This is a genomic window from Candidatus Nitrosocosmicus sp. FF01, assembly GCF_047711275.1.
Lineage (GTDB): Archaea > Thermoproteota > Nitrososphaeria > Nitrososphaerales > Nitrososphaeraceae > Nitrosocosmicus.
Map to the genome: position 1 here is coordinate 346029 of NZ_JBLNIG010000002.1, position 57671 is coordinate 403699.

Here is a 57671-nt window from a genome sequence, read left to right on the forward strand (position 1 = left end):
ATAAAGACGGGAGCAAAAGAAGTGATAGAGATGTTAAGAAATCAGGATATCGAACCAATAATGCTCACAGGAGATAACGAAAGAACTGCCAAGGCCGTTGCCTCCAAAATTGGAATAGAGAGAGTAATAGCACAGGTATTACCCCATCAAAAAGAAGAGGTTATAGATGATTTAAAGACAAAGGAAAATAAAATTGTGGCAATGGTTGGAGATGGGATTAATGATGCACCTGCTTTGGCTAGAGCTGATTTGGGAATTGCGATAGGTTCTGGAACTGACGTTGCCAAAGAAACTGGAGGCATTATCTTGGTTAAGAACGATATCCGCAATGTATTAACTGCGCTAGACCTAGGAAAGAAAACGGTCTTAAAAATAAAACAAAACTTGTTTTGGGCCTTTGCTTATAATACAGGATTGATCCCGGTAGCTGCGGGTGTACTTGTTCCTTTTTTTGGGCTTTCAGTATTTGGGTGGCTTCCAATTCTCGCAGGTGTAGCAATGGCTATGAGTTCGGTAACTGTGGTTACAAACTCATTACTACTAGGAAAGTATAAACCTAAAAAATAAAGTCTGAATGTCTTCTTTACTATCATATTTTATTTTATTTTTACATATCATATATAGTTAGAAGATTGATTGCATTTGTTGCAATTTACAAATTTATTTTTGTTGATAGAGCTTCATTATTTCCAGGGGATCTATCTTGCCAAATGACAAATAGTTTGTTTTCAGCAGATAATACCGTCATTGAAGGACATTCAGATATTCCAGCATTATTACTAATGTTGACGGATTCACTAAGAAATGAGTCGCCCATATCCTGACTTCCCATGAGAAATATGTCCTGATTTCCTTCGACAGTATTATTGAGTGGTGTAGCTTGTATCGCAACGATTAATTTATTAGAGTGGTGAATTATGTCGACATTAAGAGGATTGAGAAATTGACCTTGTATAAAAGACGGTTTTGCAAAACTGTTGCCATCATCTATGCTTTTGGTAAAATAGATACCGTCTCCTGTTAAATTATTGCTGTTAACATTTTCACTTGTAGGTGTTGTTGTCGCTTGATCGGAATTATGATGAGTTGTTGATGGATCAGGAGAGCCCCAAATAACATATACGTTATTATCGCTGGCGTCTATTTGCAACTCACCAGGCTTTTCATCAGTATTTAAACGGATTTCTTTGTCAAAACTACTGCCGTTGTCAGGAGATTTAACAAAAAAGATTCCACCTTCCATGTTGTTTGTTCCTACAACTGATCTATCATCGCTATCAATATTCCAGGCTACATAGACATTTTCTTGAGAGGAGGAAATCTTTGGAAAAGAAGTTTTTCCTGCATTGTTTGAAAGATTTACTACGTCACCAAATGTTTGGCCACCATCGTTACTTGAGATAAAATAAATACTACTATTACCTTGTGTAAATTTTTGAGCATCTTGCCATACAATGTATACATTGTTACCCGATACAGATATTTCTTGATTATATGAATCAGCTGTATTGTTTGAAAGATTTACTACGTCACCAAATGTTTGGCCACCATCGTTACTTGAGATAAAATAAATATCTCGATTGAGTGAAGTATTGTCAGCCCAAACTATGTAAACATTGTTTCCGTTTACTGCCATTTGAGGATGTTCAGAAAATCCAGTATTGTTTGAAAGATTTACTACGTCACCAAATGTTTGGCCACCATCGTTACTTGTTTTTAATAATATGTCATAATTCATTCGATTTTGACCAAACAGATTGTCCTGCCATAAGACAAATACTCTATTTTCTGAGGAATCAGTCTGAGGATAAACAGAATCTCGGATATTATCGCTTATATTTTTAATATCAAAAGTAATGTTAGCATTACCATTATCTTCTAAAACCTGTGAGTAGGATAATCTTTCGGTGCCTACAACAAATATTGAAAGAGTTGAGAATATCGTTAATAAGCAAATTAAAGGCAGTAAATAATTTTGCTTTCTACATGAAAACATGAGATATACTATTCAACCCCCTTAAATAATAGTTTAACTTGAGATCTAAATTCAATGGTGTATACAATTGGTAGTCAGATTTATGATTTGATTGGGTTTGGGTTCATAAGCAAAAGGGTATGCAAGATCATTAACAGTAACAAATAATTCATCATAATTAATTGCCTATTATATATAATCCAGAAATAAGAATATAATTATAATTGTTAGGAAAATCTGATTATTATTTCTGTCTTTTTATAAGAAATTCATTTCCAGTTTTATTTTAGTATTACAATCTGTGACAACCACGAGAATAATTTAGGCAGGAATCATATATGTAATTTTTTATTATAATCACTTATGGGCCTGCCCAGTTAAATGAAATATGCTTGCTAGACCTGTCCTCTCTCTGCCACTTAAAACTCATTGTATCTACTTCGTCCTTTACAGCTATGCCCCATGTTGCAACTGCGCCTGGACCAACCTCACTTCCAGGCGGATTTATTGTTTGAACTCTTTTTCCAGGCGGAGTCGTTGGGCCTCCTAAAGCTACTGCTTTTGCAAGAACTTTTCCAGGAATTTCGGCACTCCAACTACTCAAGTCTTTAGAAATTTCAAATCTTATTGGGGCAAAATCAATCCCCTTAATTTCCCCTATCAACTTGGCAAATTCTGCCATAAATCCTCCTGCTCTACCACTAAAAATCATCTGAAGTGCTTCTCTTTGTTTTTCATCAGCGCGCTCATCAAAAAAGAGTCCTAGATTTACTTTTGTCTTTCCTGCCCAAATATTTCCTTCAAATGCTCCAATAGCTAATACATTCAATTCGTCTAATGTTACATTTCCATAATTACCTTTGTTGATATGATATGCTAAAACACCTTCGCAATCCCCAAATGTAGGTTCTTGTGCAAATTCACAAGGACAGGGAATCTTACATTTACATACATCAAACCAATCTCCTGCGGCTTTCCAAGGCGGAATGTTAGTTGTCATGTGATTAAGTACAGGGGCTAAAATTTAAGATTATCTTGTTTCTCTAGAATATTTATGGAATCAAATAAAATATAAGAAAAATTAGATCAAGAAACTATATTTTGTCAAATTTTTGACCTTTATTTCATGTTCATATTCATGTTCGTATTATGTTTTATATCGTTTGTTTCGCTATCCTCCTGAGAAGGATTATTCATATTCATTGAGATCATATCAGTACCTGTACTTGTCATCTCATTCCCTTCTGTTGCTAGTGAAATCATTCCTGTTATTGTAAGCAATCCAATTAGTATAAACATAATTCCAACTCCCCTAGCCATCCAAATTCCCTTTGACCAAATCTTTTCTACAAAAATGATAGCTGCGAACAAACCCATCCATAAAAGATTCATCCAGCCTAATACAATCATGAGTAAAAAATAAGGCCAACAACATCCAAGACAATACATTCCATGAAATAATCCCATCTTCAATCCATCTGTCAATTTGTTTCCTTTCCATCTCTTCATAAAAAATGCCAAAGGAGATTCACAATATCCTAAACATTTTTTTTCAATGGGCTAAATTGGTAAAATCCAGATATTACAAGCAAAATTCCTGATACGACAGCGAAATCTTTTGTGTTATACCCTACAAAAAGATTATTCATAAGTACGGACCAAAACAAGAGTAACACAATTCCCGTTAATGACCATACCAAAAGATATGTTCCTACAAAACCTGAGGTTTTGATAACTCTATGTGATAAAAGCAAGTAGGAAAATTTATCATGTTGCCTATTCTCTTTTCTTTCAAAATTATCAATATCATGATTAAGCTTTCTACTTGAATGAACATTATTATCGTCAATTTTACTTTTGCTAAAGTGATTGTATAGTAATACCATAGGGATTATAGCCGGAAACATCATTGCTGCCATTCCTACAGTCCAACTAATTGTAAAAATTGTGACTGCTAGGGGATTTAGAGTCATCATGGCATGCATCATGTCTGGTTGGTCTATAGAAAAAATCCAAGTAGTTATAGATATAGTAACAAGGGAAATGCCTATTATTATTTGAGATTTATCCAATAAAACACCCCGGTGAGATACTGCATAGAATACACTAGGTAACAAGGTTATTTAACTCATGGTCAATTTGATTCTATGATATAATAGGGCGTCCATTTTTGCCAACTCAGTCATTTAATCGAGTGTTTAGTTGTTATTATTATTATTATTATTTAGATTAATATGTCATATTTTTGTATTTATCAATCAATCTTAAATAGTATTGTAAAGAGGAATACAAGTAAAACACTTGACGACTACTACTACAATTTTGGCTTCCATGCAAACCACTCTACTGGTTTTAGAATCTACAAAAGACGGATGGAAAGTTCATGAATGTTTAAAAAATGTAAATCCTAGTAGTGTGGCATTTGATCCTCTCAGACCTGATAGAGCATATTGTGGAACTTTTGATAACGGACTTTGGAAAACTGATGATAAAGGTCAAAGCTGGGAGAAGACTTCCTTGAATACATTGGGTTCAAGCATAATGTCTCTTTCAGTATGTCCCATTAAGAGAATTAATGAGGAGTTTAACAAGATATTTGTGGGAATGGAGCCTAGCTTAATTTTTACCTCAATTGATGGTGGTAAAAGCTGGGAGAAGGTTAATGAATTTAATAAATTGCCCTCGTCTTCTACATGGTCATTTCCTCCAAGGCCCTGGACACATCATGTTCGTTGGATAGAATTGGATGTAAATAATGAAAATAATATTTTCTTGGCTATTGAAGCTGGTGCATTAATCAAAAGTATTGATGGAGGTAGGTCATGGATAGACAAGGTAAAGGATGGACCGTATGACACGCATACATTAAGAACTCATGAAAATGCTCCGCAAAGACTGTATTCTGCCGCAGGTGATGGTTATTTTGAAAGTTTGGATTACGGGAACACATGGAAAAGAAGGGTTGAAGGATTGGGTTCCCATACGTATCTATACGGTCTCGCAGTAAATCATAGCGATCCTCAAAACATTGTAGTATCGGCAGCCAGTAATGCTTGGAAATCACACGCCATTCAAGATTTAGAAACCTTCGTTTATAGACGTAATTCTGATGAAAAAAGTAACGAATGGATCCTATCATCTGACGGCCTGCCCGAACCAAAAGGTACAGTCATTTCTATTGTAGAATCTAATCCAAAGAATAAGGATGAATTTTATTGTTTGAATAATCGAGGGATATTCTACTCTTCAGATTCAGGAAAATCATGGACATCGTTAGATATACCATGGTATAAAGAATACAATTTGCAACATCCTTGGGCGTTGGCAGTTATAGAATGACACGAAGAGGGTCCTGTGAGACCATCCTACTTATCACATTATGCATCCTTAATAATTTCTTTAAATCTCGTATTAAGTATACTAAACTTTGACCACATAATTACATGATCAAAGGTTATGCAAAGCATCTTGAACAAACAAGTCTCACAAATAGAACATGAATTTTATGAAATTGTATAAAAGAATTTATCAATCTATTTATGAGAGAGTATAGAAAAACAAGAGAAATTGACAGTTAGATTCATAAACTCAAGATATTTTTGTTATACTATTTTATTAATCTTAATTACTTTGTCATCTGCGTTCTTGAACACCGGCGGAGCATGGGCACAAATGATATCACAATCTATCAAAGTGGGAGAGGCACCACAGAATATGAATTACAACCCAAGCAATGGTAATATGTATGTGGCCAACTTTAATTCGGGGGATATATCAGTGATAGACAGTGCTACTAATAAGGTGATCAGCACGATACAAGTAGGAAGTAGTCCTAATGCTTTAGAATACAATCCAAGCAATGGTAATATGTACGTTAGTAACTTGGATCTGGTATTAGCAATAGATAGCGATACTAATAAGGTGATTCAAAGTATAGACGCAGGAGACAGCCCGCAGTTTCTAAAATTCAACCCAAGCAATGATGACGTATACATAGGTAACTTAGGACAGGTATTAGCAATAGACAGTGCTACTAATAAGGTGATCAGCACTTTACGAATACCTCATGGTCCGAGTTTCCTGAAATACAACCCAAGCAATGGTAATATCTATGTGGTATCTGATCCTAACTCAGATGCAGATACAGATGTAAAAGGTAAGGTCGTTGTGATAGATAATGCTACTAATAAGGTGATCCATACCATTGGTGTAGGAAAGGGTCCGAGTTTCCTGAAATACAACCCAAGCAATGGTAATATCTATGTGGCCAACGAAAATTCAAACGATGTGTCACTAATAATCACAACCAAGACCAACTCCACATCCTAAAACGTATGTATATTTAATTCCAACCGATAACCATATAAAATGTAAACAGACCAGTCCTCTTTTTCCATTTCTCCTTAATTGTAGGCAGAGACTTTAAGATTTGAAAGGCGCATCATACCTGATTTAACCCTTATCGATTCAATCAATGTATTAAGAGTCGGTAAATTTAATTTAATGAACTTGTGATTCTAAATTATATCTCTTTCTCTAAAATTCATAAATATATATCTTGACAGATTATTAAACTAGTCATGACTAAAGATCAAGGTTCAGAGGATTCGAGCAATAATACTTTCAGTAAGATTGAGGGAATGATTTTAGAAAAATTACTGACAATGGCTAATCAACAAACTCCATTAATCAGTGAGGAGGTATTACGCCAATCACTTGCAGAGGCATCTAAATCACCACAGTTTGAATCTGCTCTCGATAAATTAATAAGAGATGGATTTGTCTCTCGTATTGGTAATGATGAGTTTCAACTCACGTCAAATGGTATTGAAGAACATTCAAGAAGGTTAAATGAAGGGACATTATATTGATTCGTTAGAGGGAACAAAATAAAATAAAATAATTGATTTAGTTTTAGTTTGCTCCTATTTTTAATTATAGCGATCAAAAATGCTTTTCTTTTGTTGGTTTATCTCAATGGTCCATAAAGAAATGAAATTTTTTTAATGACTCAGCCAATAGATTATAAATAGGCTATTTCGACTTAAGTGGTAGTCTAAATGATATATGACAGTTTTTTATGCTTGCCTCGTTTATTGTAAGATGGGACTGACCTTCGGGTCAAAAAATATCGTGTTATATCTTATTTTGTAGTTAATCCACTATCAGAATACTTTACTGTCATATAGAAAACCTATGAATCATAAAAAGTTTGTTATCACAATCATATTTAGAGAATTGAGTCGAACTATTGATAATTTTAGGGAATCGTCTACTAATAGTGTAGAATTACCCTCCTGGTTTACTGACATTGCAGAACCACTCAGATTTAATAGATTAACAGAGAATATTTCGACAGATATTGTAATAGTTGGCGGAGGCATTGCAGGCCTATCTACGGCATATATACTTTCAAAGGAAGGTAAGAGCGTTATTGTTATTGAAGATGGCTTTATTGGCAGTGGAGAAACAGGACATACAACTGCTCACATTACACATGCCCTTGATGATAGATATTTTAACCTTGAGAAATTGTTTGGAAATGATGGTGCTGTTATGGCAGCTGCAAGTCATACCAAAGCCATTGACTTTATAGAATCTGTGATACTGAAGGAAAAAATAGATTGCGATTTTGAAAGAGTAGACGGATACCTATTTTCAAGTTCAATAGAGGATAAAGAAACTTTAGACAAAGAACTAGAAGCCACACACAGAGCGGGTCTTGATACAGAACTAGTTCCTCGATCTCCATTGACATCTTTAGACACAGGAGCTTGTATCAAGTTTCCTAACCAAGCACAATTTCATCCTTTAAAATATCTTCAAGGGTTGTCTAAATCAATAACTTTAAATAAGAATTGCAAAATCTTTACCGAAACTCATGTCCAAGAGGTTTCTGAAACTGTTGTAAAGACTTCAGATGGTTATGAGATCAATGCAAAGAACATCGTCATAGCAACAAATGCTCCTATAGTAGACAAAGTCAGCAAGATTTACGAAAAACAAATTCCATACAGAACTTATGTCATTGGGGCTCTAATAAAGAAGGGTTCTGTTCCAAAAGGATTGTACTGGGACACAGGAGATAAAAAATCAAAAAACACAATTCAACCGTATCATTATGTTAGAATTCAAAAATTAGAAAAAAGCGATCTTGATTTTGATAGGGCTAACGACTTTGTAGAGAAAGAATATGGTTCCAAAGATAAGGAAGAGGAAGGCGGCATCGGTGAGGGCGAAGGCGGATATGATTTATTAATTGTTGGTGGTGAAGATCATAAAACCGGTAACGTAAATGATATTGTGGAAAGACACAGTCGTCTTGAAAGTTGGGCAAAACAGCGTTTCCCAATTAAAAAAGTATTATTTAAATGGTCAGGACAGGTTATGGAACCCCTAGATTCATTAGCATTCATAGGAATAAATCCCATGAATAATGAAAATCAAAATAAGAATAAAATCTATATCGCTACTGGAGATTCCGGCAATGGCATGACTCATGGGACGATAGCAGGAATTCTATTATCTGATTTAATATTGGAAAAACAAAATGAATGGGCATGGTTGTACGATCCATCGAGAACTGTTAGTAAGCGAGAAAAAGATGATAATTCTTCGCAAGAGAACAATAATTCTGAGGACAATCCAACTTCAATTAATAAATCTCAAAGTAAATTATTAGTCGAGTCGCTTTTAGCTGGCCAAGGAGCTATCATAGAAGAAGATCCAGAAAATCCATTTGCAGTTTATAAAGATAAAAGTGGGCAAGTTCGCACATTTTCTGCCAAATGCACCCACTTAGGATGCACAGTAACTTGGAATCCCTTAGAACAATCATTTGATTGTCCCTGTCATGGATCACGATTCTTTAATAATGGAAAAGTAATAAATGGACCAGCAAACAGCGAATTGCAAGAAAAATAAATAATAAGTTTGCAAGGTTATAACAATTACTATTGTTCTAATGCAATCGGATAACTGACTTTAATATTTCCAGAATCATTTATTCATAAAACTATTTTCCTTTTTGAAAATTAGATGCGATTCACCACTGGGTCTACGATCTTCAAAATCTATTGTATATCCGAAAGATTCTAAAAATTCTTTAATTTCCTTGTGATAGGTCGTACCATTTGATAAATTATGTATTTCGACTATTATTCTGAGATTTTGGGCTCTTAATATTAATTCCTTAGACCCTTTTATTACATCCAATTCTGCTCCTTCGACATCTATTTTCATCCATTTTACTTCTTGAATCTCAATATTGTTATCTGACAATATAGAATCAATGGTATTCGCATCGACGTACACGTGTTTTCCTAATCCTTTATTTGCAAAATTATCAATATCAGTATTTATCGTTCCAAATTGATTATTTCTTAGATCGTCATTAACAAAAAACTTTATTTTAGTTTTTTCAGAAAAAATTGCACAATTTAGAGGTATAACATTCGCTAGTTCATTTAATTGAATATTTTTCTTCAACAGTTCAAATATGGATGGATTAGCTTCTATGGAGATTACCTTACCTTCATTTTGCACCTTTTTTGCTGCAATAACTGTGTATCGACCTATATTCGCACCTATGTCTAGGACAACATCACCTGGCTGAGGATCAAATCTTGTCAAAATTGCTTCTTCTCTTGAAATCAAGCTCATATAATCTACCATGTTAAGTGGACAATGAAATTTGTAATCGTATTTAGGTATATAGATCTTGGACGTTTCCTTTCCAAAGCCCAATTTATTCAAATATTTATATAGAAAAATTTTTAGCAAGAAGGAGGAAATAACTTCATTGCCCTTTTGTAATTTTTGAAATAATCTTGATGTGTTTCTTCTTTCATTTCCTAGTGCTGCTTTCATGATATTATTGGTTATCATAAAAATAGTCCGATATGTGAGAATGACAAATCTATTAAATGCATTATTGCCTATTTCTTGTGGATAATTGTTGGATATTGTCATCTCTCATCCAAAGGTATGATAGTTTATAAAGTATATAACAAATATGACAGTTTAATCAATAATAGACTCATCATGATTTTTTTTAGAATTTGGTATAGCGTATTCTTGTTAGCTAGAGCGCACTGAGGCATTAGTTTAATGTATTTGCTTTTATTCGATTGCAGGAGTTTTTTATGTGCTTGTATATATAAACAAGACCTGAGACTGTTGTTGCTATTGCAGTTGCTGTATCACATAATAAATTAATCAAAAATTTCATCATAATGTATATCTACAGATATGTTGTTTTAGAGTTAGACAGTATTTCAAGTATTCACCCCAAGATAAGATTGAAAAGATATGTTAGACGAGTATAAAGGGAAGAGAAATTTTAAGGCCACTCCAGAGCCTGACGGAATTAACAAGTTAAATAGAAATGAAAGTGAGAATCGCATATCAAATAATCATAATTCACCAGGAACAAAACCTAGATTTGTGATCCAAAAACATGAAGCTTCAAGATTGCATTACGACTTGAGGCTTGAATCAATTAAAGAGAACGTTCTTCTATCTTGGGCAGTTCCTAAAGGACCCTCTTTAGATCCATCTAAGAAGAGACTTGCAATACAAACTGAAGATCATCCAGTAAGTTATTTGTTATTTGAGGGGGTAATTCCTAAAGGAAACTATGGAGCTGGTACCGTAATAGTATGGGATACTGGTGAGTATTCAATACAAAGAAACACTTTATCAAAATCTACCGCCACAAAATATGCAGAAGTTACCGGATCAGATGAAGAAGATGTATCAGAAATGATAAGAAAAAATAACAAGATTACCTTCAATCTATATGGACAGAAATTACAAGGCAAGTTTTCGCTGATAAGAACCAAGACAGAAAATCAATGGTTATTGATAAAATTAGATGATGAATATGCAAATGGATTATCCCGTAAGGATAAGGATGAATATGAGGATATAACAGAAAGTAGACCCGAATCTGTGCTAACTGGAAAAACAAATAGAGAGATGATCCAATACAAACACGAAAAATCTTTAGAAAATAATATTAAAGATCCAGATATTGTTACTAGACACCCCACAGAAACCAACACGGTTGCTTCGAATATACCAAATACGAATATAGATACCAAAAATCCTCCACCATCACCATCACCATTTATTAACTCATCATTAAAACAGACATTCTTTAAAGAGGCGAAACCGATGTTATCGTCTCTTACAGATAAACCATTTAATGATAAGAACTGGATTTTTGAAATAAAATGGGATGGAGTAAGAGCTATCACTCTTGTAAATATACGAGACAAGGCTTGTTTTATAAGATCACGCAGTGGCGATATTATCACTCATCGTTATCCAGAGATTGAAAAAACCTTAACGTCTGCATTAAACGAAGCAATTATCAAAGACTTTGCCGTTTTGGACGGGGAGATAGTTGTTTTGGATAAGGAGGGATATCCTAATTTTCAAAATCATCAAAAAAGAATGAATATCGATTCCTTAAAGAGTATTGACATTTTGTCTAATCTTTATCCTGCAGTATATTATGTATTTGATATATTATATTTAGACAATAATATCCTAAAAGAAACGCCTTTTATAGAAAGAAGGAAAATACTATCATTTCTTATTAAAAAAGAAAACGAGAAGATAAGGTTATCCGACTATGTCGAGGAATTTGGTATAAACGTTTTTGAAACTATAAAGAGTATGAACCTTGAAGGGGTAATTGCGAAACATAAAAACAGTAGATATTATAGTGGTACACGTTCCAAAGATTGGCTCAAAATAAAGAATATCAAAACTCAAGATTGCATAGTAATTGGATATACAAGAGGTGAAGGTAACCGGAAAAATTATTTTGGATCCCTTTTACTTGCTGCTATAGATAATAAAAATAAAAACGATAACCTAGATTCTCCAGATGACAGTCAATTAAAATTCATAGGTCATACCGGAAGTGGATTTAATTTTGAAAACCTTCCTATAATTTATCAAAAATTAAGAGAGATAGAAACTATACAATGTCCCATTAGAAACGTTCCATATCTTAACAGGGAGACAATATGGGTAAAACCCACAACAGTAATAGAAGTGAAATTCAACGATTGGACCAACAATAAGATTATGAGAGCACCTATTTTTCTAAGAGTTAGAAACGACAAGCCCCCCTCTGAATGTGTCATTGAAATAAGTGATAGAATATTCAATGATATCGCAGCAGGTGATATAAATAAATCCCAAGTTAATAACAATATAAACAAAAATAAGCACAGTAGTAGTCCCGTAACAGAAAATAACAAATCCTTTTCCCATTTGAAAAAGGAATTCTGGAAAGCAACAAGAGATCGCCCCGCTATTACGAAAAGAGACTTGATAGACTATTATGATAAAATGAGTATGCATCTGCTACCTTTTCTTCAAGACAGACCTCTATCTCTTAGTAGATATCCAGATGGGATACATGGAAAAGCATTTTATCAAAAGGATTGGAAGTTTGACAAACCTACGTATGTAAAAACAGTTAAAGTATATTCAGAATCAAATTATGAGGAGGAGATTAACTACATTGTATGCAATAACAATGAAACTCTATTATGGCTCATAAATTTAGGATGCATTGAAATACACCCATGGAATAGCAGAGTTAACGATTACAATGAATGCAATAAGATGGATTTGTTAGAAACAAAGGAGTGTGGCCTAAATTATCCGGATTTTATAGTTTTTGATTTGGATCCTTACTTAAATGTTGACGATGAAAATAGTTCAAAGGAACCAGCATACGGTTTAGAAGCTTTTAAAGAGACAGTAGAAATTGCATACGGTTTAAAAGATATTTTTGATGGATTGAATTTTAAATCGTATGTAAAGACTTCGGGAAAAACGGGTCTACATATTTTCTTACCAATAATCAACTTGTATTCACATAAGCAAGCAAGGGAATTTGCAAAGGTAATATCACAAATCTTAAAGAAAAGTATGCCGAGTAAAATTACTACAGAGTGGAAAACAACTGATAGAAAGGGAAAAGTGTTCTTTGATTATAACCAAAATTCTATTGGCAAAACACTTGCATCGATTTTTTCGGTAAGGCCGATAGAAAACGCCCCTGTATCTGTCCCATTAAAATGGGAAGAATTATCAGGTATTATACCCACCGACTTTACAATAATGACAGTGCCCGAAATATACAAGAGAAAGATAAACTCGTGGAACGACATTTTATCATGCAGGCAAAATCTTGAAGAAATTCTTAATGATATCTCGGATTTCAAAGTATAAAGAACGCAAAAATGCCTATTAATTAAGGGGAAAGCCAATCTATGATGGTCCTCTTCTTTTGGTCCTTTAATAAAGATAATTAAGTAAAAGGATTGACATATATTAGTTTTTAGAGGATCTGCTCCTTTGAACGCTTGCTTTTAATGCCTCTATAAGATCATTGCTTGTATCCTTTGAGTCATCCCTCTCTTCCGTTTTATAGATAATCCCTTTAGATTTTGCAGTTACTAATTTTTCTAATTCTTTTGCATATTCGTCTGAGTATTGTGTTGCATCAAATTGTGAACTAGTCAAATTTCCTACCAACATTTTCCCAAGTTCTAATTCTTTCTCATCTATAGGAACTAATGATCCAGATGATTCGGACCCTGGCATACCTTCTATTTCATCTATAGGTGTTATCTCTTCTTGAAACATTAGCTGATGCATTATCAAACCCCTTTGGTATGGGCGAATGGCAACTAAATGCTCCCTATCTTTAAGAACTACTTTGCCTATAGCAATTTTGTTTGTTTCTTTTAGCGAATCAACAAATAGCTTAAAGGCCTTATTAGAAGCTGACACCAAATTTTCTTTTTGTTTGCCTCTCCTTTTTTTTGCGGATCCATCCGTAGATGGCGATACATAATAACTCTTTTCGATAAGAATAGTATCAAAATCCTTTAAATCTATAAATTCTTTAATGTCTATTGTCTTTGTAGTTATTGCTTTGATTTTATCCAAGTCTTCTTTTTCTATTATAACATACTCGTCTTTTGATATCTTGTACCCTTTCTTTATTTCCTCATAGGGAATTTCCCTCTCCTCTACTGGACACCATTTTTTGTATTGAATCTTATGTCCTTTTTCATCTAATTGATTAAAGGAATATTCATTGTTGCCATCTAACACAGTAAATAACTTTATGGGAATGTTTACTAACCCGAATGATATACTGCCATTCCAAACACTTCTGGTCCCCAAAGTTTGTCTAAAATATTATGATGACCTGTCTATTTATAACGATACATAAATTATAATTTTACATTGAATTAGAATTTTTTTATATAAGATAATAAATAGAACTCGCAAGAAGGTGTTATTTTATCAAAAGTCAATATACTATCAAGTGATCTAATCTTTGTACAAATATACTCAATATCACACGTACTAATACTAAATTCAATTATGGGAATTCAGTAGAGTTATAGTGTTCAAGAGCATTACAGGCAGTAACATTATTGTACATACATTCGTTAATGAGATGATCCATGTAAGTATTTTGGTTCTGTGCAAAAATTTCTTGGGTTGCGATTGTTGCCGTGGCACTTATAGTTGTACTTGCGACTGAGATCATAATGACTAGAACAGTCAAATTGGTATTCATTTGATCGATTTTAATCCATTTAATGTATATAGGTTATGGTATGATTTAACCTCATAATTATTATTATAATATGAATAATTAATTATAGCCACGCAAAGGGCTTAATCAACTACTTTCTATCCATAGTAGATTCGAGAAAAGGAAGTTCACAAAAAATATTTTGGCAATTATCATTTGTAAAATTATTTTTTGATTTAATTAAATAATCCCAATATCTTAATTTGAAAGTAATTTTTTGTGAATAAAAAATTCAATTGTCAATATTATCCATCTTTGTAGCAGCTGCACTAGTTGGATCAATAGTAGCTATTAGCAGGATTGATAACCAAGCATTTGCAGGCGGTGACAACCACCATGGCAAGAAAAAGAAATCAAATGAATCAGAACAGAGTATAGGTCAAAATTCAACTATAGCTCAAGCATCAGCCTGTGACTCTTTGGGAGATACAACAGCATCCTGTAACAATGTTGCATTATCATTTAACTTAAATGATGGTAGCAACGCAGCAGGTCAACAATAGTCGCCTTATTTTTTCATGTGTGCGGAAGCTCTCATTCATTTATGCGATTATTAAAACAATTACAGTTAAGAAATGATTAGACTTAAGCATCACATAAGAATTTAAATCTAGCAGTTACTTTTAGTCTTAAATGCTAGCAAGCTAATTTCAGTTATTGGATGAATAATTGCTTTAAACATTTTGTCTCTTGTAGCAAATTTCTGTACAAGATCTACTTATCTTCTGTAGAAAAATATCCGATCCAACCTTTGAATAGTTAAGTTCTCATCAGAACTATGATCATTATTTAATCTATTCCTCAGAATAATTCCCTTTATTAAGAGATAATTAGTTGAAAGTCGGTTTTCAATTACTAGTAAAAAGGAAAAAAATAAAGTCACAAATCAAAACTGCATTTTACCATAATCCCAAGTAGAATAAAACTTTGGATTAATTTCAATAAGTACAACTTCTCCCTTCTTTGATTCTTCAGATATCATTTTTGCGATTGGGTGGTCCAATGTACCAAGATATTTCAAACTAATTTTGTCTCCTAGCGGTCCAACAATTTTAAGATCATCTATTATGTTCGCAACACCTTTGCCTTTAACACCTCTGACTGGAGGATTTTCATCATCTATAGAAAAATAAATTGTCGACCTCTTTCGAATATTTTGGGTTTTCTTAGCTGATCTAGATGTGTTTATCCAAAGTTTTTCTTTATCTTTGTCGTAGTAAAACCAAACGGGTTGGATGTTTGGATCACCTTTTTCATCAACAGTAGCTAATTGCAGATTCAATTTACTTTCAAGAAATTTCTCCGCTTCTTCCCTGGTCATACCAGGTGTTTCGGAGGCAGCATTAATGATCTTCATATTAATTAATTGTTAGATATGTAGATAAAAGTTCTTTTCTTTTCTCTCCTTTGATCTATTATTAAAGAAAATTTTCTGTTTTAAATATGTCAAGTGATGAATATGAGTATAAAAAGAAGAAGGTTTCTTATTTATTGATGTATTAGGTTCGACTTTGGTTTAACTTGCGGGATCTAATTGTTATTTTTCCTTGACCATGAATTTTGGTCGAATAAGATGTTATACCAATGTATGTTAAATTCAAATCAAAATGATATCATGTCACTATTATCAAAATCAATAAATATCCTGTTTGATTGTTCAAGATAAACATCACATGATCACAGATATCATAGGTTTGAATATAGGCTCATTTGAAATTATTCAAACTATAGCGTTAACATCCTTTGCTGGTTTCACATCTTTTCTTGGCATATATATGGCTAAAAGAATAAATTTTTCTCGCAGGGCAGTTTTAGCCCTGACCTCTTTTGGTGCAGGTATCTTAATAGCTGCAGCAATATTTGAAATGGTAGTAGAAGCGGAGAAGTTGGTTGGGTTACTAGTGACAATTATTGCATTTATCGCTGGTGCAATTTTGTTCTCTTTTCTTGATTGGTTAGCGGAGAAAAAAGGTGGTGGAGCGGGCATATTACTTGGCATGGGTATGGATTCTATACCTGAATCATTAGCAATAGGTGCCGCAGTAGGCTCTATGGGTTCAGCTGCAGCTCTTGCTTTTCTTATTGGAATTCAAAACGTGACTGAAGGTGTAGCCTCTTTTCATGAAATGAAGGAGAGTAATTCGCCTCTCAACAAAATAAAAAATATATTCATCGCAACTGCCATAATTTCAATTATTCCTGTTATTATGGGTCTTGTTGGATTATTTTTTATGAAAGGGATGGATACTTCGATTGGTATTATCCTCGCACTATCTGCAGGCGGGATTTTTTACATGCTTCATTTTGACATGATACCAAAAGCTCATAAGGAGAAGGAATGGTTGACAACGTTTGGAGCCATTATGGGTTTTATAATAGGATTTGGAGTATCAATTGGCGTAGGTTAATACAACTTAAAGATCTCGGATGACGGTTTTATCGACTACCTCTATTACCAGATTGATGTCGTGAGTGCTGGCAGGTGAAATTACAACCGACAGAGGAATACCTTTCTTTTCTGTCAAAATGTGTCTTTTTGTGCCTAGTTTGCTTCTATCAGTGGGATTGTTTCCTGTCTTGTCCCCCCTAAAGGCGACTTTACGGATATAGAATCGATAGACTGCCAGGTCCAGTTGATACCAATTTTATCATCATAGTTTTTCAATAGTTTGATCCATGCATTCTTAAATACATCTAGTTTATTCCACTCTTGAAATCTCCTATGACAAACAGAACCAGAACCATATTCCTTGGGCAACATTTTCCATTGGCATCCTGTTCTAAGAACGTAAAGAATACCATCCAATACCTTTCTGTATGGTATAATCGGTCTACCCACAGTTTTTGGTGGCTTTTCTGTTGGCAGTATCTTCTTAAACTCGTCCCATAATTCATTGGGAATCCTTCTGATGGTGGGAAGAGTATGTATTGCTTTGTCTTCCTTAGTCTGGACACAGATCACGGTTTACCAAGACAGATAAGGAGCTATATTTCTATCGAATTTTGGGATAGGCTCTTAGATGATATACTAGATATATCTATGAAAGTAATACATATTCCTTCTTCCTTTTGTAATTCTAGTAGAGAATGATCTCTATTTTAGCTATTGTACCGTTATACTGTTACCATTGAGTATTAAGATGAACGATTGATATTCAGATAAATTAGTATCTGCTAACTACTATTGATCTAGATGGTCGTTATTAGGACAGTAGTTATGGAGGAGTCTATGAATGTAGGGTTTGATAAAATGAAGATCTTGAAATTAACTGATCGTTCTGGACTAAAGTCAGATCATATAACAATATATCTTCATAACCTAGCAAACAAGATCATCAATATATAGTTGAACTTTTAATTACCACTAATAAATGAGAAGCATAATTGTATCAACTGTACTTCTTTTGTTTTTGATAACAAATTACAATGGGTTGGCAGTAGCAATCGCTCAAGAAGAAGATTTTACTATAAGCATCAATCCTGGCGCTACTAACAGTGCTAGTCAAAATCCAATAGCACCAGAAAATCTTACTATATCTAAAGATACAACTGTTACATGGGTGAATAAAGACTCTACTTATCATCAGATAGTATCCGGAAACCCAGATACAGGACCGTCGAATATTTTTTATGGAGATTACTTTGGCCCCAGTGAATCATATAACGTAACTTTTGATAATGCCGGTATTTATCAATATTACGATCCCAATTGGAGTCACATTAATGGACAAATAACAGTAGAGGATGTAGAAACTACAACAGAAACCGGGACTATTGAAAATACCTCAGATATGACTAGTAGTATCGATCAGGTATCAAATGAGACCAATGTAGCTAATGAAATCAAACCTAATGCCAGTATGATTGATAATATTGCCCCTATTTCATCATTACTTGGATCCATTGCATCTGGGGAAAATCATACTAACCAATCATCGGCTTCCGCACTATCTACGTTATCAACCGACCCAACTCTTGACAGCATTATTGATAAAGTCCGTCCATTTTTCAACCTTTTATCTGGTGAAAATAATAACCAATCATCGGCTTCTATTTCATCATTACTTGGATCCATTGCATCTGGGGAAAATCATACTAACCAATCATCGGCTTCCGCACTATCTACGTTATCAACCGACCCAACTCTTGACAGCATTATTGATAAAGTCCGTCCATTTTTCAACCTTTTATCTGGTGAAAATAGTTTAAATGGTACTCTTGATTCAATCATTTCTGCATCAAACCAGACGTTAGAAGAAAACCCGATCCCTGAAACAAATCTTAGTAGCATTGAACCTAAGTTATTATCTGGTGAAAATATCGATCCTGTCATGAATAACAGTTTTTCTTTGCAAAATAGTTCTACTACTATTTCTCTTGAGGAAGAAAAAGTAAAAGTCCAAAAAGACTTGGCCGATTCCTTAAGAAAGGCAATAAGCATTGGTATCGAAATTCCTGAAATCACTGGTTTTGATGACGATAATGCTACTGTTTACATAAAGGTTAATGTGATTAATCCCATAGATAGAATAGCAAACACATCTAACTTTCCAATACAGATCAATTATGATGATATAGAAGGTATACCTGGGGTTAGTATGATTTTTGCCAACGAAGCTGGCATGATTCAAAAGTTACCCGCAAGTGCATATAACATAGTGTCGGCTGCATCCCAAACAGGAGATCAGTCGCTAGATGCACTCTTGAATTCTTATTCATCTGCTTATTCTGAAGGATGTTCTGGTAGTATTTCTTTTATGGAAACAAAAGACTGTATTATTACCAAAGAATACTCAAATATGCCTATGAATAATACTACAGAGAAAACAAATTAATCGACTTATCAGAACTTTCCCATCTCCTCAATTTTTTACTGTCACATGAATCACAAATAATTCAATCAAATGCTAGAAAAAATCAACAAATTCTTTTGAAATCATTGAGGAAGTATAAATGGAATTGAATGAAATTATTACATTGTGTATCTTTCTTGTAGTTTATGCTATTATAACGGCTAGATCAAAATTAAAGAATATTCCATTTTGGTTGATAATGTCCATAGGAGCGATTCTTGTTTTAGGATTTGGAGTAATTTCAGTTGATTCGGCTATGAAGTCGGTTAATATTCAAGTCATAGGATTTCTATTCGGAATGTTCAGTATTACTTCTGCACTAGAAAAATCAGGAGTATTAAACTATGTAATTCAAAAGATATTGATCAGAATTAAAAAAGTCAAGTACATTCTAATGATTATCGTAATTTTATCAGGATTTCTGGCGGCATTTATTGTAAATGACACCGCAGCTATTATCATAATTCCTTTTGCAATATCAATTTCTAAACAATTAGGTATCAAACCTTCTGTGATTTTGATTTCAATCGCAATGGGAATAAACATTGGAAGTGTCATGACTCCCATAGGAAATCCACAAAACTTGCTTATTGCTAGTCAGAGCGGCATATCTATGCCATTCATTACATTCTTTGCAATACTTGGACCTCCTACAATCATAAATTTATTCCTAAGCGGACTAGTATTGTCTTTTTATTATAAGAAAAATATACATACAAAGTCTCTTTTACAAGAACATAATCCAGATAGTTGTGATGATTACAATAATTATGATTATAATAATAGGTTTGATGATGGAGATTCTAGAATCAAATCAAATTTGACTCGATTTTCATTTGCTAACAAGTTTGCCAAGATTTCTGTGATCGTTTTCTTATCGACTATTGCAGTAATAATTATATCGGAGGTATTCAATATCCTATTTGAAGTAATTTATCTAGATATTGGTACAGTATCACTTTTGGGTGCCGCTTCATTATACATATTCTGTAAAGAAAGAATTCCGATTTTAAAAAGTGTGAATTATTCTGTTTTGATCTTTTTTATAAGTATGTTTATATTTACATCGGCTTTATGGACCTCAGGACTAATTCCTGATATTTTACGACTTTTTCCTCCAATTAATTCAGATAATACATATAATTTGGTTTATGATAATGCAATCATTTCTGCGGTCAGCATAATACTAAGTCAAATACTGAGTAATGTGCCTTTTGTAGCCACGTATAATCTATATATGATCCAGAATGGTTTTGATGGAGATGATGTATACGCATGGTTAATGCTAGCAGCAGCAAGTACCATTGCCGGCAACCTTACCATATTTGGAGCTGCAAGCAACATCATCATCATGCAAACTGCTGAGTCCAGAGGAGTCAAAGTGTTCACATTTTTAGAATTCTTAAAAATTGGATCTGTAATAACGGGATTAAATATTACGGTCTTTTATTTATTCTTGATATTTCATAGTTCCTATAACTTGTAAGCGAATTTTTATTTTTTTATTGAATTATTAATCGTGTCAACAAGACAGAGGATAACTTAAGAATCCCAATAGTAGAATTATCAAAATGAGCATAGAAAATTTTTTGTGATCATTTGAAAGAGAGAAATGCGACTACATATATTTCATAAATCAGATGTCGCTAACTTTCTTATGCTGCCACAACAACTCTTGCACAAACTACTTAAAATAGAGTTGATACACCTGTAAGATTATAAGTCCCATGATTTAGAATTAACAGGATTTCTGCCAATGAAGACATTCGAAACAATTTGACAAAATACGAGAAATTCAACGGTGGAGAAGCCGAGAAGGTAATGCTTTATCATGAACTTAAACTTGAAAATCTAAAAATAATTAGCGACAAGACCAATTATTTAGACATGGATACGGCTAAGATTCCAATAGTAGAATTTGTATGCGATAAGTGCAAGTCGCCTCTAGAAAACCAACATTATCCTTCCAAATCTGATCTTTTTTGTATAAATTGCAATTTATCATACCCTTAACATTTAATTTCTAGGATGTATCAACTCATAACCAGTCAGAAAATTATAGAATCTTATTATTGTCGTTGTTGTTAATGGGTTGATAGTTCCAAAATTGAATTTAAACGGGGTCATTACAGAATAGACCGATCTAAATCATGCATGTTTCATATTTGAATTTTATTTCAGTTACATATTCTCATTATCTCCACCAAGCTGTTCACGAAGTGCAGGGGCTACTTGCGTACTTATTAATTTCGTGGCCTGAATTAGTTTTTCATGTGGTAACGATCCTGGGTTCATCATAAATGTGAATCTAGAGATGCCCCCTAATGCTTTGCTGTGTCTAATGATCTTTTCAACTACATCATGAGGATCGCCTATGACTAAGGCACCGCTTGAACTATTCTGAATATCAAAACTTTCACGTGTCATCTTGGGCCATCCACGCTCTCTTCCAATCTCTGTCATAGTATGAGCATAGCCTGGGAAAAAATCATTAATGGCCTCTTGAGTTTTATCTGCAACATATCCCAACGAATGTATACCGACTTTCAGTTTGTCAGGCGAATGTCCTGCTTGTTTTCCTGCCTCCCTATAAAGATCAATAATGGGACGAAATTGATGTGTTTTCCCTCCTATTATCGCGACCATCAATGGAAGTCCAAGAGTACCTGCACGCGCAAATGATTCAGGTGTTCCACCAACACCTATCCATATAGGTAAGGGATTTTGTAGGGGTCTTGGATAAACTCCTTGCCTATCGAGACTTGGTCTATATTTTCCGGACCAAGTTATATACTCATTATTACGGATTTTTAATAACAAATCTATCTTTTCCTCAAAAAGTGAGTCATAATCCTCTAGTGATAGCCCAAAAAGAGGAAAGGCTTCGATGAATGAGCCGCGCCCTACAACCATTTCGGCCCTACCTTTTGATATTAGATCAAGGGTAGCAAATTCTTGAAATAATCTAACAGGGTCTACAGCGCTTAGCACAGTTACTGCGCTGGTAAGTCGTATATGCCGAGTGCGTGCAGCCGCAGCCGCCAATATTACAGCAGGCGCTGAATCTAAGAATTCTCGTCGATGATGCTCTCCTATTCCAAAAATATCTAATCCAAGTTGATCGGCTAATTCGATTTGTTCTATCAATTGCTGCAGACGCTCCGCCGGGCTAACGGATAGGCTGGAGTCATCGTGGGCAGCGGTAAAGCTATCTATCCCTACTTGCATCTAATTAATCTATGAAAGTTTTTGTTATTTAAGGACAGCATAAAGTTTCATGGCATTAGTTATATACACAGCTCGATCTAATTTCATAGAACATTATAGATTATTATATCAGTTGATCATCATTGACACGTTACTATAGAATTATCTATCAAAATTTCATTCGAAACTCGATCGAGTTTCTCATTTCTGAAGTTTCCACATAATCTTTCTGATCTAAACTTCTACTACAATCATTACCTCATGAGGAACAACGGCAGAATTAATATGTTTTGATGCCGGATTAATTATGATTCATTTGGTATCTATGTGTGTTGGTATATCAAGTTCATAAGTCGATAATCTTATTTAAGCAAAAAAAATAATTAGACAATAAAATAGATAGATTTATTATTTTGATGTTTTTGAAAATGCTTCAGCAGCTGCTTTCTTAATTTCCTCCTCACTTAGATCTTTTACATGTGTTGAGATTGACCAAATATGGCCAAATGGATCTTGTATGCTTCCATGTCTATCTCCCCAAAATTGATCGGCAACAGGGTATAAAACTGTGGCACCTTCCGAAACCGCAAGATTGAAGGTTTTATCTACATCCTCGACATACAGATACAAAGAAACTGGACTTCCGCCAATACTTGCAGGTGATAGACACTTCATTTCCGGAAATTCATCTGTTAACATGATTTTGGAATCTCCTATTTCCAATTCTGCATGAGCCACAGATTTGCCATCTGGTGTCATCATGGTTCCCTTATCTTTTGCCTCGAAAACTTTTTTGTAGTAATCTATTGCTTTCTTCCCATCTTTTACTACCAATGAAGGTGTAATTGAATGATAACCGTCTGGAATTTTTTTTATATTATTCATTTATGACTTTGAATAATCAAACTTAGATTTATGATAGCTTGTCAAAACATATTCACCTTTGTATTGTATTTGATTGATTAGTATATGGTATATATGTAATACACTGCGTAATGGATTATTTCATGTTTATTCTAAATTTATCCTATCGATTAGATCGAATTATTTTCATATCGATAAATGCTCATTTAATATAGCTATTAACCTTAATGGCAGAATAAAAATAATTTAACTTATATCTCTCTTATCACCATTACTCAAAAACTAGATGTCTGGTAGATTTCTAAATATCCTGCCAATGTATTAACTTTCTTCATAATGTATAGCATATATTAGAATGATCAATGGATTTAAAGATAATATCTCTCCTTCAGGAAGGATAAACAAATTTGATAATAATTATCCTTCGATTGTAATAATTATGCATCAATTAAGAGTTATTCTTTTGTGGTTCTGATTATACAATATAAATTGCGCTCTTGCGGACTAACCAACTACTGCAATTGAGAACGGCAACAGAAACAAGTTTCCATAACAGAGGATAGTATGTTATTAGGTTGTGCGGATCCTGCCAGATCATCAACTTATTCATCTACGCGCGACTATTGCATCTACATACTATCCTTTGTTATCTACAATTCTTAAAACGATACATTGTTGTTATGTAATCATTTTCTTATAACAATTCTTAATTTTGTATGATTAACCACAAGAATTTTGATTTGTCAGCTTATTGATATTGAGTTTATTTGATATTATTAATACCCATTTTCATTTCAAGGACTGTTAGATATTGCAAAATATTCAAGGTAATAATGAATTAGAAAAATAGTAAAGGCATCAATTGGAAGTTCACGTGGGGAACCTTCTCATGCATTTGTATTAAACCCAAGAATGGTAAGATAGAAATGAGTACCGAGTTTCTATATTGTTCAGCTTCATCACTACGGTCTTTTTATATGGTGATATAATGACATTCCTAGTGAATTCGATGACTTGAGTAGTACTTTTAGCATGAATGTGGCCTTTTACTATTTTTCTCTGATTCAAAGGAATCATGCCTATTTTTCATTAGAGTCTGAGTGTAACAATATATCCACTGAAATATTATTTATTTTTGGTCCAGATTATCATTTCTAGTAATCATAGAAGCTTTAGATAGATTCAAAATTAATAGAAGGATTTGAGAATGATATCAGTCTCGGAAAAATTTCAATTATTTGATTATTATTTATATATCCAACACGACCAGAATTTATGATATGTAATTAATATTATCTTTAGTTTACATTTTTGCTGTTTTATCGACAGTTTATCAATGAAAAATAGACAGGTTTTCATAACGGACTGGATTTATATACTAAATTATCCTGACCCTTCATTTAGAAGTTCACAGCTAGTGAAATTGTCGAATGACTTGATTTTATCGATACCTAATGGTAGCAGAGGAATCAGTGGTATCAATCTCAATTATTTGGTAAGTAGCAAAAATAATCTTTTAAGCATTTTTTCTATAAGGAAATATGAAGATACTAGACAAGAAACAAAAGGAAAAATTAGCAAAAAAGCTACTTAAAGAAGGGAAAACAACAAGAGAAATCTCTCAAACGATCCATTTATCCTTTAGTGAGATTGGTAAAATTTCCCGTAAATTAGACGGAGAAACCGAATCTCAAGGTAAATCTACTAGATCTAGGGCATACCTCATGTTTTCAAAAGTAAATCGCCCATACAGGTTTCAATTAATCTTGACATAGGCTTTAACGAGGTAAGACAATACTACTCTGAGTATTTGTCACTTAAAGGTATGAATGATTTTGTAAGCATATGTTCAGATTATCAATTCTTATTGCCATTTCTTGCTGAAATAGCAAGGAAAATGATAAAAAAGGAGTTATTTGAATTAGATGTTAATTTTTTGATAGATGGTCTTGGTGATTTCAAAATCTTGAAAGATAGAAAAGACCAAACCCAGCATCAAGTCAATTTATTGACCGTCCAGCGAGAGGATTTATTAAAGTTTTTACAATAAAACAACCATCATCAGACAGATATTGATGCCTAAATCATTCACTTTGATTTTTGGTTTAGATAGGATTTGACTGATTCTAATAGCTCTAAATCTACTGCGTAGAAAGGTGAACTCATGTTAATAGTACGATAGATACGATCGATTTTCGATAGTTTATATGTATATCAAAAATGTTATTTGATCTCAAAATGTAAATGACGTTGAGATATTATATAAAACCAAAATCCTTTCAGACTTTATAGTTGGTAGCCTTCGTATAAAGAGGAATCTTTTTAAAATTTTTTTACAATATTATAGACGATAAGGATGAAATTAGTATATTTCAAATCGGAGGGAATCTCATAAATTGCCAACAGTTCAACATTTCGAAATACCTGCAGATGATGTTGAAAGAGGTCAAAAATTTTATAAAGATGTATTCGGATGGAATATGGAAAAAGCAATTAGTGGGGGAAATCCTGATCAAGATTACTGGATGTTTCAAACTCGGGATGAAAAAGGCAATAGAGGGATCTCAGGCGGAATGATGAAACGACAATCTCCAGATCATAAAGTAACAAATTACATTACAGTATCATCCATTGATGACTATACTACAAAAATAGAACAAGCTGGAGGCAAAGCTATAATGCCAAAAATGCCTGTTCCAAATATGGGTTATATCAGGATCTATCTGGATTCAGAAAACAACATGTTTGGATTATTTGAAGAGAAAGAAGGTTAGTCCGGCCATAAATTCTCTTTTATAATAACAGGTTGTTTAAGTGAAAGAGATGTATTTCTGATAATGTACGAGTTGCCTGGGAATGTTCCTAATTATTGAGTTCATAAATATTGTGATTTAGAAAATAAAATAATAATTCTACCTGTTTACATGTAAATCTACATTGTATTAATACAAAAATTGAAGTTTCTTGGTTATTAATAGTTATATATCCAAAACGGTAATCACTTTGGGACATGGACAGTAAAATCAATAATTGTTTGGATTCATAAACAAATTAAAAGTTTAATAAAAATATTATTATTTTAAAATGCATATAGCAAACACATCATTACAAGTAATCTTCTGTAAACAAAAAATTATTGATAATGGTATATTTTGATGTGATTTAGATTTGTATTTCGTCTCTTGTTCCGTCTGTATTGTACCGATATACTTTTCCATCTTCTTCCCCTAATGTTTTCTTGTGTGAACCATCACAAAATGGTTGATTATCACTTAAACCACACATACAAATCCATTTGCTGACACCTTCAAATTTCACCTCTACAGGACCCTTATCTTCTTTTTTGACGTATCTTACCATCTTGTACACAACTACAGAGCATGTTATAAAACATTCTTAAAACTAAAGCATACCAGTCTTTTCTGATGAGTATATTACAAGATAATAATTTTGATACTTCCCTTTAAGTATAGTTGAGATTTGATCATTCTAAATAGCAGATTTTAGACCAAAGATCTGATGAACCATATCTTGCAATATAACAGAATTAGTTTGATTGATTGTCTTGAATGTTATTATTTTTATTTGTAGAATTCTTGGATATTTTTCTTTCAAAATTCCAATCCCGATGGTAATTCTCGCTTCTTAATTTGAATCCCTTAAATATATCGAAATAAGTTTGTTTGATTTTCTGTTGTCTTTCAAAATCAGACTGTATCCATAAAATGTCGAACATCGAAGTTGACGATGATACTCTAGCATCTTGAATAAAAAAAGAAATTGAGGGGTGTATTTCTTCCTCTTGAGCTAATAGTTGTTTTTCGCTAATATACGTTACTTCTGCCAAAATAACACTATCTACAATTATTGATACATACGAGTGAGGAATTTTTTTGAAAAGAAATTGGTACTGATAATAAGGTCTTGTGCCAAGTCCTCAGTTTATACCTTATTTCGTCCTTTAAAGCATTTTGATCTTCTTCTATATGAATAAGTATTTTTACTGTTACTTCCTTTACCAACATCGCAGAAATCGAATGAAGAAGTTTACTATCATATATACTCCAAAATAAATCAGTAGTAGGAATTAAAATCAATATCTGGTCAACACATGACTCCATGATGCGAAAGAGGATCTGAGACGAATTGACATTAAGATTAGATTTTGCTTCATGTTTCAAAATGATCTCTTTTACGCACTTTTCGATTTCAATTATTTTTTTTCTCTATCTGAAATTGAATTATTCCACAAATTTTCAAGCAAAAGAGTTTGGTGATGCTTGAAATTCAATAGATTCTATTTTATTCTCTTTAGTGGTATCTTTAAGTTCATATCCCCACTTCCTTAACCAATCATTTAAATCTCGAAATTTTGGTACCTTATCCGTTGTCAATTCTGCTTCATTTTTAGCTTTATTTTCAACCGTTGTCTTCTTGTTATCATTACTTGGGCTAGCATCAGTTGTAGTCTCGGTTTTATTTGATGTAGACATTTTTGCTTATTTAGAATAAATTAGAATATTATCTAAAGCATGATTTCAATCTCAAAAATGAGAATATGTCTCTAATTTAAGTTGTAGTCCATTCCTCAAATAATTATATATTGTAACGAAATATCTAACAGTTTATACGTTAAGCATTCAAATTTGCTTGATAATAGGAGAACCAAGATAATTGATACTAATGTGATATTAAACATACAAGTACAAACAAACGTGAACGAGCTGGTATTGATTGGACCAGGTTTCAAATAACGCTATTTTCTCCTCTCCCTCATTCTAAATTATCTATTATTAGACTAATGATATAGACACATCCTCTGTTTCTGAGGTAATATACTGCAATCAAGGATCAGTTTATGCTAATCATATTATTTAATTTTGTTCCAGATTTCATGTCCTTGTTCTAAATTTTAATAATCGCCTTTATTATTAGAGTATCATTTGATCGATACTTATCGAAATTCAATAACGGGAAAAACTAATTCAAGTGATTGATAAGTTTTAATGAAAATAGAGTAAAAAAATAATCTTTCCACGTGAATTGAGGCATAAATTATCATAGCAGCTAAGGTAGAAAATTAATAGTCCTTTTACCATATTAATTTGTACTAATATTTGGTTAATCCGTACTAATATTTTTATAAAATATCCATAATTTTTGAAATATTTATATAAAAGGAAAACGCAGTATAAATGATTAACTATGGGTAAAATGGCTAAAGAGATAGCTGGACCTGGTGTTGAAGGTACAGTACAGATGCTAAAAAAAGCATATGGAGCCGAACTGTCTGCATTTCATTACTTCTGGTATGTGTCACAAAACATAGAAGGATTGGGAGTGTTGGAAGCAGAGTTTTTTGAAGAAAGAGCAAAGGAGGAGTTAGGTCATGCAAAGAAGGTTGCATTCAGGTTGATGCAATTAGAAGCTCAACCCACAGATGAACCATCGCAATGGGAGCAGGATAGTGGTCTTGGTAAGCTTCAACCATCACGATATCTAACACTTAGAAGCGCATTGGAAAAAGCACTTGAATTTGAAAGAGAAGTGATCAAGCACTATAATGATTTAGCTAACAGTGCTAATGGCAAAGATCATGGTACATATCATCTTGCTTTAGAACTATTAGATGCCGAATTGGAAGACGAACAGAATATTGAAGACATTCTAAAAAAACTAGAGATCTGATAGAAACAATCCTTTTTTTAAATAAATAATAAATTTTTAAACAGAAAAATTTGGTTGCGGAGAATAATTTACAAATGCAGATTAACAGATTCTATATAACGAGTTTTTAAATTTCGGATCAATATATAATATGTTCAATAAATTATTTACCCGAACTTGGATATAATTTAGGTTCGTTCTTTAATAAACAGAATTCTAGTCCTAATAGCACGTTAGATCTTCCCCTCTTTTATGGTAATAAAGTATATTTTGATTGATAATATTATTTTTCAGTCCCAATTTTGAAAATCATGGTTAATGTTAAATAAAATCGTTCAATAAATTCCAACAAAGTTACAATACACTATTTGTTAACTTTGAAGTAGTAAGGAAGGCTACAATCATGACATAAATTCACACTAATTCTTGAAATCAGGTATAACAAGATCATGAGTAGGTTATCCGTACCTAAAATGACGCCTTTATTACTATTAGTTTATGAATGTCAGATCGATATCTAATAATTCAATAGGTCTAATAGGCTTTGTTGCCATTAATGATACAAGTGTATATCATGGATCCCCTTGATGTCATATTGATGTCTTCATTTCAATCGATCTTTTTCACAATAAGATATGAAAAATAAGACGAGTCTTACGAACTATATATCAAGAAAGGATTTTGAATTTCTATTGTTGAGCCGTTGTATTGTTACCGTCATTCAGGTTAAATGACAATGCAACATTGTTACCAGAAGATTTAGAACACCATCTTCAGAAAAGACTTCTTTAGATTGTCCTAAATTGATATTATGATAATCCCTGGGTAGAGTTATTTGATTTAACTTTGCAAACGCATCTTGGATACCAGTATTCAAGTTTAGTGAACTAGCAAATTTTAGAGTAGTAGATAAAATAATTGCTACTGCAAGAATCATTGATTTATTTTTATTGTAAACATGTTAGTTGCGTTTTACATCTATTATCTTTATTATTTGAATTACCAAGCTAAACTGTTAAATTCTTCAGTTATCGAAAACGAAAATATTTAGATATTCGAATATGTCCTCGAACTAAGTTATCACATACTAAAAATTACAACTGATAGTAGAAACCCCAAGATAACAAACTTTTCTTACCATCATTGGCTACAAATCTAATAGTATACTTGAATATCAAGAAAATTGTGCTATTCTATTCTTATAGATAAAATATTAGATAGTAAGCTTCTATAGATCAGATTCAAAGTTTGAAACTAGAAATTAGCAACAAGATAAATGAAATACTCAGACACATGATTATCAATTTAATGATCTCAAATATGTAATAAATTAGTTTTAAGGATGAAAGCCTGTATGTTTTCTCAAGAATTCCAAATATTTGTTTTTACAATTCTTAGAAAGATATCATAGACATGATCTGTGTTTGCATTAGGGTTGGTATTTTTAGTTCATCATATCCTTAGGTTTAATTACTCCTAATTTGCCATTTCTATAGTCTTCAATTGCTCGATATATTTCTTGTTTGGTATTCATAACGAATGGCCCATATCTTGCTATCGGCTCATTGAGTGGATTGCCTGCAAACAGAAGGAATTGTAAAGGTTTGGTATTATTTGAAGACGACTTGATTTCAATGCTATTTCCATCGTGTTTGAAAAGGACTACATTTCCTCGTTTTCCAGGTATGTGATCCGTTCCAAATAACCCTTCACCCGAAATAATATAAGCGAAAACACTATAGCTACTTTCTAGTAAATGTGAAATTTGAGATCCTGGATTTAAACTAAAGTGCAGATACTGAATAGGAATTTTAGTATTAACTACTGAAGAAACATTATATGCCCTGCCTGCAATTACCTTCACTTGCCCGCTGTTGTTAGGCAGTTTGACAACTGGTATTTTTTCAGAGGGAATATCTTGATAGTATGGATTTATCATTTTATCCTTCTTAGGCAAATTCACCCATAATTGAAATCCGTGCAATCTACCACCACTTTTTCTAAATTCAGCTTCTGGCATTTCAGAATGAATTATCCCTGACCCCACAGTCATCCATTGAACATCTCCCGGCTTTAGTTTTCCGAAATGGCCTGAGGAATCCTTATGTTCAAATACTCCTTCTAGCAAATATGTTACCGTCTCAAAACCCCGATGTGGATGGTCTGGGGCCCCTTTTGCTTCACCGGGTTTGAAATCCATTGGACCCATCTCATCCAAAAGCAAGAATGGATCAACATACGAAAGAGATCTAGTAGGAAAAGATCTATTGACGATAAACCCTTCACCTTCCGTTGTATTTAGACTATTTATGATCCTCTCTATAGAACGACTGTTATTATCACCCATTGTCCTTTGCTGTTGTATTCCTTTCACAATACTATTTACTCAATCCAATATATAATGATAGTAGTAATTTATTACTTAGTTAGTTATTAGTATCGCGGCAACTCAAGTATGGCGTAATACTCTGAAATCATGATTCTTTTTCATAAATTCAATTATAATCTTTTAAAATTTTATATTGGAAATGTCATCATATATTTAAAAAGGAAATTGATATGAAAGGAGAAAAATGTGATGTAGTGGATATATGGCAGATTCTAGGGAAAAGATGGTCACTGCACATTTTGAAGAACTTGAGTACAAATGGAACAGTTAGATTTAATGAATTGAGAAGACTGATACCAGAAATTAGTAGTACTGTTTTGTCACAAAGATTGCTAGAGCTTGAACAAGAAGGACTAATAACAAAGAGAATTTATTCAGAAATTCCAATTCGAGTCGAATATAGTTTAACTCCCAGGTCAAAGGACTTGGAGAATATTTTACAGCAATTGAGTAATTGGATAGTCAAATGGAATGCACATGAAAAGAAAAAAGAACCTAAAACCTTTCCCCAAATGTCTAAATCATAATTTAGAAACCATTCATTCATATTAAAGGAAAAGTAGAACTAATTTAGATAGTTAGTATCCTTCTTTTAGTAAATTGTTCTGGATCAATTTACCATATCTCTGTTAATTAGGATATGATATAAAACTTATAACCAATATAGCAGATATATTTTTGTTAAGATTTATTCATAAACTTAATTAGTTTATAAAAATGATCTTGATTGCTGACAAAATCATGCATGAACGTAGAGTATTGACTTTTTTTACTTTTGTATTGATTATTCTTTCTTCAATTTATTCATATGATATTCAATTTTCTTATGGAGCATATGCAAAAGCTCCCCTATCACCCACAGGTCCAACTGTAAATGACGATGCACTTACGGTTGAAAAAGTAACAGAAGGCTTGGATTTTCCAACCAGTATGTCATTTATTGCTAATAATGATATATTAGTTACTGAAAAAAATACTGGTTTGGTTAAAAGAGTTCTGGACGGAAATATTCAGGATACACCGCTACTCGATGTCCCTGTAGCTAATGATATTGAACGTGGCTTATTAGGAATTGCGGTCTCGAAGCAAGTAGACGGCAAGCTATTTGTGTTCTTATCTTATACTGAATCAGCTAATGGCGAAGATGGGAGCGATGTAGACGATCAGGTTGATCCATCTGGAAATAGACTTTATCGTTATGAGTATGTGGACGGTCATTTGATTAATCCACTCTTGTTGTTAGATCTAACCGCTACTCCCATTAATTTTAGAGGGGAACATAACGGGGGCAAAATTTTGATAGGTCCTGATAACAATGTTTACTTTATGGTTGGAGAAGTAGGCGGACATAGGACTCAGGCCCAAAATATAATGGATGGCCCAGGACCTAATGGACTAGGAGGTGTTCTTAGAATCACCCAAGATGGTGGGATAGTAGATTCGGACAATCCGATTTTCGGTGATGGTTTACCACTTAATATATATTATGCAATGGGTATACGCAATAGCTTTGGAATGGACTTTGATCCTTTAACAGGGAATTTATGGGATACCGAAAATGGACCTACCATTGCAGATGAAATCAATTTGATTGTACCTGGGTTTAATGGAGGATGGTCGCAGGTTCAAGGCTATCTGAGTCAAGATTTACTAGACCGAGGAATATCCTCAGAAGATGAACTTGTGTATTTTGGAAATGGTAAATATAGTGATCCTAAATTTGTTTGGGTGACTACGATTGGTCCCACTGCATTGAAGTTTCTAAATTCGGATAAGCTAGGTAAGGAATACGCAAATAATATGTTTACTGGAGACATCAATAATGGTTTATTATATCGATTCACATTGAATGAAGCACGGGATAATATTTTAATAAATGATACATATGTAGGAAATGTTGAAGCACTATCAGATAACCAAGTGGATGAAACAACTGAAAATCAACCATTAATATTTGGTCAGGGTTTTGGCGGAATTACCGATCTTCAAGTAGGTCCAGACGGGTATTTGTATGTACTAAGTTATACAGGTTCAATTTATCGAATATTACCATTATCTGAAAGCATTGCTCCAACAAATCAACAAAACTTATCGGAACACGATGAATCTCAAAGCACTGATTCTGTTCCGGTTATTATTTCTGGGATCAAAGGCAGTAAATCCTATTCTCCAGATCCAATAAGAATTGATTCAGGGCAAACTATAACATGGTACAATGGAGATACAGTATCTCATACAGTGACTTCAGGCCAAGATAACGATCCTGATGAAGGAGCTTTATTCGATTCTAACGCTATTATAGCTAATCAAAAGTATAGCCTTACATTTGAGTCTCCGGGAGATTACAAATATTATTGTATTTATCATCCTTCGATGATTGGCGAGGTAGTAGTTGAATGAGATATGCACCTATTTTCAGATACATACGATGCTATTAGTGACAGGGATCATATTACATTTCTCCCATATCTCAAAGCAATAAGGAAAAATCAATAACAGGGTTTACTGTGAATTGTTTATCTAACGAATTTATCATATACATATAATTAAAAATTAACTGTTATTGTGAGATTATCAATATCATTAATTTCGAATTTTATCTTACTTATTATCACTTTTTATATACTTTTTTCTTTCGTGACTGAATATGAAATCAAGGAAGTAGTTAGTATCATCAATAAATCGTCGCCTACAACAACAAAAAATCCATCTGTTTTGATCAATACTACAAAAGTATCTAATTGCATTCCAAATGAGATTCGCTCTAAAAATGTTAATTTGAATTCATCAACCCCTTCTGAATTACAACCAAATAGCATATAATCGGATGACAATAGAGGGATCTGTAAAATCCTTAATATCTCAGATTCGATTTCTTGTTCAGAATACAATGGAACTAAATCGAAAATACCATGTGAATTGGATAATATTGACGAAAATCAACTAAAATTATCTAATTTTGGCGAAGATGGTCATTTATTAGCAGATACAAAATTTGATCAACAATATTCATTGGATATAATCGATCCTACTAATATAAACAATAAATTTAGAGTAACTATGGACTTTGAAAAACATACACAGGGTGATAGCAATGATATTAATTCGCCACGATTAGAGATTGTAAGAGAGGATTTGAAAGGAAATCCCAACATGTCCGCTGCAAAAAATCAGGAAATAGCGTGGCAGGGAAATATACATGAATATTTTGAAGAACCTAAAGACAAATTTGATAATGAGACATACATAGCACTTCAATTTAATACTGGACGTCATGGAAGTAACGAGAATGACGAAGAAAGGGACTTTGGAGTGTTATTTGACGTTTCTGGTAGCAGCAACCCGAATCTCTTAGAATACAGAGATAATGGTAAATATATAAAATATGATTACAACACCATAAAGGAGTTTGCCCTCGATGGTTTTATCTTCCATCAATTAGATCATAATGGTAATCCCAAATTCATAAATAATTTAACAAACAGAGAAGATGTAGAATTAAAAGTAAGAACATTCTTAACTGATAAAAATACACGAATGATTGAAACATTCGTTGATAATGGTTCAGGTACGGATGTTCCATATTGGTCATTAAGTAATCTTACAAAATTAAAAGATCAAGAAGAGATTGATAATGAAAAGGGTTTCATAGAAACAGTAAATCAAGGGTCTGGATATGTTATAGCTCGAACAGACAATATAGATACCAGACCTTCGTCATTTAAATCGTTCGCTTTTAATTTATGAATATTTTGGAATTAGCCTTATATTGATTCAATTAACTGCCAATTCAACAGCTAAATATATTCAGATTACTCTTAGTTGATATTCTAGTTCTGATATTCAAAATCAAATATCTCCTTGGAATCGTATTACCATATTGATCCAAAAATAGAAATCTCATTATTGGTTAATGCAGGAGTAAAACGACTAATTTTTTTACTCTACTCTGTTTAGTTATTTATATCTAAACGATCCTAGTTATTTTTTTGTATAGTACATAGTTAAGATTAACCTTTTATTCAAAAAATGAGAGAGCAAACTTCCCCAAGTTGAAAAATTCATTGTTGTTAAGCAGTAAGATAGAATAATAGTGGCGTTGTCTTTCACCTCATCTTAAACTCAAAATTTTATCTTCGCTTAGTTGCAACATTGACCTCATAGACAGGCACCGGTCCAAAAATCGAATAATTTATTTTTAATTTTATTATTTCTAAAAAAAATAAAGATCAATAATCTTATTTACCATTGAGATAAATTCAATTAATGAGCGAATCGACCAAGTTTAATTATTCAATAATCAGAGAAAATTCGATTAATAATTTTATCAAGGACCTATTAGAAGACAGAATTGAGTTTGATTACTCAAGAAGTATCAAAGAGGATAAAAATGAGGTTTTTAACGCTGCAATGGATCTAAAAGAAAAAATAATTCCATATTTAAATGTAGAAAAAGACTATGCCAATAAAGAATATCACAAACTCCAAGAAAATATATTTTCATGCTATTTAAGCTTAAAAATTTTTGGAGTAATTCGTCCAAAAGCCATTTAAATTTTAGGAATTCTTATTTTGAAATCATATCTCAGATAATAGTGTATTTTGTTTGATATAGGCCATGCATATGACGAAGCTTTATAATATTAAATTATAACATTTATCTACAGATCAATATTATAATGGCCTATGATTTTTCAGATTGAAAAAGAAACAGAGCATTTTTAGAAAAGAAATAGAAGAATTTCAGTTCTTTCCTTTATTAAATGTCGCCCAATGGGACCGATGTGTATTATCAAATCTTCATTCGGGCCAAGTGGCTGCAACAATGCCACCAGTCGACATACAGGATTTTATTGTTTATGATAGGAATAGGAAAAACATATCCATAAGGATCGTGAGACCCGCTGATAGTACGGATAAGAATCTTCTTATAGTGATGCATTTTCATAACGGTGGTTGGGTACTTGGCGGGATAGACCTCATGATAAACTAATAAGGGAATTATCTAATTCTGTTAATGACAATAGTATTTGTTAACTACAGTAAGTCTCCTGAGCCAAAATATCCTACAGCTTTGAAAGAAGCTTGTGATTCATTGAAATGAGTTTTAGAATACTCAAATTCACCTAGTTTGGATCCTATATGAGTAGCCATTGTTGGAGATAGTGTCGGAGGCAAATTGGTAACTATCGTTACTATGCTTGGCTAAAATACATGAGACCTAAAATCCTCTATCAAGTCTAGGTATTTTCAATAACAAAAGCAATTTCTGATACATAATCTTATCAAGATTATCAAAATGGTTTTGGGACAGTTATGTTTCAAACGACACAGATCTAGGAAAATTAACAGTTTCACCATTATTAGCTTCGATAGAACAGCTTAGTAATTTACCTCGCGTATTTATAATTTCAGACGAGTTTGATATCTCAAGAGATGAAGGATAAGTTATGGCGCATAATTAATGAGTACATGATTACTTGTTACTGTTTGTAGATGCCATAAATCTTTTCATGATTTTGTAACGCTAAATGACGTATAGAAAACTTCGGCGGTAAAAGGCATACTTGAACAAGCATTCCTCAGGTTAAGAAAAATACCATGAAATGAATAAAGATAATTTCAATTTCTATATTCTAACTACAATGGGAAATTCACAAGGTTTTGATCATTAAATTACAATTACCATTTTGATTAGATAGAGCGATATTATATGGAGGTATTTGAGAATATCTTTATTAGGATGACAAAGAGATCGAACTTTAAATATTAAACCACACGTAAGAACAAACCACATTGAATCAAGCATCTGGTAATAATCATATTGAGCCTCATATTAAAGAAAGTAATTACATTAGAGATGTCGTTTTTGGTTTTGGTGATGGAGTCAATACTTCATTAGGAATAGTTGCGGGAATTGGAGGTGCGACAGTTGGTGTAGACATCGTAATTTTAGCAGCAATAATTGGTATGTTTACTGGTGCCAAGGCTATGGCTGTACAAAATTATCTCGCAGTAAAATCACAAAGAGAGATTTTAGAATCGGAAATTAAGAGAGAGGAATACGAAATTGAAAACAAGCCAGAAGATGAAAGAAAAGAAATTGAAAAAATATACAGGGATAAGGGTTTTAGTGGAGAGGAATTGAATATGGTGGTAAATAGAATTACCTCAAATAAGAAAGTATGGTTAAAGACCATGTTAACGGAAGAACTGGGTCTAAATCTAGATATCATAGGCAATCCACTCAAAGGCGCAATAGTCATGTTTATATCATTTTTGATTGGTGGAGTATTACCGATATTACCATACTTTGTGGTTAAAACTAGTTTGATTGATAACTTTACAGCTTTAATGGTGGCAATTTCGATTAGTTTGACTTCATCTTTTATAATAGGTGCGATCAAGGGCAAGTTGGCAGAAAAAAGCTGGATAAAAGGGGGATTAGAAATGTCACTATTGGGAACAGGTATTGCGTTACTCGGCTATGGGATAGGATCTGAAATGAATAATCTAGGAGTAGTCAATTTTGAATGATCTTACATTTCATAAAAATTGAATATTTTAAAATGTACTATACATATCTTTTTTTCAACTTTTTGGCTAGCTTCAGACCTATTTTTGGGATCGATGCAAGTTCAGATTCTGAGATAGAAAGCAAGTCGTTAGGAACATGAATCCCAGCGTTATAAAGGGATCGTGCTCGAGCTCTGCCTATGTCTTTGATCTGAACTAGGGGAACAAGATCTCCTTTTACCCCATGTTTAATTCTATTTTCCAGTGAAAAAATAATTGGCAATAGATCATTCCTATTAAGCAATTTAGAAATTTCAAATAAACATACGATTAGCCATTGAGATACTTCGACTATTCTGTGAATATCACCTGGTTCTACCCCAACTCTTTCATTAATCCTTTTTTCAGTTGATTCATTGATCCATTCATATAAAGTCCAAAGACTTCGGGAGCAGTCCATTATATCTACATCCGTAAAAAATTCATCATAATTGTTATAAAATAAAAAACTGAATTCTTCAAGATCTTGTTTTCTAAAGGAAAATTTAGGATAAAAATCAGGACAAGTAGTAATTACATGGAGAAAGCCAAATACATTGGTTGTATTGACAGATTTCGGCTTTATGTCATTAATGATGTTTCTAAATGATACAGCAGTTTCAGGGTTAAGATACAAATTCGAAACTAATTTTCCAAACGCAGTTACCTGATAAGTATTATTTTTCAACTGAATTAAATTTTCGTCTATAAAATAATCCAGTGATGAATCTATTCTATCAAAAAGGGAGGAATTATTTTTATCCTGAAAAGAATAAAATGTTTTAGAGAATAAATCATAGATATCGTCTAAATTAATTCCATGAAACGAAGCAATTACTCCGAGTAAATGTATTTTGATAGATGTAATATTTCCAAGATTTGATGACAAAGGTTCAGGAATTCCCAAAATATAATGGTCATATAATTCCTCATATGATGTCCGTGAATCTGAAATGATTATGGATTCTCCATATGTATCATACTTTGGTCTCCCTGCTCGACCACAAAGTTGTTTATATTCAAGTATACTTATGGGCACTGAGGCACCGTATACAAAATCATATCTGGTAACATTTGTTATAATAACTCTGCGTGCAGGAAGATTTACTCCTGCAGCCAACGTAGGCGTAGCAAATAAAGATTTTATTATTCCATTCTTAAATGCTTCCTCTACAACTCCTCTACTAGTTAGACTTAATCCAGCATGATGAAATCCTATTCCACAAGATATTAGTTTTGATAAATTTTTTGTCAAATCAGTGTCATCACCCTCTTCCAAAATTTGTTTAGAGACTTTTAAAGCATTATTCTTTTCGTTTGGTGACAATGTTTTGAAAACAAAATCTGAAACTTTCTTAGCAAGTGAAACAGCTCGTTTTCTTGTTTCAACGAAAACAAGATTTTGTCCTCTATTTTTTAAAGAATCCATTATCAGATCGATGGTCATAGACGCGGTATCTTTACCCGATTCAGAAATATTGAATTGAGAATCGTTATTGTAATATATTGTTCCATCTGAATATACTCCTTCTATTAATTTAGTTGGTCTCCAAGAACTTTCAACTAATTTTGATTTGAGCCATGTGGCAATTTCAGCAGCATTAGTAATTGTAGCACTCAAACCAAGGATTTGAGTGGATGGATAGTATTTCTTTATTTTTGTCAATACCATTTCTAAGACTGGTCCTCTATCTTGATCACCAATAAGATGAATTTCATCAGAAATAAACAACCCCACATTGGCAAGCCATGGAGCATTCTGTCTAAGTATTGAGTCGATTTTTTCATTGGTCATAATTATGATATCGGAAGAACTTAGATCTGTATTTGAGGTGTTAAAATCGCCAGTACTAATTCTTACTCTTATCTTTTTGGTAAATATACCAGATCTATCTATAGAAGCAAAGTCCAGATATTTTTCATATGCTAAAGCCCTTAATGGTGTGAGATACACTATTTTTTTATTTTTTTCTAGCGCCTTAATTGCAGCTAATGCGGCAATTAGCGTTTTCCCGCTTGCTGTAGGAGTGGTGATCACCATGCTAGAATGATCCAACAACCCATTATCAATTGCCAATTGTTGAGGAGGATATAGAGAATTATATCCAAGAAATGAAAGGTAAGCTGAAATCCTGTCGTCACTCAACTTCCATTGCATATATAAATTACAATTATGTTACATTACTACATATTAAATTCTTTCATTGATTCAAAAAGAAACCTGTAAGCACATTTGAATACGAAAGAAGATAAATAGAATATAGATATTTGAAAATAGATGATATGATTATTCTGATTACTGATCGATCATATTTCCTGTGATTCGAACAGATATCAAAATATAATAATCGAGCTTATACAACCAAGGTTATTTTATTATAATTGACTCTTAAAATTATTAATAATTAATAAGAAAACTTTATATTATTAATAATTGTATTTATGTGATATGCAAGATGGTTGTGGATATTTATTCTCTATTTGTTTTGCCATTTTAGCTATGACTATTATATCTCTATTTATTCAAGATTCTGCTGCGACTTCTAATTCATCGAATAATAATGGTGTTCCTGTTTCTGATCCTAATAATTTGAAATCAACTTCTTCGGGTAATACCGGTCTAAGAATTTTTGCATCATTTTACCCAATATATGATTTTGTTAAGAAGATAGGGATGGACAAAGTTGACGTTTCAACAATAGTACCAAATGGGGTAGAGCCTCATGATTTTGAACCTACTCCTAAACAAATAATCGAGTTACAGAATGCAGATTTAATTTTTATTAATGGTGCTGGTTTTGAAACTTGGATAAACGATATAACAAATTCTAATATCGTAGATTTAAGCAGCAACATAACAATAGAAAAAATAAACTCTAGTCCCAATCCACATTTTTGGCTTGATCCGATATTGGTAGAGTCTATGGCAGAAGAAATTTATAATAAGTTGGTCTCGCTTGATCCAGACAATACAGAATATTATCAAAACAATTTAAAACAATTTGATGATAGCCTCGAACTGCTCAATTCTGATATTAAGAATAATTTCACTGATTGTGTATTGAATGACTTTATCGCATTTCACGATGCTTTTGGTTATTTTGCAAAAAGATATGGATTAACACAACATGTAATTGGTGGTATGTCACCTGAGATGGATGTCAATCCCCAAAAGCTAACGGAATCCATAAAACTAGCAAAACAACTACACATAACTACTATATTTTCAGAAGATAATATTGAACCCAGACTGTCGAATACCATAGCTAATGAAATAAGAGGAAAAGTTTTGATATTAAATCCAATTGAAATGATTACACAGGAAGAACACGATTTAAAAGAAGATTATTTCTCAAAAATGTACGATAATCTAAACAATCTAAAAATCGCCCTAGAGTGTAAAAAATAGATGCTTAGAAAAGCAGCATGAATTAAAGAATATACATGTTTGAAGTATTTCAATTCGAATTTATGCAACGTGCCATGCTATCTGGCATAGCAATAGCTATTAGTTGTTCTTTAATTGGATTGTTTCTAATATTGAAGAGATTTTCCTTATTTGGCGACGCAATGTCTCATGTTGCCTTTGGTGGAATCGCATTAGGGCTATTCTTAAAATCAAACCCTATTTGGATATCGTTGATTGTCTCAATAATTGGAGGACTGTCAATTATAAAATTGAATTCTAATAAGAGAATTTATGCTGATTCATCAATCTCTGTCTTACTATCCTTAGGATTAGCTATGGGATTGGTACTAATCAGTTTGTCAGGAGGTTTTTCAATCGATATCACAAGTTATCTTTTTGGAAGCATACTTTTAGTTAGTATCGATGAAACAATTACCACATTGATTCTTAGTTTAATTGTTATAGCATTTGTGATCTTTTTTTATAAAAAATTGATATATCTTGTATTTAACGAGGAACAAGCAATAGTGAATGGAATTAATACAACTGTATTAAACATCTTATTTATTATCTTGGCCACTGTTGCAATAGTAATATCAATTCGATTGATAGGAGTTTTGATGGTTTCATCACTTTTAATTATCCCAAATGTTTCTTCATTGCTACTAGGATACGGATTTAGAAAAACTATAATATTATCCATATGCTTCTCACTGTCATCCGTAATAGTAGGAATAATATTGGCTTATGAATGGAATATTACACCCAGTGGCATGATAGTAATAGTAGCTGCAGCAATATTCTTTGGGGTAAATATATTAAAACTGTTAACGTCAAAGATAAAGAACAGGTCATTAGGAAAGGTAACGAATTCTTGATACTACTTATTATACTTATTATACTATGACCCGATATCATTATTTACCAGTTTAACTAGTACGGTTTTTGACTAAATGTAGTAAATTAGAATAATAACACCATTGGTATAAATGATCAGCCTTGGAATTGAAAAAATCTACTTCGTTAAATTGTACGGTAGGGGATGGTTTGTTGACATGTTAAATCAAGTATGATCCAGAGATAACTTTTACTTTTAACCCTATATTAATAAAATAGGATTATGGATCGTTGAAAATAAGAGATGAAAAAATACGGATAAATGTAGATACATTCGATGGATTGAAAGAATGGAAAAATATTAAAGATACAGGATATATTAGATTCGATTCGATTATCAATCCTTTCAAAAGCATTATAACCTATGTTGACAGGATTCAAGGACCAATGAATATAATGAAAATTTTCCGTATCATGGATTATCACTCCATCCATGCAGGAATATATCCAGATGGTTCTACATCCTGGAAAAAAGAAATCTGGTTTATAGGAGGATATACAAAGTAAAAAGTCGGTACTCAAAGTAACAGATTCATTGATAAACAGATGAATCCATTGGAATATGGTCATGTATAATATTATAATGATTAAGCCATAAAAATGGAATCATACTTGGATAGCTCAAATTCCAAGCATTGGTTCAAGGTTTTTGAGATAATGGATAATGGTGGATGGTATGCAAGTAGTGTTGACAAAGTTTATTACAGTGTAAATTGCGGATCCAAGGATCATACAGTTTTAAATTCCATTCACATTGTCATATTTCGTGCTGACAACGTAGCATTGAACTTCAAGAACTTGAGTATTAGAGAAATAGAAACGTCAATAAAAATGATTGAAGGGTGAATTATTAGAGATATCATCATAACTTGAAGAAAACAAATATTATCAAAAACATAATTAATAAAAACATTGCCAATCATAAGCATTTCACTGAATGAAAATATAATCCAAGAACTAGATAAGCTACAGAAGTTTCTGGGATTTTCAGGCAGATCAGAAATTGTAAGGGCTAGTGTTAGAAACCTACTTCTCGAAGAGAAAAGAATTGATGAATTATCAGGAGTTCTACATTCGGTTTTACTAGTAATACATGATGAAAAGTCTGATCAGGAAATCAGTGAAATCCGACATGGATTTGATAAGATAATCAATACACATATTCACAATAAGATCGATAAGGACAGATGCCTTGAAATATTTGTTCTTTATGGAGATGCAAAAGAAATTAAAAATATTACTAAAAAATTTCAAGGAAATAGAAAAATGGACCAAGTAAGATTAGTGGTAACATAGTGTTTATTTTTATGGTGTGAAAGCCATAAGTGGGATTTGAACCCACGGCCTAAGGTTTACGAAACCTTCGCTCTGCCAGGCTGAGCTACTATGGCACTTAAGAATGAGCGTACTGGTAATTTCTAAGTATTAGAATTATTAAAAAGTTAAATAATAATGTATTTTTTTTAATCTGTGACTAGATGCAACATACATGAAAATTTTTTTGATTGGAACTGTATTGATTGCAAAGAAGAGTATAAAGATTTAAAAGGGACTAATTCAATTGATGAAAAATCACAGACTGAATGTAGTTGTGATGATAAAGCAGATAAAAGGGACGGTAATTACAAAGAATTTACAGAAGAAAGAGCTAAAAAACTTTATGAAGAAATTTTTTTGCAATACTTAAGGAAAGGTAATTTAAATGAGGAAGAGTGTATTGAGCGCTCAAAGAGTATAATAAGAAAACAATGTTCATTGCGTAATATCGAACCATGGTCTTGGGTATGACGTTTTGCTCAAATACAAAATCAAATAAAGGTATCTAAAGTTAAACCTAAATATCAAAAAAATTATCTAACTTTATTGTCGTCACCTAATAATCAATCTACCAATATTTTACAGGGAAGTTTAAATAAAGATATACTCCTGAAACTAAAGGGAAAGAGAACTATCAAAGGAAAATTGAAAAGTTTTGACCAATATATGAATCTTACATTGGAAAATGCTACAGAAGTTTTCGAAGGAGACAAAAGTCAAGAAATGGGAGAAATATTCATCAAAGGTGAAAACATTGTCATTATTGCAACTGACTGATTAATCGATAGAGATCATGTTATTTTAATTTAACAATAATAAAAATTATTTAAAGCTATCCCTATCTTTGGCACATTCAATGATTTCGGAGTCAGATAGGTAATTGTCTATGCTAAAGGCTCTATCGAAACATTCAGAGATTTCTTTAGAGTGTTTATTATCTGTTTTCCCATCATTGTCCTTGTTATCATTATTCTCTATCTTGTCACTCAGAGCATAATTATTGAGGCTATTTTGAGAAAAACTATCCCTATCTTTGGCACATTCAATGATTTCGGAGTCAGATAGGTAATTGTCTATGCTAAAGGCTCTATCGAAACATTCAGAGATTTCTTTAGAGTGTTTATTCTTTCCTTCTAATGAGTTCCCTATGTCATCACTCTGAGTGGAAGCAGGGATAGGAACAGTATTGGGATATTTGTTAATTGTGGTATGTAAAGATTGAAATGAATAAGGATTAGAAACTGGTTGGTTGATACTTTGTTGTTGTAATCCTGAAAAGGTGGATGGGTTGTCTTGAGGCGGTGATTTCATAAAGGTGGATGGGTTGTCTTGAGGCGAAGATGTAAAGGTGCTAGCGTAATTACTATCAATTGGATTCGATGAATCGGATGTAAATATAGACATGCTATCGTCACTAGTAGTATTATTTTTGGTTTGAAATTCATGATAAAATGGATTATTCTTACTTAGATTGTATGGATTATGATTATTATTAGAAGGAGTAGAACTAGAAGAGGCTGGAGTGGTATTACTATCTGGATTATTATTAGAAGGAGTAGAACTAGAAGAGGCTGGAGTGGTATTACTATCTGGATTATTATTAGAAGGAGTAGAACTAGAAGAGGCTGGAGTGGTATTACTATCTGGATTATTATTAGAAGGAGTAGAACTAGAAGAGGCTGGAGTGGTATTACTATCTGGATATGTGGAATTTATCTTACTTATCTTATCCGTGCAATTAGAATTTACACCTATAAGAGCACTAGTCATCATACTCGTTATACAATCAGCAGTTTGAGCAATTAGTGAATTATCTGGAACCAAACTAATTTGTCCATATGAAAGATTAAAATCTGAACCATATATAGTTGTAAATGATATCAATAAAAACATCACCAAAATAGGATTGATTTTATTTGCTATGTGCACAGAAAAATAAAACAATCATACTTTATAATGAGCACTTTAGATTTCTATTATTGACTTAATAATATATCTATTATACATAATTAAAGTAGATTTTTTTTACGAATAGAAGATGCGGATCAGATCAACATAAAATATGAATTTTTAGTTCATCAAAATGCATGTTCTTATATAAACCCATATAAAATTCGTATTCATAACGCCACAAAAACAAAATTATGCTAAACTTTATCTTACTATCTAGACCGATATTATATATAGACAAATAATCAATATTAGAATAATTGTTATTGCCTTATCTTGAAGAGCTAGTAATAGGCACCATTGTTGCATCTATCATTGCATTTTTGATAAATTTAGCTATAATGCCAAGGTTCATAATATTTCTAAAACTTAAAGGAAAGGTTGTAAATGACAATCATAAACCAAATAAACCAAAAGTTCCAAGACCTGCGGGACCGATATTGTTATTAAGCATTCTCATAGGAGAACTTATATTATTTTTCATTACAGGAAATATCGAGATAATTGGCATATTACTCACAACAACTATAGCTTTCATAATTGGGATTATTGATGATTTCAAGGTAATGCCAGGATGGTTTAAGCCAGGAGCACTAATTTTAGCTTCCATACCATTAATATTTTTTCATATATATGATAATGAATTAAATGTGATCTTTGGGAGTGTCTATATTCCAATATTGTATATTCCTTTGATACTAATATCAATACCATTAGCTGGAAATACTGTAAATTCTATTGACGTATTTAATGGTGTAGCAACAGGATTTTTAATCATAAGTATGTTTCCAGTTATAATTAGTACTTTTTTATTTGGAGATCTAGAAATTCTTATGTTAGAACTACCCTTTTTGGCTGCTTTGTTGGGATTTTATTTCTTTCATAAATATCCTAGTAAAATATTTCCAGGAGATTCAGGCACTCTAGTTATGGGGGCAATGTATGGGGCATTGGCAATTGCATCTAAATCTGAAATCATAGCCATAATTGCCCTGCTACCTGCTATAATGAACTCATTTTTATTTTTAAGTAGTGTAAAGAAAATTGTTGAACATAGAGAGGTTAAATCAAGACCAACCATACTCAACGAAGATTTTACTCTGCAAGCGTCAAAGGAGAAGAATGCACCCATAACTCTAGTCAGGCTAATTCTACTCGATGGTAAACTTTCAGAGAAAGAAATAGTTATAAAAATATATAAATTAGCAATTTTTTCCACATCTCTTGCAATAATAACAATATTAATACAATTCTTAATAACCATGAAGTAAAGTAGAAGTAAACATGAATTTTTTAGATTTAAGATTTTTCATATTATTTATGTGGATTCTGGTAATGAGTGCATGTCTTTTTATTATTTTTATTATTGCTCCAATTAGTAAATATCAAACTAATGAAAATGATTCGTTATTGCTTCTACAAACTTCCGTTCTGCAGGCGACTATTTCAGTCATCATAGTCGGGATCTTGATATTAATACTGAATAAATTCAAGAAGATATATTTATTTAGAAAGATAACTAATAGGGAGAAAAATTAATCTACTTCTGCATTATAAACTTGAATGGGATTAGAAAATCCTTTCTGTTCTGTAAAATTCCAAATTTTTCCACATATTGAGCATGTTATTACATTCTCTTTTGACGAATATTCTAGTCTATAATGACTACAACGTATTTGATATTCGTATTTAAGCGATTCCAATTCCTTAATCGTATTTATATGTCTGACAGAATTTTCTGCCAAGTTTATAATTTTGCATGTGCATAATATAATTCATCGATTGTTTGCATGATATAGTTTTATTCCTTGGTATATACTGGCATTCATTATCATATAGAAAAACCTGTGCTATATGAAATACATTATTTGAACATGTTATTAGAGTATCTATATATATCTAAAATGACTAGACATATTATTGAATAAATTGAATTCAGATATTAGAAAAATTCAATTTACAGGCAGATCTACATATATTCTATCACTCCCCAAAAAATGGATAGAGGAAATGAACTTAAAAGCAGGCGATCATGTATCTATCTCAAGAGGCTCGAATAATTCCTTATGCATAACTCCAGAACAGGACAAAAGATTACAAGACTCGGCGAATGAGGTTAGCACTTATGTAATGATAGATGAAGGTCCTAATACTCTTAAGAGGAAAATAGTTTCCATATATTTATCAGGATGTAATTTGATAAATCTAAAGGCAAAATCGGCAAGAATACAGCCGATACAAAGAGAAGCAGTCAGGGAAGTAGTAAGAAGAAGTCTTATAGGAACGGAAATTATTGCTGATTCTTCTGATATCATTACAATCCAAGTATTACTTACATTACCAGAATTATCGGTAAATACTGCTGTGAGAAGGATGTTCTTAATTGCTTCTTCAATGCATAGAGACGCGTTGGTCGCATTAAAAGAAAAAAATTCTGATATTGCCATTGGAGTAATTAGATCAGATGATGAGGTAGATAGATTTAGTCTCTATATATTGAGAAATTTGGTTATGGCAACTAACAATGAACGAATCCTGCAGGAAATTGGATTGAAGAATCCCTCAGACTGTCTGAGCTACAGGGTTACGGTAAAAAGTATCGAAAGAGTAGCTGATCATGCATCTAGAATTGCCTCAAAGTCCATGGAAATTCAAAGTTTGATCCCTTCCGCTATAACGGAAAAAATAGAAAGATTGAGTAATTTAGCATTAGAAGTTCTAACTTCTGCTGTTGAAGCTTTTCTAAGAAGAGATTATAATCTGGCAGATAAAATTGCCGACAAATCAGATAACGTTCTTAATTTGGAGAGAGAAATCATGCTCTTTTTGGATTCTTTAGAAAGTAAAACGGTTGGTGAGCAAGATATTAACGCAGGGATAAAGCTGATCCTGGAAGATATCCGACGAACTGTTGAACATGCTAGTGATATTGCAGAATCGGCTATGAATCAAACGGTTGGTGAAATAATCAAAGTTGAGAAAAAATAACAAAATATATCAAATATTGTTTTGAAGTAAAATTAGATTTATTTTCAGACATAGTTTGCAGTGAATATTGCAGTTATCGTGAATACAAATAGATTTGAGTGAATTGCAACTAAAACACCAAACCTGTTTATTCATGTAATGAATAAAATAATAATGATTATAAATATTATGAATAATTAGTATTCTATTTACAGTTTATGATAGAGACTTGAACTGACACTAGCCGACAAAAAATATTAAATGGCAGAATCGCCTCTAGCCTTAGTTCTAATGCTTATTGCCTCTTGTATATCATAAATGAAAATTTTGCCTCCTATTTTGTCACTCAAAGTTTCCAGCAAAGTGTTTACTAGCTTATCTACTACGTCATCTTTTACAACTATCTCAACCTTTGTTCTCGGAATAAATTCTGGAGTATATTGCATCGTACCACGTCCAATTGAAACTGGTTCGGGTTTGGCTTTTCCTTTTCCCTCTACTCGATAGTAGCTCATTCCACCAATGTTATTATCCTTTAAAACTCCACCAACAGTTTGTAGCTCTCTGTCTGGAATTATTATTTCAATCTTTTTCACTATTATTGATCAACCATCCTATTTTTTATATAACATATTTAAAACATCATTGTGTTCACTGCATTGCAGTGAAATAGTATCATAAATCACATGAAATAAATAATATACATAAAATCAGTTATCTATAATATGCAATATAACACACCATATATAAATTTATAAGTTGCTATTAAGTAGTAAATAAAGACATGATCGAATGTTCTGATCGAAAGACATGATCGAATGGACAGCTTTTTATAAATACTTGATCATCAATGTTCTATTCGATAATAATGAAATATAGAAGTAGAACAGAAATAACTGTCTTAATACTAGAAGCAGCAAACGGTGGGGCTACAAAGACAAAAATCATGTACAAATCATTCCTTTCATACGCACAGCTAAAAGAATACTTCACAATGTTAATTGAGAATGGTTTGTTAGAATATGAAGACAGGTTGATAAACATGTATAGAACCACTGAAAAAGGGTTAAGATTATTAAAAATATATAATCAGATAGAAGAAATAATACCACAGATTCAAACAAAGTATTAAATTTAGTATCATTAAAGCAAAGCAGTTATATTAACTATCTCTCTAAAAGGAATATCATTTAACGACTAAAACAGGCACCTTACTATGATGAAGAACTCTATGAGAGACACTTCCGAGTATTGCATGTTTGAACTTTCCCTTTCCCCGGCTTCCGATGACAATATAATTAAAATTGTTCTTTTCGATATAATCGATTATTATAGACCCTACGTTTTGTCCCTCCAGAATTGTAGTTTCAATTTCTAATTCATAATCCTTTGCTCTTTTAAGGCAATTTTCGAGAATTTCCTTCGCTTCTTTCTCTAATTCCAACATTATAGAATTCACGAGTTTTTGAGATTGTATATAAACGAAAGGAGGAATTTCGAGAACGTATAAAATTGTAAGTTTTGAGTCGAGTTTTGAACTCAGCAACAATGCATGATCTAATGCTCTCATAGAATTTTCAGAGCCATCAACTGGAGCGAGAATTCTCAAATTCACTAATATATAAATATAATTACAACGATATAAATTTAATAACTATTTTTTGGCTTACTGTTAGTAATAAAAAATAAGAATGACTTTGACTAAAAAGGTTCTTTGTTGGATGTATTTATTGTACTTGGGATTAATTCTTCTATCTGATTATATATTTTTAATAATCTTAACCCTTTTTCAGTGGTTCTATACTTTTGAGTTCCATCTTCATATTCTAACACACCATTCTCAATTAACATTGTGAAGTATTCTTTTAGCTGTGCGTATGAAAGGAATGATTTGTACATGATTTTTGTCTTTGTAGCCCCACCGTTTGCTGCTTCTAGTATTAAGACAGTTATTTCTGTTCTACTTCTATATTTCATTATTATCGAATAGAACATTGATGATCAAGTATTTATAAAAAGCTGTCCATTCGATCATGTCTTTCGATCAGAACATTCGATCACAATAGTTTGCTTTCCAATCAGTGATGAATATATCCATAGAAGTTTATTAATTATAATTTCCCATCATCAATGATATTTGAAATCTTAAAATAAATAAGGAATATAGTATGATAAGTTATCCTAACTATATTTAACAACAGATTCACATCATATGGAAATAATCCTGCTTTTGAACCTTAATAAAAAGTTAGTACTTGTTATTCTAGCAGTTTTTTAATAAAAAATTTGATCAAGGATGAGACTACTTCAGAGGTTAGAGTGATAAACAAGAATAATGGAATTTATGTAGTGGATACAAGTGATCATCAAAGAGGTATCAAGCAATGCCCATATAAGATTGGAGATATCATCATAGTAAAATACAAAGAAGATTCATTAAAGATAAGAGTTATAAACAAAAAATATAAAATAAAAGATTAAAGATTATTTTATTGTACTTGGGATTAATTCTTCTATCTGATTATATATTTTTAATAATCTTAACCCTTTTTCAGTGGTTCTATACTTTTGAGTTCCATCTTCATATTCTAACAAACCATTCTCAATTAACATTGTGAAGTATTCTTTTAGCTGTGCGTATGAAAGGAATGATTTGTACATGATTTTTGTCTTTGTAGCCCCACCGTTTGCTGCTTCTAGTATTAAGACAGTTATTTCTGTTCTACTTCTATATTTCATTATTATCGAATAGAACATTGATGATCAAGTATTTATAAAAAGCTGTCCATTCGATCATGTCTTTCGATCAGAACATTCGATCACAATTTGGTTGGTCATGTAATAATCATAATAGAATAGAAATGAAATTGTCATCTTTTAATGCTTTAGTTACTGTATCATATGAAACCGAAATTTTGATTATTTGTGAACGGCCATATCTCCCATGACTTACTACATTAGATGTGATTAATCCCAGCTGATCTAATTCACTGATTATTTGAGTTACTCTTCTTTGAGTTAATGAATCATGTTCTATTTGCTTACAAAGCGAAACATATATGTCATAAACATCGCCGGTCATTCCAGTTTGAGATTTCAAAATTGCTAAAATAATTAATTTTGTGTGTGTGGTGGAATTTCTAATCACTTCGTAATTGGTATCTTTTTCAATTTTTTCTTGAGCTTCCCTTATATGATTTTCATTAACCATATTATCTCTTTCTCTTTCAGCAATTTCAGCAGCTACTCTCAGCAGATCAATTGCCTTTCTAGCATCTCCATTTTCTTTACCCGCCACAGCAGCACATAAATTAATTGCAGCTTGACTGATTGATCCATCATTAAAGGCAAGTCTTGACCTATCGTTTAGAATCTCTCTCAATTGAATAATAGTATAAGGGTTAAATACTATTTCTTCTTCGCTCAAACTACTACGTACCCTCGGATCCAATTTGTCTTTGAATGTAAGGCTATTGGAGATTCCAATTAATGATATAAACCCGCTATCCAACAAACGTTCATTTGCCCTAGTAAGGCTATATAAAACATCATCTCCATTCCTATCTACCAAAGAATCTACTTCATCAATAACTAGCAATACATGCAGATTATTTTTCTTTAAATATTCAAGAATCCTATCTGTGGCTTCACCCAATGATAGTCCCGTAAAATGAACCCTTAGTTTCTTGTCGAAGCGGTTAATCCCAATTTCCTCAGCTATGTCGTATAGAACCTTGTATGAAGTATTTGAAATCTTTGCATTAATTATAGTAACAGTTATTTCCACCCCAAGTTCCACAGATTTTTTCTTTAATCTAGTAGTTACATTTTTGACTACTGCGGTCTTTCCAGTTCCAGGTTTTCCAAATACCAATAAATTAGATGGTCGTCCGTTTTTCAATACAACCGATAATATTTGAGCTATAATCTTAGACTCTTCTTCTCTGAATGGTAGTTTTTCTGGAACGTAGTCTATTGTTAAGGTCTTTCTATTCTTAATTAAAGCGGTTCCTTTGACTGCTTTGTCGAAAATATTATCCAAATAATCTGAATCCATATACTTCTCATTTTAATAATAATAAATCAACGGGCACACCCCTTCTCTTCTTATCGAATAGTAATAAGATAATAACATGTGAATTTAATTTCTGTTATTAACAATATATCTTAAACACTATAATCAATTAATTTAAACATATTAATAAAAAATATTAATATCATTTTAAGGCTAAATATTATCTCTAGTTGCATGAGAAACGGCGGGGTGTGGCTTTATAGGATAATTTAACAATGATATTATCAGTTAATTAAAAACTGATAATAATGGTGAATCAACCCCTTTATTTCCAGTGGAGAAGTATTCAGTTGACTCACAAAGTTAAGAATGATGAATCAACCCCTTTATTTCCAGTGGAACCATAAAAACTATTAACCGATTTATAATATTAACAAACCGACTAAAAAAGAGTCATAATTCATGCTTAATTTTTGTTAACAAAAGCTCATCATTTTGTTATCAAAATTTATTCAATATTGTTAAGTTAACACTTCATATTATATTCACAGAGAAGATAGATTGTCCACTGGAAAAAAGAAGATAAAAATTGAATTAGAGGATGCAGAAGGTGGCAAGTACAATTTATCTTTAGAAGGCAATCTATCGACAGTAAAAATTCAAAAGGTTCTACAGCTGGTTGAATCACTAAATATATCAAGAGGTGACTTGATCGATAATCCAAAAATGTCTGATGAACAAAGTGATATGTTCCGCAACAACTATTCGAAGCACAATGTCACAAGCAACTCAATTGAATCAAAAATATGGACATTAATCGAGAATAACTTTGCATATAGTACCTTTACATCGTCCAATATTGTAGAGTCTTATGAAGAACTTTATGGTGAACATTTACAACTTAGTTTAATTTCAACTTACTTATCCAGATATCACGAGAAACGTAAATTAATAAGAAGTAAAAGAGGAAAAGAATGGGTTTACAAGCTAATTAAAATTCAAAAGAATAACTTAACCTCGGCCTATGATACTACTGATTCTTCATCAGCCGGTCAGTTGAACTATTATTATCCGAATGCTCCAGGTAATAATGAGTATTTAAAGAAGAATGCTTTGACAACCGTCTACGACCTTCATCTGTGATAGTATATTTAAAAGGCTTGTTAGATATTTCTCTTTCAACCAACTTTTCATCATATAGTTTTTTCATTAATCTTGATGTATGTTCTCTGGTTCTTCCTATCATCAGCTGAATTTCTTTTGTACTTAATGAAGTATTTTCCAATTTTCTAAGTATATATTCAACTGTACCATTTCTACGATCATCATCAGGAGCCAATTGAACGTGATTCTGTGATTTTTTATTGTGATTATAAGTATTCATAACATCACTTACGTTACTTACGTATCTTCGAAGAGGTGAGGTTACAGGGATATGTGATTTGATACCTTCGTCATTCATCAATAGCGCACTATCATCCAACAAATTCTTCATTTCTTGAATTTCCTTGATTTTTACTTCTATTTTCTCAATTTTATCATATACTCCTGACAATTGATCGGACATTTGTTCAATTTGACTAGCTTGCATTCTTCCTTGCTTTTCTAAATTAGATGCTAACAAATCTGCACGGCGAGTCCAAAAAGATCTATATCTCAATTTTTGATATCCTTTCAACACACCATATGTGAGAAAAATTGCTAAAACAAATGGGATGATAGTATAATTAAATATCAATAGCATCAATTCCGCACTCACAACAATAAGACTATCTAGTGTGATATAACCTTATTGTATGTGATATTATTAACATTTATCTATCTTGACGAGTGATGTATCACAAATTAATCACTTTGTTTATCGTTTCATCAATTATATCCATAACATTTGTTATGTCATTTTTGTGATATTTTTCATTGTTATCATTCAGTAGTCTAAGTTGACTTATTATAGAGGTCAAAGTAGATATTTGGTTGGTAGTCAACAGATTCATTAGATTTAATAGCATTATTGAGTAACATATCCTCTTCAGTTTTAATTTTGTTTGTTTAACTTGCCTGTAATATGCACCGGAACTAATCTCGTTTGACCTTTTTGTTTTATGACTGAAATTATAAATTATTTGAATTTGTCTATGGGTGAATATAGAATTTTCAATTAATTTAGAAAAAAGTGTATTATTTATAGTATCTGTATTTGTCAACAGCTATACAATATTGTATTGCTAGATTTATTCTTTTAAACTCGTCGCAATCATTAAATTTAATCCTATTTATATAGCCATAGTATAATATTGAGCAGAGTAGAGAACTATATTAATGATGAATTGAGAAAGCATAAAAAACTATGTTTTGCTTTATTAGATTCAGAAAATTATGATGATGTCGGTAGTGTGGCAAGGAAAGTAGAGAACCTGGGTGCATCAGCCATCTTGGTTGGAGGCTCTTCTGCAATAGACCAATTGGATTTAGATAAATTAGTTTTATCAATCAAATCTACTATATCTATTCCTGTAATATTATTTCCTGGTAATGTTACAGGTGTTTCTCCTAACGCAGATGCCATTTTGTTTACATCTTTGTTGAATTCCGAGGATCCATACTTTATTTCTGGAGCACAGGCTTTGGGAGCATTACTAGTTAAGAAATACAAAATTGAGCCTTTACCTACTGGTTATATAATAATTGGTGAAAATACTACCGCTTGGTTTATTGGGAGAGCTAAAGGAATACCTTTTGAAAAATCAAATATAGCGGTTATGTACTCTTTAGCGGCACAGTATTTAGGAATGCGATTTGTTTATTTGGAGGCGGGATCTGGAGCTAAGAAAAACGTGTCTCCAGAAATGATATCAAATGTTCGGAAGTATTTTGATGGATTACTAATAGTTGGAGGAGGTATAAGAGATTCAGTAATAGCTAAGGAGTTAGCCGATGCAGGAGCAGATATTTTAGTTATTGGTACACTTTTAGAACGTGATCCTGATTGGGAGAAGAAATTTGTTGATATTATTTCAGCTATTCGCTCGTAAAGTAAAAGTAGTGATTAATAATGAATTTAATAGATGAAGCTAAGATAAGGTTAGAAAACATTTCAATGCCAAGTTACTATGAAAATTATCAACTTGGGCTTCTTCGGCAAGTTAATAGCCTTCATATCATGGCCCAGAATGCTAGGAGGAAGGGTTTTGATGTTACTGATTATGTTGAGCCAAAAATAGCATATGATTTAGCTGATAGAGTTGCTAAAATGCATGATATAGACATTGCTGATAGATTAAGAGCCTTGCTAAATTATACATCTAAAGAGAAGGCAGCCCTTAAGATAGCCGAAGAGATTGCAACCGGTGAATACGGAGCCGGAGATCTTAGAACTAAATTAGAAAATGCAGTTAGAGTAAGTCTTGCTGTAGTAACGGAAGGTGTTACTGTTGCACCACTCCAAGGAATATCTGATGTACAAATAAAAAAGAATAAGGATGGGTCTGAATATCTTTCTATCTCGTTTGCTGGTCCTATTAGATCTGCGGGAGGTACAGAAGCAGCCTTAACTATGCTTATTGCAGACCATGTTAGAAAAGTTTCAGGACTTGGAAAATATCAAACTAACTCTTTTGATGATGAAACTGGAAGATTTGTTGAGGAATTACGACTATACGAAAGGGAAGTAGGTAACTTTCAATTTAAAGTCCTCGACTCGGATGTTGATTTTTGTATTTCTAATTTACCTGTAGAGATTGATGGAGTCGACACAGATCCAGTTGAATTAGTTATTCATAGAGAAATGAAAAGAATAAAAACAGATCGAGTGAGAGGAGGGGCATTAAGAGTAATGAATGATGGCTTGATAGGTAGATGTAGGAAACTAATGAAATTAGTAGATACCCTGGATCTTGAAGGATGGGACTGGCTTGCAAATCTAAATGGTGCTATACAAACTGGCGATGATGATACGGTCAGTCATAGAATGTCTGAAGTAATAACAGGTAGACCGGTATTATCTATGAGTAAGAAAATAGGTGGGTTTCGGCTAAGATATGGAAGATGCTTTAATTCCGGATTTGCGACAATAGGCATACACAGTACTATTCCCATATTATTAAATTCAGCAGTTGTAGTTGGAACACAAATAAAGATGGATGTACCTGGTAAGGCCTCTACCATAGCACTTGTGGATACAATTGAACCACCAATAGTGAAATTAGAAGATGGAACTGTTTTACAAATCAACACTGTAGAACAAGCCACAAAATTAAGATCACAGGTGGTCAAAATTCTATATCTTGGAGATATTCTGATCAGTTACGGAGACTTCCTTGAGAATAACGCCCAATTATTACCAGCTAGTTATGTCGAAGAAATATGGGCTCAAGAATTATCTGAAAAATTAGAACATTCCAATATATTAGCCGATAATAGTATATTAGAATATAAGAGACTAGTTGAATTCAGTTCGAATCCTTACATTATCCCTTCCTTCAAAGAAGCACTAAGGATATCTATAGAACTTGATATTCCTTTACATCCTAAATATTGCTTTTATTGGGAAGCTATATCAGTAAAAGATTTTCTATTTGCCAGAAAAATATTGATATCTTTTATTTCTTCTTTTAACACAGATAGAAACAATAGTTCAGGTAATAAACAATTTGTGCTTCACTATGATAATAAACTAAAAAATATTCTCGAAAAGCTTGGAGTATTTCATCAATTTGATGCGTCCAGTAATACTATTGTACTATCTGATGAATCCCAGATTTTAGCATTGGTATATTTATTTATCCCTGAATTTCAAAATATACTGTCTTTGACGTGGGAAGACAAAGACGAGGTTCCTTTTACAGTATTAGCCAATTATTTATTAAGAGATAATGTCATCTTAAATATAGAAACTATAATAGAAAGCATAGCATCTGAAAAGAATGAGAGTAAGGTAAATGTTATTAAACTTATAAATTCTATA

59 protein-coding genes, 1 tRNA gene and 1 pseudogene (2 of these 61 cut by a window edge) are annotated in these 57671 nt (G+C 32.4%); 36 read left to right on the forward strand and 25 right to left on the reverse strand.

Going from position 1 to position 57671, the window contains the following annotated elements:
- On the forward strand, window positions 1-567 hold the final stretch of the coding sequence (locus ACMT7R_RS07275; protein ID WP_415310957.1) for a heavy metal translocating P-type ATPase. The gene continues 1635 nt to the left of window position 1, outside the view; only the last 567 of its 2202 coding nucleotides appear in the window; its start codon lies off the left edge, out of view; the stop codon is at window positions 565-567.
- Window positions 568-652: 85 nt separating this feature from the next.
- On the opposite strand, the gene ACMT7R_RS07280 is transcribed toward ACMT7R_RS07275, so the two are convergent.
- From ACMT7R_RS07280 to ACMT7R_RS07290, 3 genes and pseudogenes are all read right to left on the reverse strand, one after another.
- Window positions 653-1996 carry a sialidase family protein gene (locus tag ACMT7R_RS07280; RefSeq protein WP_415310958.1) on the reverse strand — a complete coding sequence of 448 codons (1344 nt, stop codon included), beginning with the start codon at window positions 1994-1996 and terminating at the stop codon, window positions 653-655.
- A 340-nt stretch (window positions 1997-2336) separates the two neighbouring features.
- Window positions 2337-2975 carry a DUF1326 domain-containing protein gene (locus tag ACMT7R_RS07285; protein ID WP_415310959.1) on the reverse strand — a complete coding sequence of 213 codons (639 nt, stop codon included), beginning with the start codon at window positions 2973-2975 and terminating at the stop codon, window positions 2337-2339.
- 119 nt (window positions 2976-3094) lie between these two features.
- Window positions 3095-3963, reverse strand: a pseudogene (locus ACMT7R_RS07290) (DUF2182 domain-containing protein).
- A gap of 313 nt (window positions 3964-4276) precedes the next feature.
- Here ACMT7R_RS07290 and ACMT7R_RS07295 point away from each other — a divergent pair.
- The 4 genes from ACMT7R_RS07295 (at window position 4277) to ACMT7R_RS07310 (ending at window position 8899) form a co-directional block, all read left to right on the forward strand.
- On the forward strand, window positions 4277-5314 hold the full coding sequence (locus tag ACMT7R_RS07295) for a WD40/YVTN/BNR-like repeat-containing protein (RefSeq protein ID WP_415310960.1): 1038 nt from the start codon (window positions 4277-4279) through the stop codon (window positions 5312-5314).
- Between the two features lie 306 nt (window positions 5315-5620).
- A complete protein-coding gene (locus ACMT7R_RS07300) occupies window positions 5621-6304 on the forward strand; it encodes a YncE family protein (RefSeq protein WP_415310961.1) in 684 nt (227 codons plus the stop codon).
- A gap of 251 nt (window positions 6305-6555) precedes the next feature.
- The gene (locus ACMT7R_RS07305; RefSeq protein ID WP_415310962.1) at window positions 6556-6846 is read left to right on the forward strand and encodes a hypothetical protein; all 291 of its coding nucleotides are present in this window, start codon (window positions 6556-6558) and stop codon (window positions 6844-6846) included.
- Window positions 6847-7171: 325 nt separating this feature from the next.
- A complete protein-coding gene (locus tag ACMT7R_RS07310; protein WP_415310963.1) occupies window positions 7172-8899 on the forward strand; it encodes an FAD-dependent oxidoreductase in 1728 nt (575 codons plus the stop codon).
- A gap of 75 nt (window positions 8900-8974) precedes the next feature.
- Here the strand turns inward: ACMT7R_RS07310 and ACMT7R_RS07315 are convergent, their stop codons facing one another.
- The gene (locus ACMT7R_RS07315; protein WP_415310964.1) at window positions 8975-9946 is read right to left on the reverse strand and encodes an FkbM family methyltransferase; all 972 of its coding nucleotides are present in this window, start codon (window positions 9944-9946) and stop codon (window positions 8975-8977) included.
- 339 nt (window positions 9947-10285) lie between these two features.
- Here ACMT7R_RS07315 and ligD point away from each other — a divergent pair, with 339 nt between their 5' ends.
- Entirely contained in the window at window positions 10286-13234 is a 2949-nt protein-coding gene (ligD, locus tag ACMT7R_RS07320; protein ID WP_415310965.1) for a DNA ligase D, read from the forward strand.
- Window positions 13235-13336: 102 nt separating this feature from the next.
- Here ligD and ACMT7R_RS07325 read toward each other — a convergent pair whose 3' ends face one another.
- On the reverse strand, window positions 13337-14197 hold the full coding sequence (locus tag ACMT7R_RS07325; RefSeq protein ID WP_415310966.1) for a Ku protein: 861 nt from the start codon (window positions 14195-14197) through the stop codon (window positions 13337-13339).
- 202 nt (window positions 14198-14399) lie between these two features.
- Entirely contained in the window at window positions 14400-14600 is a 201-nt protein-coding gene (locus ACMT7R_RS07330) for a hypothetical protein (RefSeq protein ID WP_415310967.1), read from the reverse strand.
- A gap of 254 nt (window positions 14601-14854) precedes the next feature.
- On the opposite strand from ACMT7R_RS07330, the gene ACMT7R_RS07335 reads away from it, so the two are divergent.
- Window positions 14855-15121, forward strand: a complete 267-nt coding sequence (locus ACMT7R_RS07335) for a hypothetical protein (RefSeq protein ID WP_415310968.1) — start codon at window positions 14855-14857, stop codon at window positions 15119-15121.
- Window positions 15122-15504: 383 nt separating this feature from the next.
- Here the strand turns inward: ACMT7R_RS07335 and ACMT7R_RS07340 are convergent, their stop codons facing one another.
- Window positions 15505-15975 (reverse strand): pyridoxamine 5'-phosphate oxidase family protein, encoded by a 471-nt coding sequence (locus ACMT7R_RS07340; protein ID WP_415310969.1) that lies wholly within the window; start codon window positions 15973-15975, stop codon window positions 15505-15507.
- A gap of 316 nt (window positions 15976-16291) precedes the next feature.
- On the opposite strand from ACMT7R_RS07340, the gene ACMT7R_RS07345 reads away from it, so the two are divergent.
- Window positions 16292-17026: a ZIP family metal transporter gene (locus tag ACMT7R_RS07345; RefSeq protein ID WP_415310970.1), complete on the forward strand. Its 735-nt coding sequence runs from the start codon at window positions 16292-16294 to the stop codon at window positions 17024-17026.
- A 6-nt stretch (window positions 17027-17032) separates the two neighbouring features.
- Here the strand turns inward: ACMT7R_RS07345 and ACMT7R_RS07350 are convergent, their stop codons facing one another.
- Window positions 17033-17143 carry a hypothetical protein gene (locus tag ACMT7R_RS07350; protein ID WP_415310971.1) on the reverse strand — a complete coding sequence of 37 codons (111 nt, stop codon included), beginning with the start codon at window positions 17141-17143 and terminating at the stop codon, window positions 17033-17035.
- 17 nt (window positions 17144-17160) lie between these two features.
- On the reverse strand, window positions 17161-17580 hold the full coding sequence (locus ACMT7R_RS07355; protein WP_415310972.1) for a transposase: 420 nt from the start codon (window positions 17578-17580) through the stop codon (window positions 17161-17163).
- 409 nt (window positions 17581-17989) lie between these two features.
- Here ACMT7R_RS07355 and ACMT7R_RS07360 point away from each other — a divergent pair, with 409 nt between their 5' ends.
- The 3 genes from ACMT7R_RS07360 to ACMT7R_RS07370 all read left to right on the forward strand — a co-directional run bounded on the left by ACMT7R_RS07360 (window position 17990) and on the right by ACMT7R_RS07370 (window position 21484).
- The gene (locus tag ACMT7R_RS07360) at window positions 17990-19453 is read left to right on the forward strand and encodes a hypothetical protein (protein ID WP_415310973.1); all 1464 of its coding nucleotides are present in this window, start codon (window positions 17990-17992) and stop codon (window positions 19451-19453) included.
- A 118-nt stretch (window positions 19454-19571) separates the two neighbouring features.
- Window positions 19572-20957: an SLC13 family permease gene (locus ACMT7R_RS07365; protein ID WP_415310974.1), complete on the forward strand. Its 1386-nt coding sequence runs from the start codon at window positions 19572-19574 to the stop codon at window positions 20955-20957.
- A gap of 290 nt (window positions 20958-21247) precedes the next feature.
- Window positions 21248-21484, forward strand: a complete 237-nt coding sequence (locus tag ACMT7R_RS07370) for a hypothetical protein (RefSeq protein WP_415310975.1) — start codon at window positions 21248-21250, stop codon at window positions 21482-21484.
- 168 nt (window positions 21485-21652) lie between these two features.
- Here the strand turns inward: ACMT7R_RS07370 and ACMT7R_RS07375 are convergent, their stop codons facing one another.
- Both ACMT7R_RS07375 and ACMT7R_RS07380 read right to left on the reverse strand, forming a co-directional pair.
- Window positions 21653-22699, reverse strand: a complete 1047-nt coding sequence (locus ACMT7R_RS07375; RefSeq protein WP_415310976.1) for an LLM class flavin-dependent oxidoreductase — start codon at window positions 22697-22699, stop codon at window positions 21653-21655.
- A 387-nt stretch (window positions 22700-23086) separates the two neighbouring features.
- Window positions 23087-23563, reverse strand: a complete 477-nt coding sequence (locus ACMT7R_RS07380) for a VOC family protein (RefSeq protein WP_415310977.1) — start codon at window positions 23561-23563, stop codon at window positions 23087-23089.
- Window positions 23564-24878: 1315 nt separating this feature from the next.
- On the opposite strand from ACMT7R_RS07380, the gene ACMT7R_RS07385 reads away from it, so the two are divergent.
- The 3 genes from ACMT7R_RS07385 (at window position 24879) to ACMT7R_RS07395 (ending at window position 26316) form a co-directional block, all read left to right on the forward strand.
- On the forward strand, window positions 24879-25136 hold the full coding sequence (locus ACMT7R_RS07385; protein WP_415310978.1) for a hypothetical protein: 258 nt from the start codon (window positions 24879-24881) through the stop codon (window positions 25134-25136).
- 216 nt (window positions 25137-25352) lie between these two features.
- Window positions 25353-25592 carry a hypothetical protein gene (locus tag ACMT7R_RS07390; RefSeq protein ID WP_415310979.1) on the forward strand — a complete coding sequence of 80 codons (240 nt, stop codon included), beginning with the start codon at window positions 25353-25355 and terminating at the stop codon, window positions 25590-25592.
- A 346-nt stretch (window positions 25593-25938) separates the two neighbouring features.
- Complete coding sequence (locus ACMT7R_RS07395; protein WP_415310980.1) at window positions 25939-26316, forward strand: VOC family protein; 378 nt, start codon at window positions 25939-25941, stop codon at window positions 26314-26316.
- 388 nt (window positions 26317-26704) lie between these two features.
- On the opposite strand, the gene ACMT7R_RS07400 is transcribed toward ACMT7R_RS07395, so the two are convergent.
- The 3 genes from ACMT7R_RS07400 to ACMT7R_RS07410 all read right to left on the reverse strand — a co-directional run bounded on the left by ACMT7R_RS07400 (window position 26705) and on the right by ACMT7R_RS07410 (window position 28035).
- Window positions 26705-26902, reverse strand: coding sequence for a CDGSH iron-sulfur domain-containing protein (locus tag ACMT7R_RS07400; RefSeq protein ID WP_415310981.1), 198 nt, complete (start codon window positions 26900-26902; stop codon window positions 26705-26707).
- Between the two features lie 187 nt (window positions 26903-27089).
- Entirely contained in the window at window positions 27090-27389 is a 300-nt protein-coding gene (locus ACMT7R_RS07405; RefSeq protein WP_415310982.1) for a hypothetical protein, read from the reverse strand.
- A gap of 409 nt (window positions 27390-27798) precedes the next feature.
- Window positions 27799-28035, reverse strand: coding sequence for a hypothetical protein (locus tag ACMT7R_RS07410; protein ID WP_415310983.1), 237 nt, complete (start codon window positions 28033-28035; stop codon window positions 27799-27801).
- Between the two features lie 721 nt (window positions 28036-28756).
- On the opposite strand from ACMT7R_RS07410, the gene ACMT7R_RS07415 reads away from it, so the two are divergent.
- Window positions 28757-29230: a ferritin-like domain-containing protein gene (locus ACMT7R_RS07415; RefSeq protein WP_415310984.1), complete on the forward strand. Its 474-nt coding sequence runs from the start codon at window positions 28757-28759 to the stop codon at window positions 29228-29230.
- A 1423-nt stretch (window positions 29231-30653) separates the two neighbouring features.
- Here ACMT7R_RS07415 and ACMT7R_RS07420 read toward each other — a convergent pair.
- Window positions 30654-31556: a pirin family protein gene (locus ACMT7R_RS07420; protein ID WP_415311656.1), complete on the reverse strand. Its 903-nt coding sequence runs from the start codon at window positions 31554-31556 to the stop codon at window positions 30654-30656.
- A gap of 212 nt (window positions 31557-31768) precedes the next feature.
- Here ACMT7R_RS07420 and ACMT7R_RS07425 point away from each other — a divergent pair, with 212 nt between their 5' ends.
- Together ACMT7R_RS07425 and ACMT7R_RS07430 are read left to right on the forward strand one after the other, a co-directional pair.
- Window positions 31769-32125 carry a winged helix-turn-helix transcriptional regulator gene (locus tag ACMT7R_RS07425; RefSeq protein WP_415310985.1) on the forward strand — a complete coding sequence of 119 codons (357 nt, stop codon included), beginning with the start codon at window positions 31769-31771 and terminating at the stop codon, window positions 32123-32125.
- Between the two features lie 214 nt (window positions 32126-32339).
- Window positions 32340-33998: a PQQ-dependent sugar dehydrogenase gene (locus tag ACMT7R_RS07430; protein ID WP_415310986.1), complete on the forward strand. Its 1659-nt coding sequence runs from the start codon at window positions 32340-32342 to the stop codon at window positions 33996-33998.
- 218 nt (window positions 33999-34216) lie between these two features.
- On the opposite strand, the gene ACMT7R_RS07435 is transcribed toward ACMT7R_RS07430, so the two are convergent.
- Window positions 34217-34489: a hypothetical protein gene (locus ACMT7R_RS07435; RefSeq protein WP_415310987.1), complete on the reverse strand. Its 273-nt coding sequence runs from the start codon at window positions 34487-34489 to the stop codon at window positions 34217-34219.
- Between the two features lie 28 nt (window positions 34490-34517).
- Between ACMT7R_RS07435 and ACMT7R_RS07440 the strand changes: the two genes are divergently transcribed.
- From ACMT7R_RS07440 to ACMT7R_RS07460, 5 genes are all read left to right on the forward strand, one after another.
- Window positions 34518-35345, forward strand: coding sequence for a hypothetical protein (locus ACMT7R_RS07440; protein ID WP_415310988.1), 828 nt, complete (start codon window positions 34518-34520; stop codon window positions 35343-35345).
- Window positions 35346-35864: 519 nt separating this feature from the next.
- Entirely contained in the window at window positions 35865-36152 is a 288-nt protein-coding gene (locus ACMT7R_RS07445) for a hypothetical protein (protein ID WP_415310989.1), read from the forward strand.
- Window positions 36153-36297: 145 nt separating this feature from the next.
- Window positions 36298-36591: a hypothetical protein gene (locus tag ACMT7R_RS07450; protein WP_415310990.1), complete on the forward strand. Its 294-nt coding sequence runs from the start codon at window positions 36298-36300 to the stop codon at window positions 36589-36591.
- A gap of 286 nt (window positions 36592-36877) precedes the next feature.
- The gene (locus ACMT7R_RS07455; RefSeq protein WP_415311657.1) at window positions 36878-37045 is read left to right on the forward strand and encodes an alpha/beta hydrolase fold domain-containing protein; all 168 of its coding nucleotides are present in this window, start codon (window positions 36878-36880) and stop codon (window positions 37043-37045) included.
- A gap of 349 nt (window positions 37046-37394) precedes the next feature.
- Window positions 37395-38135, forward strand: a complete 741-nt coding sequence (locus tag ACMT7R_RS07460) for a VIT1/CCC1 transporter family protein (RefSeq protein ID WP_415310991.1) — start codon at window positions 37395-37397, stop codon at window positions 38133-38135.
- Between the two features lie 37 nt (window positions 38136-38172).
- Here ACMT7R_RS07460 and ACMT7R_RS07465 read toward each other — a convergent pair whose 3' ends face one another.
- Complete coding sequence (locus tag ACMT7R_RS07465) at window positions 38173-40311, reverse strand: DEAD/DEAH box helicase (RefSeq protein ID WP_415310992.1); 2139 nt, start codon at window positions 40309-40311, stop codon at window positions 38173-38175.
- Window positions 40312-40653: 342 nt separating this feature from the next.
- Between ACMT7R_RS07465 and ACMT7R_RS07470 the strand changes: the two genes are divergently transcribed.
- The 5 genes from ACMT7R_RS07470 (at window position 40654) to ACMT7R_RS07490 (ending at window position 43755) form a co-directional block, all read left to right on the forward strand.
- Window positions 40654-41562, forward strand: coding sequence for a metal ABC transporter substrate-binding protein (locus tag ACMT7R_RS07470; RefSeq protein WP_415310993.1), 909 nt, complete (start codon window positions 40654-40656; stop codon window positions 41560-41562).
- Window positions 41563-41597: 35 nt separating this feature from the next.
- Window positions 41598-42440, forward strand: a complete 843-nt coding sequence (locus ACMT7R_RS07475; RefSeq protein WP_415310994.1) for a metal ABC transporter permease — start codon at window positions 41598-41600, stop codon at window positions 42438-42440.
- Between the two features lie 250 nt (window positions 42441-42690).
- On the forward strand, window positions 42691-42966 hold the full coding sequence (locus tag ACMT7R_RS07480; RefSeq protein WP_415310995.1) for a hypothetical protein: 276 nt from the start codon (window positions 42691-42693) through the stop codon (window positions 42964-42966).
- 105 nt (window positions 42967-43071) lie between these two features.
- Window positions 43072-43305, forward strand: coding sequence for a hypothetical protein (locus tag ACMT7R_RS07485; RefSeq protein WP_415310996.1), 234 nt, complete (start codon window positions 43072-43074; stop codon window positions 43303-43305).
- Window positions 43306-43371: 66 nt separating this feature from the next.
- Window positions 43372-43755: a CopG family ribbon-helix-helix protein gene (locus ACMT7R_RS07490; protein WP_415310997.1), complete on the forward strand. Its 384-nt coding sequence runs from the start codon at window positions 43372-43374 to the stop codon at window positions 43753-43755.
- Between the two features lie 21 nt (window positions 43756-43776).
- Here ACMT7R_RS07490 and ACMT7R_RS07495 read toward each other — a convergent pair.
- Window positions 43777-43850: transfer RNA gene (locus ACMT7R_RS07495), tRNA-Thr, on the reverse strand.
- Between the two features lie 79 nt (window positions 43851-43929).
- Here ACMT7R_RS07495 and ACMT7R_RS07500 point away from each other — a divergent pair.
- Both ACMT7R_RS07500 and ACMT7R_RS07505 read left to right on the forward strand, forming a co-directional pair.
- Window positions 43930-44247: a hypothetical protein gene (locus tag ACMT7R_RS07500; RefSeq protein ID WP_415310998.1), complete on the forward strand. Its 318-nt coding sequence runs from the start codon at window positions 43930-43932 to the stop codon at window positions 44245-44247.
- A gap of 75 nt (window positions 44248-44322) precedes the next feature.
- Window positions 44323-44553, forward strand: coding sequence for an LSM domain-containing protein (locus ACMT7R_RS07505; RefSeq protein ID WP_161486129.1), 231 nt, complete (start codon window positions 44323-44325; stop codon window positions 44551-44553).
- 45 nt (window positions 44554-44598) lie between these two features.
- Here ACMT7R_RS07505 and ACMT7R_RS07510 read toward each other — a convergent pair whose 3' ends face one another.
- Window positions 44599-45705 carry a hypothetical protein gene (locus tag ACMT7R_RS07510; protein WP_415310999.1) on the reverse strand — a complete coding sequence of 369 codons (1107 nt, stop codon included), beginning with the start codon at window positions 45703-45705 and terminating at the stop codon, window positions 44599-44601.
- Between the two features lie 287 nt (window positions 45706-45992).
- On the opposite strand from ACMT7R_RS07510, the gene ACMT7R_RS07515 reads away from it, so the two are divergent.
- Window positions 45993-46997: an MraY family glycosyltransferase gene (locus ACMT7R_RS07515; protein ID WP_415311000.1), complete on the forward strand. Its 1005-nt coding sequence runs from the start codon at window positions 45993-45995 to the stop codon at window positions 46995-46997.
- A gap of 658 nt (window positions 46998-47655) precedes the next feature.
- Window positions 47656-48714 (forward strand): PhoU domain-containing protein, encoded by a 1059-nt coding sequence (locus ACMT7R_RS07520; RefSeq protein WP_415311001.1) that lies wholly within the window; start codon window positions 47656-47658, stop codon window positions 48712-48714.
- A gap of 236 nt (window positions 48715-48950) precedes the next feature.
- Here the strand turns inward: ACMT7R_RS07520 and ACMT7R_RS07525 are convergent, their stop codons facing one another.
- Window positions 48951-49289 (reverse strand): P-II family nitrogen regulator, encoded by a 339-nt coding sequence (locus ACMT7R_RS07525; protein WP_415311002.1) that lies wholly within the window; start codon window positions 49287-49289, stop codon window positions 48951-48953.
- A gap of 272 nt (window positions 49290-49561) precedes the next feature.
- On the opposite strand from ACMT7R_RS07525, the gene ACMT7R_RS07530 reads away from it, so the two are divergent.
- Window positions 49562-49825, forward strand: a complete 264-nt coding sequence (locus ACMT7R_RS07530; protein WP_415311003.1) for a winged helix-turn-helix domain-containing protein — start codon at window positions 49562-49564, stop codon at window positions 49823-49825.
- A 54-nt stretch (window positions 49826-49879) separates the two neighbouring features.
- Here ACMT7R_RS07530 and ACMT7R_RS07535 read toward each other — a convergent pair whose 3' ends face one another.
- Together ACMT7R_RS07535 and ACMT7R_RS07540 are read right to left on the reverse strand one after the other, a co-directional pair.
- Window positions 49880-50308: a universal stress protein gene (locus tag ACMT7R_RS07535; protein WP_415311004.1), complete on the reverse strand. Its 429-nt coding sequence runs from the start codon at window positions 50306-50308 to the stop codon at window positions 49880-49882.
- An 86-nt stretch (window positions 50309-50394) separates the two neighbouring features.
- A complete protein-coding gene (locus ACMT7R_RS07540) occupies window positions 50395-50670 on the reverse strand; it encodes a winged helix-turn-helix domain-containing protein (RefSeq protein WP_415311005.1) in 276 nt (91 codons plus the stop codon).
- Window positions 50671-50979: 309 nt separating this feature from the next.
- On the opposite strand from ACMT7R_RS07540, the gene ACMT7R_RS07545 reads away from it, so the two are divergent.
- Complete coding sequence (locus ACMT7R_RS07545) at window positions 50980-51174, forward strand: hypothetical protein (RefSeq protein ID WP_415311006.1); 195 nt, start codon at window positions 50980-50982, stop codon at window positions 51172-51174.
- Between the two features lie 3 nt (window positions 51175-51177).
- Here ACMT7R_RS07545 and ACMT7R_RS07550 read toward each other — a convergent pair whose 3' ends face one another.
- Window positions 51178-51432 carry a winged helix-turn-helix domain-containing protein gene (locus tag ACMT7R_RS07550; protein ID WP_148685296.1) on the reverse strand — a complete coding sequence of 85 codons (255 nt, stop codon included), beginning with the start codon at window positions 51430-51432 and terminating at the stop codon, window positions 51178-51180.
- 106 nt (window positions 51433-51538) lie between these two features.
- Window positions 51539-52750, reverse strand: coding sequence for a Cdc6/Cdc18 family protein (locus ACMT7R_RS07555; protein ID WP_415311007.1), 1212 nt, complete (start codon window positions 52748-52750; stop codon window positions 51539-51541).
- A gap of 519 nt (window positions 52751-53269) precedes the next feature.
- On the opposite strand from ACMT7R_RS07555, the gene ACMT7R_RS07560 reads away from it, so the two are divergent.
- Complete coding sequence (locus tag ACMT7R_RS07560) at window positions 53270-53851, forward strand: hypothetical protein (protein ID WP_415311008.1); 582 nt, start codon at window positions 53270-53272, stop codon at window positions 53849-53851.
- Here ACMT7R_RS07560 and ACMT7R_RS07565 read toward each other — a convergent pair.
- Window positions 53739-54467, reverse strand: a complete 729-nt coding sequence (locus ACMT7R_RS07565; protein WP_415311009.1) for a helix-turn-helix domain-containing protein — start codon at window positions 54465-54467, stop codon at window positions 53739-53741. The two genes, ACMT7R_RS07560 and ACMT7R_RS07565, sit on opposite strands and share 113 nt — an antisense overlap.
- 529 nt (window positions 54468-54996) lie before the next feature.
- On the opposite strand from ACMT7R_RS07565, the gene ACMT7R_RS07570 reads away from it, so the two are divergent.
- Together ACMT7R_RS07570 and ACMT7R_RS07575 are read left to right on the forward strand one after the other, a co-directional pair.
- Window positions 54997-55740 carry a geranylgeranylglyceryl/heptaprenylglyceryl phosphate synthase gene (locus ACMT7R_RS07570; protein WP_415311658.1) on the forward strand — a complete coding sequence of 248 codons (744 nt, stop codon included), beginning with the start codon at window positions 54997-54999 and terminating at the stop codon, window positions 55738-55740.
- Between the two features lie 20 nt (window positions 55741-55760).
- On the forward strand, window positions 55761-57671 hold the 5' portion of the coding sequence (locus ACMT7R_RS07575; protein ID WP_415311010.1) for a DNA polymerase II large subunit. It continues 1707 nt past the right edge of the window; 1911 of the gene's 3618 nt are visible here — the first part of the coding sequence; its start codon is at window positions 55761-55763; the stop codon falls past the right edge of the window.

Bases quoted from the DNA above. Each gene is read 5' to 3' on its own strand.
- ACMT7R_RS07540 (WP_415311005.1), bottom strand. From the start codon at position 50,670: ATGAAATATAGAAGTAGAACAGAAATAACTGTCTTAATACTAGAAGCA.
- ACMT7R_RS07380 (WP_415310977.1), bottom strand. From the start codon at position 23,563: ATGAATAATATAAAAAAAATTCCAGACGGTTATCATTCAATTACACCT.
- ACMT7R_RS07360 (WP_415310973.1), top strand. From the start codon at position 17,990: ATGAGAAGCATAATTGTATCAACTGTACTTCTTTTGTTTTTGATAACA.
- ACMT7R_RS07385 (WP_415310978.1), top strand. From the start codon at position 24,879: ATGAAAAATAGACAGGTTTTCATAACGGACTGGATTTATATACTAAAT.
- ACMT7R_RS07470 (WP_415310993.1), top strand. From the start codon at position 40,654: ATGACTATTATATCTCTATTTATTCAAGATTCTGCTGCGACTTCTAAT.
- ACMT7R_RS07285 (WP_415310959.1), bottom strand. From the start codon at position 2,975: ATGACAACTAACATTCCGCCTTGGAAAGCCGCAGGAGATTGGTTTGAT.
- ACMT7R_RS07305 (WP_415310962.1), top strand. From the start codon at position 6,556: ATGACTAAAGATCAAGGTTCAGAGGATTCGAGCAATAATACTTTCAGT.
- ACMT7R_RS07280 (WP_415310958.1), bottom strand. From the start codon at position 1,996: ATGTTTTCATGTAGAAAGCAAAATTATTTACTGCCTTTAATTTGCTTA.
- ACMT7R_RS07330 (WP_415310967.1), bottom strand. From the start codon at position 14,600: ATGAATACCAATTTGACTGTTCTAGTCATTATGATCTCAGTCGCAAGT.
- ACMT7R_RS07375 (WP_415310976.1), bottom strand. From the start codon at position 22,699: ATGCAAGTAGGGATAGATAGCTTTACCGCTGCCCACGATGACTCCAGC.
- ACMT7R_RS07315 (WP_415310964.1), bottom strand. From the start codon at position 9,946: ATGACAATATCCAACAATTATCCACAAGAAATAGGCAATAATGCATTT.
- ACMT7R_RS07365 (WP_415310974.1), top strand. From the start codon at position 19,572: ATGGAATTGAATGAAATTATTACATTGTGTATCTTTCTTGTAGTTTAT.
- ligD (WP_415310965.1), top strand. From the start codon at position 10,286: ATGTTAGACGAGTATAAAGGGAAGAGAAATTTTAAGGCCACTCCAGAG.
- ACMT7R_RS07555 (WP_415311007.1), bottom strand. From the start codon at position 52,750: ATGGATTCAGATTATTTGGATAATATTTTCGACAAAGCAGTCAAAGGA.
- ACMT7R_RS07420 (WP_415311656.1), bottom strand. From the start codon at position 31,556: ATGGGTGATAATAACAGTCGTTCTATAGAGAGGATCATAAATAGTCTA.
- ACMT7R_RS07310 (WP_415310963.1), top strand. From the start codon at position 7,172: ATGAATCATAAAAAGTTTGTTATCACAATCATATTTAGAGAATTGAGT.
- ACMT7R_RS07425 (WP_415310985.1), top strand. From the start codon at position 31,769: ATGAAAGGAGAAAAATGTGATGTAGTGGATATATGGCAGATTCTAGGG.
- ACMT7R_RS07550 (WP_148685296.1), bottom strand. From the start codon at position 51,432: ATGAAATATAGAAGTAGAACAGAAATAACTGTCTTAATACTAGAAGCA.
- ACMT7R_RS07430 (WP_415310986.1), top strand. From the start codon at position 32,340: ATGCATGAACGTAGAGTATTGACTTTTTTTACTTTTGTATTGATTATT.
- ACMT7R_RS07465 (WP_415310992.1), bottom strand. From the start codon at position 40,311: ATGCAATGGAAGTTGAGTGACGACAGGATTTCAGCTTACCTTTCATTT.
- ACMT7R_RS07340 (WP_415310969.1), bottom strand. From the start codon at position 15,975: ATGAAGATCATTAATGCTGCCTCCGAAACACCTGGTATGACCAGGGAA.
- ACMT7R_RS07530 (WP_415311003.1), top strand. From the start codon at position 49,562: ATGAAATATAGAAGTAGAACAGAAATAACTGTCTTAATACTAGAAGCA.
- ACMT7R_RS07410 (WP_415310983.1), bottom strand. From the start codon at position 28,035: ATGTCTACATCAAATAAAACCGAGACTACAACTGATGCTAGCCCAAGT.
- ACMT7R_RS07345 (WP_415310970.1), top strand. From the start codon at position 16,292: ATGATCACAGATATCATAGGTTTGAATATAGGCTCATTTGAAATTATT.
- ACMT7R_RS07475 (WP_415310994.1), top strand. From the start codon at position 41,598: ATGTTTGAAGTATTTCAATTCGAATTTATGCAACGTGCCATGCTATCT.
- ACMT7R_RS07415 (WP_415310984.1), top strand. From the start codon at position 28,757: ATGGCTAAAGAGATAGCTGGACCTGGTGTTGAAGGTACAGTACAGATG.
- ACMT7R_RS07445 (WP_415310989.1), top strand. From the start codon at position 35,865: ATGAGCGAATCGACCAAGTTTAATTATTCAATAATCAGAGAAAATTCG.
- ACMT7R_RS07400 (WP_415310981.1), bottom strand. From the start codon at position 26,902: ATGGTAAGATACGTCAAAAAAGAAGATAAGGGTCCTGTAGAGGTGAAA.